Source organism: Streptomyces sp. NPDC050703 (assembly GCF_040654435.1).
GTDB lineage: Bacteria > Actinomycetota > Actinomycetes > Streptomycetales > Streptomycetaceae > Streptomyces.
This window is the reverse complement of record NZ_JBFAHX010000035.1, coordinates 1-57671: the sequence shown is the minus strand read 5'-3', so window position 1 is coordinate 57671 and position 57671 is coordinate 1. Positions and strand designations below refer to the sequence as shown.

Here is a 57671-nt window from a genome sequence, read left to right as displayed (position 1 = left end):
CAGCTCGCGGATCATCTGCGCGATGTGCCCGTCCTTGCGGATCACGTAGTGCGCGGCGGCGCCGTGCGCCGGGTCCTTGAAGACGCGCAGCGCCGTGTCGAACCCGCCCTGGACCACGTGGATCACCACGCGGTCGACGTCGTAGTCGTCGGGGCGGTCGGCGCGCCGCCAGTTGTCGTCCGAGGCCGCCGTCCACTGGACGCCCTTGGCGTCGACCTCGCCCTCCTTGCGCTCCTTCGCCACGCCCGGCACCCGCCACCACAGCCGGTCGAGGTCGTCCTTGGCGAGCAGCACGCTGCCCGTGACCGCCACGGCGCCGCCGATCAGCAGGGTGCGCCGGTCGATGCCGCCGCGCCCCGGCTTCTTCCCGCCGTCGGTTTCTGCCCCCATGTGATCGTCAACGCTTACTCACGGGCTTCCGGTTCCCGAAGCCCCGTACTCTGTTAAAGCTATGACTTTGACCGAGACCCCGCAGCGCCCACAGCCCTCCCCGCGCCCCCTCCGTGTCCTGGCCGCCATGTCCGGAGGCGTGGACTCCGCCGTCGCCGCCGCCCGTGCCGCCGAGGCGGGCCACGACGTGACGGGAGTGCACCTCGCGCTCTCGGCGAACCCGCAGTCGTTCCGCACGGGCGCGCGCGGCTGCTGCACGATCGAGGACTCCCGCGACGCCCGCCGCGCCGCGGACGTCATCGGCATCCCGTTCTACGTGTGGGACCTCGCCGAGCGGTTCCGCGAGGACGTGGTCGAGGACTTCGTGGCCGAGTACGAGGCGGGGCGCACCCCGAACCCGTGCCTGCGCTGCAACGAGAAGATCAAGTTCGCCGCGCTGCTCGACAAGGCGCTCGCCCTCGGCTTCGACGCGGTCGTCACCGGCCACTACGCCAAGGTGATCGTCAACGAGGACGGCACGCGCGAACTGCACCGCGCCTCCGACATGGCAAAGGACCAGAGCTACGTCCTCGGGGTCCTCGACGACCGCCAGCTCGCCCACGCGATGTTCCCCCTGGGCGACACGGTCACCACCAAGGAGGAGATCCGCGCGGAGGCCGAGCGCCGTGGCCTCGCGGTCGCCAAGAAGCCGGACAGCCACGACATCTGCTTCATCGCCGACGGCGACACCCAGGGCTTCCTCGCCGCCCGGCTCGGCAAGGCCGAGGGCGACATCGTGGACGAGTCCGGGGCGGTCCTCGGCACCCACGAGGGCGCGTACGGCTACACCATCGGCCAGCGCAAGGGCCTCCGCATCGGCACCCCCGCCCCCGACGGCAAGCCGCGCTACGTCCTGGACATCTCCCCGGTGAACAACACGGTGACGGTCGGCCCGGCCGCGTCCCTGGACGTCACGTCCCTGACGGCCGTCAAGCCCCGCTGGTGCGGCACCTCCCCGTTCGCCCCCGGCACGTACACGGCCCAGCTCCGGGCCCACGGCGACGAGACGCCCGTCACCGCCGAGCTGGTCGAAGGGGAACTGCGGGTCGCCTTCGCCGAGCCCGTCCGCGGCGTCGCCCCCGGCCAGGCGATCGTCCTGTACGACGGCACGCGCGTGGTCGGCTCGGCGACGATCGCGACGACGGAACGGGTGACGGCGGGGGTGTGACCGGGCCGGGCCGCCCCGGACCGGGCACGGCGGAGCGTCAGGCCACCCGGAGCACGATCTTGCCGCGCGTGCGCCCCTCCTCGCCGCGCAGGTGGGCCTTGGCGGCCTCCGCCAGCGGCAGCACCGTGTCGATCTCGACGCGGAGCCTGCCCTCGTCCACCAGACGGGCGATCTCCAGCAGGCCGAGGCGGTCCGGCTCCACCAGCGTCCAGCCCGTGTGCACGCCGCGCTCCCGTGCCCGCTCGGGGTCGGGGAGGCCGCCGGGGTCGGGGAGGGTCACCAGGTGGCCGCCGGGGCGGATCACCTCCAGGGACCGCGCGCCGTACTCGCCGCCCACGCCGTCGAGGACGACGTCCACGTCCCGGACGGCCTCGGCGAAGTCCACGCGCGCGTAGTCGATCGTCTCGTCGGCCCCGAGGCCGCGCAGGAAGGCGTGCTTGTCCTCGCGGGCGGTGCCGATGACGTACGCGCCGCGCGCCTTGGCGATCTGCACGGCCAGGTGGCCCACGCCGCCCGCCGCCGCGTGGACCAGGACCCGCTGCCCGGCGCGCAGTCCGGCCGTCTCCACCAGGCCCTGCCAGGCCGTGAGCGCCGCCAGCGGCAGCGCGGCGGCCTCCACGTGGCCGATGCCCGCGGGCTTGGGCGCGAAGCGCCGGGCGGGGGCCGCGACGTACTCGGCGTACGCGCCGGTCTGCTCGGGGAAGCGGGGCATGCCGAACACCTCGTCGCCGGGGCGGTAGAGGGTCACTCCGGGGCCCACCTCCTCGACGACGCCCGACACGTCGTAGCCGAGGACCGGGGTCTCGCCCCACGTGCCGAAGGCGCCCGCCGCGCGCGTCTTCCAGTCGACGGGGTTGACGCCCGCCGCGTGCACCCGGACCAGGATCTCGGTGAGGCCGGGCTCGGGACGGTCCACCTCCACGGGGACCAGGTTCTCGGCGGCTCCCCACGCGCGGGGGCTCATGGCACGCATCTTCATGGTGGTTCTCCTGTGACGGTGACGGTGACGGGGGCGGGCCGTCCCGGACTCCCCCGGACGGCTTGGGCACCCAGCGTGCGACGCCGCGGACGATCACAGTGCTGGCAGTTTGGCCATGATGTGACAGGATTCGGCCATGGATTCGGTCATGGCCGCGGGGAACGGACGGCACCGCGTGGTGGTCCTCGCGCTGGACGGCGTGTACGCCTTCGAGATGGGCATCCCGCCACGGATCTTCGGGGCCGCGCAGGACGCCGGAGGGCAGCCGCTGTACGACGTCGTCGTCTGCACGGTGGACGGCGGTCCCGTGCGCACCGACGCCGGGTTCCAGGTGATGGCCGAGCACGGCCCCGAGGCGCTCGCCGAGGCGGACACCGTCGTCATCCCGCCCACGGCCGGGCTCTGCGACGGAGCGACGGACGGCGCCCTGTCCCCGCGGGTCGCGGCCGCCCTCGCCCGCGTACGCCCCGGCACGCGCTGGGTGTCGTTCTGCACCGCCTCGTACGTCCTCGCCGCCGCGGGGCTGCTCGACGGGCGCCCCGCGACCACGCACTGGAAGGAGGCCGACCACTTCCGGCGCACCTTCCCCCGGGTCGCGCTCGACGAGGACGTCCTCTTCGTGGACGACGGCGACGTCCTGACGGCCGCGGGCGTCGGCGCCGGCGTCGACCTCTGCCTGCACCTGCTGCGCCGCGACCACGGCAGCGCCGTGGCGCACCGCGTGGCCCGCTTCTGCGTCGTGCCGCCCTGGCGCGAGGGCGGACAGGCGCAGTTCATCGAGCGGCCCGTCCCCGAGCCGACGCTCGCCACGACGGCCGCCACGCGCGCGTGGGCGCTCGAACGGCTCCACGAGCCGCTGCCCCTCGGCGAGCTGGCGTCCCACGCGCGGATGAGCCTGCGCACGTTCACACGCCGCTTCCAGGAGGAGGTCGGCATGCCTCCGGGGCGCTGGCTGACCGCGCAGCGCGTCGAGCTGGCCCGGGCGCTGCTCGAATCGAGCGACCTGCCCGTGGACGTGGTGGCCCACCGGGCGGGCTTCGGCACGGGGAACTCGCTGCGCCAGCACCTGCGCGCCGTGCTCGGCGTCTCACCGGCCGCCTACCGCAAGACGTTCGCCGGCGGCGGCCCCGCGGCCCGCGCCGCCCCGGTGCCTACCGCCCCGGCTCGGTGACGTCCGTCTCGTAGAAGCAGAAGTGGTCCTTGATCCCGGCCACGTCGGGCTTCGGCTCCCGGTAGGCCCAGACCGTGTCGGCCGAGCCGGGCAGTGACCAGTAGGAGGCCGTTCCCTTGAACGGGCAGTACGTGGTGGTGTCCGACGGGGTCAGCAGGTCGGTGCGGACGTCCTCCGGCGGGAGGTAGTACCGCACGGGGCAGCCCGTCTCGTGCAGCAGCAGCGGGCGCCCGCTCTCCGCCACGACCTGCCCCTCGTGCACCACGCGCACGTGCTGGGTGCCCCGCTCGACGGTGATCCGGTGTCCTGCGGCCATGGCTCCGCCCTCCTCGGTGAGTGCTGTCAGCAGCGAGTGCTGTCAGCGGTGAGTGCTGTCAGAGGTGAGTGCTGTCAGTGTCGGACCGTACCGTGGCCCCATGGATATCTGCGTCTTCCTCTCCGCCGCCGACCTCGACGACCGCTACACCCGCCCGGCCCGCCAGTTCGCCGAGCTGCTCGGCAAGGGCGGCCACACGCTGGTCTGGGGCGGCTCCGAGAGCGGCCTGATGAAGGTCGTGGCCGACGGCGTCGAGGAGGCGGGAGGGCGGCTCGTCGGCGTCTCCGTGGACTTCCTCGCCGCCAAGGCGCGGCGGGTCGCCGAGCCCCACGAGATGGTCGTCGCGCGTGACCTCGCCGAGCGCAAGGCGCTGCTCCTGGCCAAGGCCGACGCGATCGTGATCATGGTGGGCGGCACCGGCACGCTCGACGAGGCCACGGAGATCCTGGAGCTGAAGAAGCACGGCAAGCACACCAAGCCGGTCGTCCTGCTGAACTCCGAGGGCTTCTACGACGGCCTGAAGGAGCAGTTCCGGCGCATGGAGGACGAGGGGTTCCTGCCCCTTCCGCTGACCGAGCTGGTCTTCTTCGCCGAAGAGCCCGTCGGCGCCCTGGCCTACCTGGAGGAATCACAGGGCACCCGGTGATGCGAGCATGGCGGGTATGGCAACACATGTGATCACCGGGGCGGGCTCCGGCATCGGCGCGGCCGTCGCCCGCCGTCTGCACACACGCGGCGACGATCTCGTCCTGCACGCGCGGGACGCGGGCCGCGCCAAGGAGCTCGCCGCCGAGTTCCCCGGCGCCGGCACCCTCGTCGGCGACCTCTCCGACCCCGACAAGCTCTCCTGGGCCTTCGGCCACCAGGCGCTGCCCGAGCGCGTGGACTCCCTGCTGCACATCGCGGGCGTCGTCGACCTCGGCCCGGTCGGCGACCTCACCCCCAAGACCTGGCGCCACCAGCTCAACGTCAACCTCATCGCCCCCGCCGAGCTGACCCGCCACTTCCTGCCCCAACTGCGGCTCGCGCAGGGACACGTGGTCTTCGTCAACTCCGGCGCCGGCCTGAAGGCGAGCCCCGAGTGGTCGGCCTACGCGGCCTCCAAGCACGGCCTGAAGGCCCTCGCGGACTCCCTGCGCCAGGAGGAGCACGGCAACGGCGTCCGGGTCACCTCGGTCTACCCCGGCCGCACCGCGAGCGCCATGCAGGTCAAGGTCCACCAGCAGGAGGGCAAGGAGTACGACGCCTCGCGCTGGATCGACCCCGAGTCGGTCGCCACGACGATCGTCATGGCCCTCGACCTGCCGCGCGACGCGGAGGTCAACGACCTGACGGTGCGGCCCGGACGATGACCGCGCACACCTGGGGCCCGGCGACCGGCGTCGGGTCCATGCCGGGCGGCGACGCCCGAGAGGCGGCCAAGACCGTCACCGGCAGCTTCGAGGGGCCCGAGCAGGGCATCCCGTACCTCCCCGAGCTGCCCGGGCGCGGCCCGGGCGCCGACATGATCGGCCGCACCGCGGGCCTGCTCGTCGACCTGTACGCGCGCGTGGAGCCCAGCGGCTGGCGGATCGGCGACCGGCCGGGCCGGGACACCCGGCGGGCCAGGGCCTGGCTCGGCGAGGACCTCGACGCCCTGGAGGAGTTCACCCAGGGCTACGAGGGCCCGCTGAAGGTCCAGGCCGTCGGGCCGTGGACGCTCGCCGCCGCGCTCGAACTCAGGAACGGCGAGGCAGCACTCTCCGACCCCGGGGCCTGCCGCGACCTCGCGGGCTCCCTCGCCGAGGGCCTGCGCGGGCACCTCGCCGACGTACGCCGCAGGGTGCCGGGCGCCCAGGTGGTGCTCCAGCTCGACGAGCCCTCGCTCATCGCCGTGCTGCGCGGACAGGTCAAGACGGCGAGCGAGTACCGCACCCACCGGGCCGTGGACCGGCAGGTCGTGGAGAGCACCCTGCGGGACGTCCTCGCCGTCCACGGGGAAGGGCCGACGGTCGTCCACTCCTGCGCCCCCGACGTCCCCTTCGCGCTCCTGCGCCGCGCCGGGGCCGACGCGGTCTCCTGCGACGTCTCCTTGCTCACCGAGCGTGACGACGAGGCGATCGGCGAGGCGGTCGAGGCCGGCACGCGGCTCCTCGCCGGTGTCGTGCCGGGCGTGGACGGCCGATTGTCAGACCCTGCCGGTAGCGTCATGGGTGTCAGGACGTTGTGGCGCAGGCTGGGGCTGAATCCGGGATCGCTCGCGGAGTCGGTCGTGGTCACCCCGTCGTGCGGACTCGCGGGGGCATCTCCCGCGTACGCACGCGAGGTGCTCGCCCACTGCGTCAGGGCGGCGAGATCACTCGCGGACAACCCTGAGTAATTGGGTATGACGTAACGGGAGGACGAAACGGTGGCTGTCGAACAGCAAGGCTCTGTGCCCGCCGAGGCACGGGATCAGCACGCCCAGCTGGCCGAACAGATCGAGGAGCACCGCTTCCGGTACTACGTGAAGGACCAGCCGGTCGTCAGCGACGCGGAGTTCGACAAGCTGCTGCGCTCCCTGGAGGCCCTGGAGGAGGAGCACCCGGAACTCCGTACGCCCGACTCGCCCACCCAGAAGGTCTCCGGGTCGTACGAGACGGAGTTCACCGCGGTCGAGCACCGCGAGCGCATGCTCTCCCTCGACAACGCATTCGACGACGCGGAGCTGGCCGCCTGGGCCGACCGCGTCGCCAAGGACGTGGGCGCGCCGGGGTACCACTTCCTGTGCGAGCTGAAGATCGACGGCCTCGCGGTCAACCTGACGTACGAGCACGGCAGGCTGACCCGCGCGGCCACCCGCGGCGACGGCCGCACCGGCGAGGACATCACGCCGAACGTCCGCACGATCGCGGACATCCCCGAACGCCTCAAGGGCGACCGCGTCCCCGCCCTGGTGGAGGTCCGCGGTGAGGTCTTCTTCCCGATGGAGAAGTTCGAGGAGCTGAACGCCCGCCTGGTCGAGGCGGGCGACAAGCCCTTCGCCAACCCGCGCAACGCGGCGGCGGGTTCGCTGCGCCAGAAGGACCCGCGCGTCACCGCGACCCGCCCGCTGCACATGGTCGTGCACGGCATCGGCGCCCGCGAGGGCTTCGACATCGACTGCCTCAGCCACGCCTATGACCTGCTGCGCGAGTGGGGCCTGCCCACCGCCGGGCACAACAAGGTCGTCGACGGCCTCCAGGGCGCCCGGGACTTCATCGCGTACTTCGGGGAGCACCGCCACTCCGTGGAGCACGAGATCGACGGCGTCGTCGTCAAGCTCGACGAGATCCCGCTCCAGGGCCGCCTCGGCTCCACCTCGCGCGCCCCGCGCTGGGCCATCGCGTGGAAGTACGCGCCCGAGGAGGTCAACACCAAGCTGGTCAACATCCGCGTGGGCGTCGGCCGCACCGGCCGCGTCACGCCGTACGCGCAGGTCGAGCCGGTCACGGTCGCGGGCTCCGAGGTCGAGTTCGCCACCCTGCACAACCAGGAGGTGGTGAAGAAGAAGGGCGTCCTCATCGGCGACACGGTCGTGATCCGCAAGGCCGGCGACGTCATCCCGGAGATCCTCGGCCCGGTCGTGGACCTGCGGGACGGCACCGAGCGGGAGTTCGAGATGCCCGCCGAGTGCCCCGAGTGCGGGACGGCGCTGCGGCCCATGAAGGAGGGCGACATCGACCTCCGCTGCCCCAACGCCCGCACCTGCCCCGCCCAGTTGCGCGAGCGCCTCTTCTACCTCGCGGGGCGCAAGTCCCTCGACATCGAGAACTTCGGCTATGTCGCCGCGGCCGCGCTCACCCGCCCCCTGGAGCCCGCCCGGCCCCCGATCCTCGACGAGGGCGACATCTTCGACCTGAAGGTCGAGGAGCTGCTCCCCATCAAGTCCTACGTCCTGGACCAGGACTCCGGCCTGCCGAAGCGCGACCCCAAGACGGGCGAGGAGAAGGTCGTCACCTTCTTCGCCAACCAGAAGGGCGAGGCGAAGAAGAACACCCTCGCCATGCTGGAGAACATCGAGGCGGCCAAGGACCGCCCGCTCGCCCGCGTCCTCACCGGCCTCTCGATCCGCCATGTCGGCCCGGTGGCCGCCGAGGCGCTGGCCCGCGAGTTCCGCTCCATCGACCGCATCGATCAGGCCACCGAGAAGGAGCTGGCGGAGACCAACGGCGTCGGCCCGGTCATCGCGGCCTCCCTCAAGCAGTGGTTCGCCGAGGACTGGCACCGCGAGATCCTCCGCAAGTGGCGGGCGGCCGGGGTGCGCATGGAGGAGGAGTCGAGCGGTGAGGACGAGGGGCCGCGCCCGCTTGAGGGTCTGACGGTGGTCGTCACCGGGACGCTCGAACACCACACGCGGGACGGCGCGAAAGAGGCGTTGCAGAGTCAAGGCGCCAAGGTGACCGGTTCCGTTTCCAAGAAGACCTCCTTCGTCGTCGTGGGGGAGAACCCGGGTTCGAAGTACGACAAGGCCATGCAGGTGAAGGTTCCGGTTCTCGACGAGGCCGGCTTCGCCGTCCTGCTGGAGCAAGGACCCGACGCGGCACGGGAATCCGCGCTTCCGACCGAGGAGTAGCGGTTGAAGCCCACCCGTTCGGCGCATACCAGATGCATAAGGGTGGCCGGGGCGCATTCGGGCAACCGTGGTCGACCGCTGCCCGCGGAAGCCTTCTGCGGCCTACTGTTGAGGTGTGCGCCTGCCGTGCCCCGCTGCGAACGGGGCATCTCCTGCTCATCAAAGAGCGTGGAAGGGGGCATCCCCTATTCGGAACGAGTGACGGGGCGACCGCCTGCTCGTCGAGAGCGCGGGGACGGAAGAACCGGACGCGGCCGGCACCGGGCCGGGTCCGTAAGGCGTGGGCACCGCCGGCTGTGAGAGGGACGGGAATGGAACCGACCGAAAGCGCCGCCCCGGACTCACGGCTGCGCGCGCGCCAGTGGCGCGCGCCGAGCACGTGGCTGCGGGGCCGCCGCACATCACCGGCCCCCGACACGGGCGCGCCGGGCACAGCCGGAGCGGGAACCGCGGCAGGGACGCTGAGCACGGCCATAGAGCCCCGCGAGCGGGCGTGGACCGCGCCCTCCGCGCGGGGCGCCGAGAGCGGCGCCGTCCTGGCGGGCGGCCAGGGCGCGCACGAACCCCGCGAGCCCTGGCCGCTGCTGCCCGTGCTGGTCGTCGCAGCCGCCGCGCTCCTGCTCGGCGCCGGGTTATTCCAGGCCCTGGCGGACGGGCACGCGCTGTTCCCCTCCGGCACGGCGGGCTGGTCGCTCGCCGTCCTCACCGGCCTCATCGTCGGCCATCTCGTCGCCCTCGGCAGGGACCGCTGGTGGGGCGGCACGGGCTCCGGCGGCGCCCTCACCGTCGCCGTACTCCTGCTGTACGGCTGGATGCCCGCCGGCCTGGTCAGCCTCACCGTCGTCGTCCTCGTCGGCGTCGCGCGCAGGCACCGCCGGCGCCAGGGCGTCCTGCACGGCGCGGTCGACATCATCGGCATCGGCACGGGCGCCCTCACCATGGCCGCCTTCGGCACGGCGCCGACGTCCGGCTCGCCCTGGCTGCCCGAGAGCTGGGACCTGTACACCGCGCCCGAGGTCGCCCTGGTCGCCGTCGCCTACCTCGCGGTCACCCGCGTCCTGCTCTGGTACGTCCACGCGCCCCGCACCGGCGCCCTGCCCACCGTCACCCGGACGGCCCTGGTCCGGCAGGGACTTCTCGGCATCGCGCTGCTCGGCATCGCCCCGCTGATATGCGTGGTGGCCATCTCCCTGCCGATACTGCTGCCGCTCTTCGCGATCCCGCTCGTCGCCCTCGACTCCACGCTGTGGATCGCCCGCGCCCGCGCCGAGGAGCAGCTCCGCGACCCGCTGACCGGCCTGCCCAACCGGCAGTGGCTCCTGGAGCGGACGTGGACGGCCCTGGACGACGCCGAGCGGATCGGCGCGCGCTCCGCGCTGATGCTGATCGACATGGACCGCTTCCGGTCGGTCAACGACACCCTCGGCCACCTGGCGGGGGACCGGCTGCTGCTGCAGATAGCGGACCGGCTGCGGATCGCGCTGCCGCGCGGCGCCGAGGCGGCCAGGCTCGGCGGCGACGAGTTCGCCGTACTGCTGCCCGTCGCCGACTCCACGACGTCCGCCACGCGCGTGGCCCGGCAGCTGGTCGCCGCGCTCGGTTCGCCGCTCGACCTGGACGGCCTCACCCTCGTCCTGGAGGCCAGCGCGGGCCTCGCCGTCTTCCCGGACCACGCGCTGGACGCGGAGGGGCTGCTGCGCAGGGCGGACGTCGCGATGTACCAGGCGAAGCGGGACCGCACGGGCGTGGAGGTGTACGAGTCGAAGCGGGACTCCAACACCCCCGACCGCCTCGGCCTCCTCGGCGACCTGCGGCGCGCCCTCGACGCGGGCGACGTGGAGCTGCACTACCAGCCGAAGGTCCGCTTCGACGGCAAGGTGGCGGGCCTGGAGGCGCTGGTGCGCTGGGTGCACCCGGAGCGGGGCAAGGTGCCCCCGGACGAGTTCATCGCCATCGCGGAGTCCTCGGGCCTCATGCCGCACCTGACGGAGTACGTCCTGGAGACGGCCCTCGGCCAGGTCGCGAAGTGGCAGGCGCAGGGCCTGAAGGTCCCCGTCGCCGTCAACGTCTCGCCGCGCGACGTGCACACCCCGGGCTTCGCGGGAGCGGTCGCGGCCCGCCTCGCCCGGCACGGCGTCCCCGCGGGCGCGCTCCAGCTGGAGATAACGGAGCACGTGCTCCTGGAGGACCCGCAGCGCGCCGCGGACACGCTGGCCGGGCTCACCGGGCACGGCGTGAAGATGTCCCTGGACGACTTCGGCACGGGGTACTCCTCGCTGGTGCACCTGCGGCGGCTGCCCGTGAGCGAGCTGAAGATCGACCGCTCCTTCGTCGCCCGCCTGGCCGTGGACAACGAGGACGCGGAGATCGTCCGCTGCACGGTGGACCTCGCCCACTCCCTCGGGCTGCTCGTGGTCGCCGAGGGCGTCGAGGACGACGAGACGTGGGAGCGGCTGCGCGACCTCGGCTGCGACGCGGTGCAGGGCTGGCTGGTCGCCGCCGCGATGCCCGCCGAGGAGACCACCGCGTGGCTGCGGGCCAGGGGCTCGCGCGGCTGGCGCCGCCCGGTCGACCTCGCCGCGGAGGCCGCGGCGGCGGCTCTGGCCGAGGGCTCCGAGGCCACCCCCGACGTGCCCTCGGACATGGGCCGGTCCTCGGGGCACGTGGTGCAGTAGCGGCGGCGGTGGCGCCACGGCGGGCGGCCCCGCGGGGAGCGTGCGGCGGGCACCGGAGGAAGCGGGCGGGGAAACCGTTTCACGGGCACACCGCACGGCCCCATAGGATTGGGGCCACAACCCGCACACTCACCCCTGAGGATCGCCGCATGCCTGGCATCACGCGCGAGGAGGTCGCCCACCTCGCCCGCCTTGCACGTCTGGAGCTGAAGGCCGAGGAGCTCGACCACTTCGCCGGACAGCTCGACGACATCATCGGCGCGGTCGCCCGCGTCTCGGAGGTCGCCGACCAAGACGTACCGCCGACCTCGCACCCGCTGCCGCTGACGAACGTCATGCGCGCGGACGAGGTCCGTCCGTCGCTCACCCCCGAGCAGGCGCTCTCGGGCGCCCCGGCCCAGGAGCAGCAGCGTTTCAAGGTGCCGCAGATCCTGGGGGAGGACTAAGAACATGACGGACATCATCAAGCTCACCGCCGCCGAGATCGCCGCGAAGATCGCTTCCGGCGAGCTCACGGCCGTCGCGGTCACCGAGGCCCACCTGGCCCGCATCGACGCCGTCGACGAGAAGGTGCACGCCTTCCTGCACGTCGACCGCGAGGGCGCCCTCGCGCAGGCGCGCGCCGTCGACGCCAAGCGCGAGCGCGGCGAGAAGCTCGGCCCGCTGGCCGGCGTCCCGCTCGCCCTGAAGGACATCTTCACCACCGAGGGCGTGCCGACCACCGTCGGCTCGAAGATCCTCGAAGGCTGGATTCCGCCGTACGACGCGACCGTCACCAAGCGCCTGAAGGCCGCCGACGTCGTCATCCTCGGCAAGACCAACATGGACGAGTTCGCCATGGGGTCCTCCACCGAGAACAGCGCGTACGGCCCCACCGGCAACCCCTGGGACCTCACCCGCATCCCCGGCGGCTCCGGCGGCGGCTCCTCCGCGGCCCTCGCCTCGTACGAGGCACCGCTCGCCATCGGCACGGACACCGGCGGCTCCATCCGCCAGCCCGCGGCCGTCACCGGCACGGTCGGCGTCAAGCCCACCTACGGCGGCGTCTCGCGCTACGGCATGGTGGCCTTCTCGTCCTCCCTGGATCAGGGAGGACCCTGCGCCCGCACGGTCCTGGACGCGGCCCTCCTGCACGAGGCCATCGCCGGCCACGACGAGCTGGACTCGACGTCCATCGACGCCCCGGTCCCGCCGGTCGTCGAGGCCGCGCGCAACGGCAGCGTCGAGGGCATGCGCGTCGGCGTCGTGAAGCAGTTCTCCGGCGAGGGCTACCAGGCCGGTGTCGTCCAGCGCTTCAACGAGTCCGTGGAGCTGCTGAAGTCGCTCGGCGCCACCGTCGTCGAGCTGGACTGCCCCTCCTTCGACCTGGCCCTCTCGGCGTACTACCTGATCGCGCCCTCCGAGTGCTCGTCGAACCTCGCCCGGTTCGACGCCATGCGCTACGGCCTGCGTGTCGGCGACGACGGCACGAAGTCCGCCGAGGACGTCACCGCGCTCACCCGCGAGGCCGGCTTCGGCGACGAGGTCAAGCGCCGCGTCATGCTCGGCACGTACGCGCTCAGCTCCGGCTACTACGACGCGTACTACGGCAGCGCCCAGAAGGTCCGCACCCTCATCACGCGGGACTTCGAGAAGGCGTTCGAGCAGGTCGACGTGATCGTCTCCCCGACGACCCCGACCACCGCCTTCCCGATCGGTGAGCGCGCCGACGACCCGATGGCGATGTACCTGGCCGACCTCTGCACCATCCCGACCAACCTGGCGGGCAACGCCGCGATGTCGCTGCCCTGCGGCCTCGCGCCCGAGGACGGTCTGCCCGTCGGACTGCAGATCATCGCCCCCGCCATGAAGGACGACCGTCTTTACACGGTCGGAGCCGCCGTCGAGGCCGCCTTCGTGGAAAGGTGGGGACACCCGCTGCTTGAGGAGGCACCGTCACTATGAGTCCCATGACTGCCAAGGCCAAGGGCTTCAAGAATTCCAAGCCCGGCGCGTACCTTTCGATGGGCACGACCGCCTTCGGGGCGATCGCCGTCGTCAAGCAGGCCCGGATGGCCCGCAAGGAACACGACACGCTGCGCCTCATCGACGCCGCTGTCTCCGCTGCCGCCATCGTCACCGGCCTCGCACTGCTCTACCGCGAGCTGAAGAAGCTCGGCGACGACGACGTCCTGCTGGGCTGAGAGGGAAAGTTTCACCGTGACTGTCACGACTGACCTGGTGTCGTACGAGGAAGCCCTCGCGACGTACGACCCCGTCATGGGCCTTGAGGTCCATGTCGAGCTCGGCACCAGGACCAAGATGTTCTGCGGCTGCTCGACGACGCTCAAGCAGGAGGCGAACAGCCAGACCTGCCCGACCTGCCTCGGCCTGCCCGGCGCGCTGCCGGTCGTCAACGAGATCGGCGTCGAGTCCGCCATCAAGATCGGCCTCGCGCTGCACTGCGAGATCGCCGAGTGGTGCCGCTTCGCCCGGAAGAACTACTTCTATCCGGACATGCCGAAGAACTTCCAGACCTCGCAGTACGACGAGCCGATCGCCTACAACGGCTATCTGGACGTCCAGCTGGAGGACGGCGAGGTCTTCCGCGTGGAGATCGAGCGCGCCCACATGGAGGAGGACACCGGCAAGTCCACGCACGTGGGCGGCGCGACGGGCCGCATCCACGGCGCCTCGCACTCGCTCCTGGACTACAACCGCGCCGGCATCCCGCTGATCGAGATCGTCACCAAGCCGATCGAGGGAGCGGGCGAGCGCGCCCCCGAGGTCGCCAAGGCGTACGTCGCCGAGCTGCGCGAGCTGATCAAGGCGCTCGGCGTCTCCGAGGCCCGCATGGACAAGGGCCAGATGCGCTGCGACGTGAACCTCTCGCTGCGCCCGCACGGGCGCGAGGAGTTCGGCACGCGCTCGGAGACGAAGAACGTCAACTCGCTCCGTTCCGTGGAGCGCGCGGCGCGCTACGAGATCCAGCGGCACGCCGCCGTCCTGAACGGCGGCGGCACGATCGTCCAGGAGACCCGGCACTTCCACGAGGACGACGGCTCCACGACGTCCGGCCGCATCAAGGACAACGCCGAGGACTACCGCTACTTCCCCGAGCCGGACCTGGTGCCCGTGGCCCCGTCCCGCGAGTGGGTCGAGGAGCTGCGCGCCGGCCTCCCCGAGCTGCCGCGGGTCCGCCGCAACCGGCTCCGCGAGGAGTGGGGCGTCTCCGAGCACGACATGCAGTCGATCCTCAACGCCGACGCCATCGGCCCGATCGTCGCCACCGTCAACGCGGGCGCGGACGCCGCGTCGGCCCGCAAGTGGTGGATGGGCGAGCTGGCCAGGCACGCCAACGAGCAGGGCGTCGAGCTCGGCGCGCTCCCGATCACCCCGGAGCACGTCGCCCGGGTCACGGAGCTGGTCGCCAAGGGCGACCTGAACGACAAGCTGGCCCGTCAGGTCATCGAGGGCGTCCTCAAGGGCGAGGGCACGCCGGACGAGGTCGTCGAGAAGCGCGGCCTGAAGGTCGTCTCGGACGAGGGCGCGCTCACGGCCGCCGTCGACGAGGCCATCGCCGGCAACCCGGGCGTCGCGGACAAGATCCGTGGCGGCAAGGTCGCCGCCGCGGGCGCCCTGGTCGGCGCGGTCATGAAGGCCACGCGCGGCCAGGCCGACGCGGCCCGCGTCAAGGAGCTGATCCTTCAGAAGCTCGGCGTCAGCGAGGGCTGACCGGCCCTTTCCCGCCCGGCAGGGGGCGGCGCACCTCACCGGTGCGCCGCCCCTTTCCCGTGCGGCGCCTTTCGGACGTTCACTTCTCCTTCGACCTGCGGCCTTCACAGCGAAACCGGACGTCACTAGCGTCCCCGCCGTACAGATCAAGTGGATCAGCCGAGAACCATTGACTGTCGGCCAGGACCCAGGGAGGTCATACGTGACTCCGGAGATATCGCGCAGACGGTTGATGGCGGTGGGCGGCGGCGCGTTCGGCGCCGCGGCCGTCGGCTCCTTCCTGCCGCCCTCGCTGCAGCAGGCGCTCGCGCAGGGGCCGCCGAAGGGCCGCGGCGGTCTCGACTCGATCGAGCACGTGGTGATCCTCATGCAGGAGAACCGCTCCTTCGACCACTACTTCGGTTCCCTGCGCGGCGTACGGGGCTTCGGCGACCGCAACGCCATCCGGCTGCCCGGCGGGAAGTCCGTCTTCGAGCAGCCCGACGGTTCCCGCACCGTGCTGCCCTTCTCCGTCCGGCAGGCCGCGGAGACGCAGAAGAAGGACCTCCAGTACATCGGCGACCTGGACCACTCCTGGAACGGTGGCGCCAAGGCCTGGCACGACGGCTGGATGGACGGCTGGATCACCGCGAAGACGGCGGCGACCATGGCGTACTACACGCGCGAGGACATCCCGCTGCACTACGAACTCGCCGACACCTTCACCGTCTGCGACGCCTACCACTCCTCCATCCACACCTCCACCAGCCCCAACCGCAACCACCTGTGGAGCGGTACGACGGGCTACGAGGCGAACGGCACGCGGGCCGTCGGCAACGACGCCTACGCCGAGGGCACCCACCCGGGCTACGGCTGGGGCACGTACGCCGAACGCCTGGAGAAGGCGGGCGTGAGCTGGCGGACGTACACCGAGTGGGAGAACTTCACCGACAACCAGATCGAGTTCTTCGCGACCTTCAAGGCCATCGCCCGCAAGGTGCTCGCCAGGACCGGGCTCACCTACATGGAGGCCTTCTACGCCAAGGTGCGCGACGCCAGGGACGAGACCACGCGCGCGCGGCTCCTCGCCGACCTGGAGGACGGCGTCCGCACCCTCGACAAGCGCGAGCGGTCCCTCTTCGAGCGCGGGCTGCGGCGCGTGCCCACCGGCACGCTCGCGACGAAGTTCGCCGAGGACGTCGCCGACGGCAGGCTCGCGAAGGTCACCTACCTGGTGCCCTCCGCCGTCGACTCCGAGCACCCCAGCGTCTCCTCGCCGATTCACAGCGCCACCATCGTCTACAAGATCCTCGACGCGCTCGCCTCCCACCCCGAGGTGTGGCGCCGTACCGCCGTCTTCATCAACTACGACGAGAACGACGGCTTCTTCGACCACGTCCCGCCGCCCGTACCCGGCGGCGACTCCGAGGCGGAGCGGGCCGAGCGCTGGAACGGCAGGCCGACCGGGCTCGGCATCCGCGTGCCGATGCTCGTCGTCTCGCCGTGGACCGTCGGCGGCTACGTCTCCTCCGAGGTCTTCGACCACACCTCCGTCGTGCGCTTCCTGGAGAAGTGGACCGGCGTCGAGGAGCCCAACATCAGCGCCTGGCGCCGCAAGGTCACCGGCGACCTCACCGGCGCCTTCGACTTCCGGCGCGCCCACCGCATGCCGGAGGTCGAGCGGCCGGGGCCCGTCCCGGCGTTCAGCGGCCGATGGGCGCCGCGGCCGCCGCGGGAGCAGGCCATGCCCGTCCAGGAGCCCGGTGTCCGCCGCGCGCGCCCGCTGCCGTACCAGCCCGACGCGGACGCGCGGCCGGACGAGGGCGGCGGGCTCACCGTGCGGCTGCGCAACGGCGGCCGCTCCAGCGCGCACTTCGCGCTCTACCCCTACGCCGGCGAGTTCACGGTCCCCCAGCACCAGGACGTCGTGCGCAAGGGCGCCTGGACCGTGCCGGTGACCGGCGACCGCTACGACTTCACCGTCACGGGACCCAACGGCTTCCGGCGCGAGTTCAAGGGCGGCAAGGAGGGCGGCGCGCGGCTCACCTCCGCGATCACCCGCCGCGAGATCCACCTGACGCTGGCCAACCGGGGCCGCGGGGAACTCGTCTTCACGGTCAGGCCGCTCGGGTACGTGGACGAGGACGACGTCAGGTCGCGGACGCGCACCGTCCGCGTCAGGCCGGGCAGCAGCCGCACCGTCGCCTGGCGGACCGAGGACGAGCACGGCTGGTACGACGTCGAGGTCACCGCCGACGCCGACAAGGCGTTCCACCGCAGGCTCATGGGCCACATCGAGAACGGTCGCGCGAGCGTCTCGGGCTGACGCGCGGCGCCGGTGCGCGGAGCTGCCCGTGGGGCCTCCGCGCACCCCGTGCGCCCCTGTGAGGAAGGCCACGAAACGGACCAAGGATCATCAAATGCTGCCAAGGTGGTCCAGGCGGGCAGGTAGCCGCTCATGTGTTCTTTGCGGGCCCTCGTACAGCTGATCACCGCTGCTCCCGGTAAAGATCCACGAAACATCCAGGGAGCCGGTCCGTGGCAGCACTCGCCCGCTGGTGCGTCAGGCACCGCCTACTCGCCGTCCTCCTCTGGCTCGTCGCCCTCGGCGGCACGGCGACGGCCGCAGCGCTCGCCGGGAGCGCGTACTCGAACGACTACGAGGTCCCCGGCACCGAGTCGGGCCGTGCCGCGCACCTCCTCGACGAGCGGTTCCACGGGCTCGGCGGGGACAGCGGCACCGTCGTCTGGCACACCGGACCCGGCACCTCCGTCCGCGCGGCCGACGTCGAACGGACCATGTCCGACGCCCTCGACAGCATCGCCCGGCAGCCCGCCGTGGCCTCGGTGGCCGGCCCCTACGGGGACGAGGGGGCCGGGCGGATCAGCGAGGACGGCAGGACCGCCTACGCCACCGTCACCTTCCGGGAGCAGGCCGACGACATCGCCGAGGCCGACGCCCGGCGGGTCCTCGACACCGCCAAGGCCGCCGCGTCCCCCGGCCTCCAGGTCGAACTGGGCGGCACCGCCATCGGGCTCACCGAGTCCAAGGACGCCAAGGCGGCCGAGATCGTCGGGGTGGCCGTCGCCGCCGTCGTGCTCTTCCTCGCCTTCGGCTCGCTCGCCGCGGCCGCGCTGCCGATCGCGACCGCCCTGGTCTCCGTCGGCACGGCGTACGCGGGGATCGTGCTGCTCGGCCACCTCATGACCGTCGCGGACTTCGCGCCGATGCTCGGCACCCTGATCGGCCTCGGCGTCGGGATCGACTACGCCCTGTTCATCGTCACCAGACACCGCAAGGGCCTCAAGCGCGGACTGCCGGTGGCCGTCGCCGCCGAGCGCGCCGTCGCCACCACGGGGCGCGCCGTCGTCTTCGCCGGCGCCACCGTCTGCATCGCCCTGCTCGGCATGCTCATCCTGCGGCTCAGCTTCCTCAACGGCGTCGCGGTCGCCGCCTCGCTGACCGTCGTCCTCACCGTCGCCGCCGCCGTGACGCTGCTGCCCGCGCTGCTGTCCTTCATCGGCCCGCGCGCCCTCAGCCGCGGCGAGCGGCGCCGCCTCGCCGAGCACGGACCCGAGCCGGAGCTGCCGACCGGGCTCGCCGCCCGCTGGGCCGCCTTCGTCGAGCGCAGGCCGAAGCTGCTCGGCGCCCTCGCCGTGTGCGTCATGGCCGTGCTCGCGCTGCCCGCCCTCGCCCTGCACCTCGGCACGTCCGACCAGGGCAACAACCCGGCGTCCAGCACCACCCGGCAGGCCTACGACCTGCTCGGGGCGGGCTTCGGGCCGGGCGTCAACGGCCCCCTGACACTGGTCAGCGAGGTCTACGGCGCCGGTGACCGCGTCGCCGTCGACACCCTCGGCACGGTGCTGCGGACGACCGAGGGCGTCGCCTCCGTGAGCCCGGCGACGTACGACGGACACGGCCGCACCGCGTTCCTCACCGTCGTGCCCGACTCCGCCCCCCAGTCGCAGGCGACCAGCGCGCTCGTCGACCGGCTGCGCGAGGACGTCCTGCCGGAGGCCGAGCGGGACAGCTCCCTCGACGTGGTGGTCGGCGGCGTGACCGCGAGCTACGACGACTTCGCCGAGGTCATCGTCGGGAAGCTGCCGCTCTTCGTGGGCGTCGTCATCGGCCTCGGTTGCGTGCTGCTCCTGCTCGCCTTCCGCTCGGTCGGCATCCCGCTCAAGGCCGCCGTGATGAACGTGGCGGCCGTCGCCTCCGCCTTCGGCGTCGTCGTCGCGGTCTTCCAGTGGGGCTGGGGGAGCGAACTGCTCGGCCTCGGCAGGGCGGGGCCCATCGAGCCCTTCCTCCCCGTGATCATGGTGTCCGTCCTCTTCGGCCTCTCCATGGACTACCAGGTCTTCCTGGTCAGCCGGATGTACGAGGAGTGGCTGGAGACCGGCGACAACCGGCGGGCGGTGCGGGTGGGCCTCGCCGAGACCAGCCGGGTGATCAACTCCGCCGCCGTCATCATGATCTCCGTCTTCCTCGCCTTCGTGCTCAGCGGCGACCGCGTCGTCGCGATGTTCGGCATCGCCCTCGCGGCGGCCGTGGCACTCGACGCCTTCGTCCTGCGCACGCTCCTGGTGCCCGCCCTGATGCACCTGCTCGGCGGCGCCAACTGGTGGCTCCCGCGGAGCCTGGACAGGCTGCTGCCGCGCATCAGCGTCGAGCCGCCCGAAAGTCGTTCGAACGCGGGCGGTCCGCGTGGCAGGATTCCGGCCCAGAGGGACGCGGCCGACGACATGGGCGGGGTGGAAGACCGGAATGTTCGCGACATCGCTGGGTGAGGGCGCCGAGCTGAGACCGCTCGAACCGTGGCAGGCCCAGGAGTTCCTGGACCACGTCGAGCGGGCCCGGGAGTACGCGGGGCCGTATGTGCCCCTGACCGTCGTCGCCGAGGACCTCGAATCGGCGCGGGGCGTCCTCCAGAACTACGCCGACAAGCAGGCGGCCGACACCGGGCGCCTGTACGGCATCTGGCTGGACGGCACGCTGGTCGGCGGCATCCTGTTCCGGATCTTCGACACCAGCGTCGACGGCTGTGAGATCGGCGTCTGGCTGGAGCCGTCGGCGGCCGGGCGCGGCCTGGTCACCCGGGCCTCGCGCGTCCTCGTCGACTGGGCCGTCGACCGGCGCGGCATGCACCGGATCGAGTGGCTGGTCTCCTCGCGCAACGACCGCAGCAAGGCCACGGCCGCGCGCCTGGGGTTCACCAAGGACGGCGTGCTGCGCGAGAGCTTCCCGTGGCAGGGGATACGCCACGACATGGAGGTGTGGTCCGTGCTGGCCCCGGAGTGGCGCGCGGCACGGGACGTTCGTTAAGACGGCTCTCAGACAGCGTCCGTACGGTGCCTCGCATGGCTACCAAGACAGAGGACGCGGCCGGGGCGCAGGATGCCACCGGGGCCGAGGAAGTGACCGGCTCCGGGACGCCGGAACCGAAGAAGGACGCGGCCCCGGTCGACGTCACCAAGGCCGCCGATGACACGGACATGGACGCGGACGACGAGTTCGACGCGGACGAGGAGTCCGACGCGGCGGTGAAGCCCGCGAGGTCCGCGGGTGTCGGCCAGGGCGCCGCGGCCGTCGTCTCCGTCGCGCTCGGCGTCGTCGGCCTCTCCGGCGGCTGGCTCGGCACCGTCGCGGGCGCCCGCTCGAACATCATCGGGCAGCTGGAGACCGCCCAGTCCGCGAGCGTCGCCGGCCAGATCCAGGCCCTCTACGGCGACTCCTGGAAGATCACCGCGCTGATCGCCGGCATCTTCGCCCTCGCGGCGCTGGTCATCGGCTTCGCCGTGCTCGTCAGGCCCGCGTTCGGCGCCCCCGGCAAGGAGCAGGCGCCCTGGATCAAGTCGGTGTCGTGGGCGGGCGTCGCGCTCGGCGTGATCGGACTGCTCCTGGCCATCGCCAAGTACTCCGACCTGCTGCTCGGCCTGCCCTCGGCACCTTCCTAGGCCGCACGGACCACATCTGAGGCAGGGGCGGGGCGGGGCCTAAGGCCCCTGCCCCGCCCCTCGTCGTGCGTAAGGCCCCCGGCCCCGCGCAGATGCGGCACTCGCCCGATGTGGGGGACCCCCCTGGGAGACGAGAGTGGAGCCGTCGCAGAGAGCGATGAACACCACTGGGACCCGAGGGGTACGAGATGTTCGAGTACGAGATGCACCAGCTGCGCGCCGCCGAGCTGACCCGTGAGGCCGACCGCCGCCGCCTGGTCCGTGAGGCCCGCCGCGTCCGCACCGCGGCCCGCGGCTCGGCGCGCGACGAAGCCGGGGGGCGGGTGAGCGCGCCCGCCTGGAGGGCCCGTTCCGCGCGGACCACCTGAGGTGAGAGGCGGGGCGGGGACGGTTCCGCCGGGGATCACTTCCCGGACATCCGGTGTCACCCCGTCAGCACACTGTGCGATGCTCGCCGCTGTGGAGACCAGGTCCGTGAGCCCCGTGTTCGTCGGTCGCACCGATGAACTGGGCATATTGAACGAAGCGCTCGCCCGCGCCACGGGCACCCCGCTCGACGGAGCGGGGGGCCCCGGCACGGGCGAGCCGCAGGCGCTGCTGCTCGGCGGCGAGGCGGGCGTCGGCAAGACCCGCCTGGTGGAGGAGTTCACGGCGGCGGCCGAACAGCAGGGCGCCGTCGTCGCGCTCGGCGGCTGCGTCGAGATCGGTGCCGACGGCCTGCCGTTCGCCCCCTTCTCCACCGCCCTGCGCGCCCTGCGCCGCCGCCTCCCCGACGAACTGGCCGCCGCCGCCGACGGCCAGGAGGAGGAGCTCGCCAGGCTCCTGCCCGAACTGGCCGCTCCCGCCCCGCACGGCCACGGCGGACGCTCCGACGAGCAGGGCATGGCCCGCCTCTTCGAGCTGACCGCCCGCCTCCTGGAGCGGCTCTCCCGCGAGCGCACGGTCGTCATCGCCCTGGAGGACCTGCACTGGGCCGACACCTCCACCCGGCACCTCCTCGCCTACCTCTTCCGCACCCTGCGCGGCGGCCGCCTCGTCCTCCTCGCCACCTACCGGGCCGACGACATCCACCGCCGCCACCCGCTGCGCCCCCTCCTCGCCGAACTCGACCGGATGCGGACCGTGCGCCGCATCGAACTCGGGCGCTTCAGCAGGGACGAGGTCGCCCGCCAGATGGCCGGCATCCTCGCGGCCGAGCCCGAACCGTCCCTGGTCGACGACATCTTCGACCGCTCCGACGGCAACGCCTTCTTCGTCGAGGAACTCGCCGTCGCCGCGCACGGCGGCAGCTGCGCGGGCCTGACCGACTCGCTGCGCGACCTGCTCCTCGTACGCGTCGAGGAACTGCCCGAGGACACCCAGCGGGTCGCGCGCATCGTCGCCGAGGGCGGCTCCACCGTCGAGTACCCGCTGCTCGCCGAGGTCGTGGGGCTCGGCGAGGACGACCTGATCGAGGCGCTGCGGGCCGCGGTCGGCGCCAACATCCTGCTCGCCTCGCCCGACGGCGACGGCTACCGCTTCCGGCACTCCCTGGTCCGCGAGGCCGTCAGCGACGACCTGCTGCCCGGTGAGCGCTCCCGCATCAACCGCCGCTTCGCCGAGGCCCTGGAGGCCGACCCCGCACTCGTCGCCGCCGACCAGCGCGCCGCCCGGCTCGCCGCCTACTGGTACCACGCGCACGACGCGGCCAAGGCCCTGCCCGCCGTCCTGCGTGCCTCCGTCGAGGCCCGCAGGCGCCACGCCTACGCCGAACAGCTCCGCCTGCTCGAACGCGCCATGGAGCTCTGGGACGACGCCCCCGAGGAGGTGCGCGACAGGCTCCGCCCCGCCGACTACGTGGAGGGCTACCCCGCCTGCGGCTGCGACCCCGCCGAACCCCTGCGCTATCTCGACCTGATGGCCGAGGCCACCGTCGCCGGACGGCTCAGCGGCGAGCGCGACCGCGCCCTGAAGATCACCAAGCGGGCCCTGCGGCTCCTCGCCGACAACAAGGACCCCCTGCGATCGGCGTGGTTCTGGGTCTCGCGCTCCCGGCTCGTCTCCACCCTCGGCCGCGGCGACGGCTGGGACGAGATCGCCAAGGCCCAGGAGCTGATGCGCGGCCTGCCGCCCTCCGAGGTGCACGCCGACGTCCTGGTCCACCGCGCCTCCTGGGGCATGCTGCACGCCCCGGGCCCCGAGACCATGGCCGCCGCCGAGCGGGCCGTCGAGTACGCCCGCATGGTCAAGGCCGACACCATCGAGCTCAACGCGCGCCTCACCCGCGGCAACCTCCTCATCGAGGCGGGCGACCCCGAGACCGGCCTCGCCGAGATGTACGAGGTCAGGGACCGCGTCGTCGAGCAGGGCCTGGTCACCGACCTCAGCCGCGCCCACATCAACCTGCCGTCGGCCCTGGAGGGCGTCGGCCGCTCCGCGGAGTCCGTCAAGGTCGCGATGGAGGGCATCGAGTTCTGCCGGAAGTACGGCCTGATGGACACCGAGGGCTGGGTCTGGGGCAACGCCGCGGAGTCGCTGCTCTCCCTCGGCCGCTGGGACGAGGCGGCCGAAGCCGTCGTCCAGACCCACCGCTGCGCGCAGAGCGCCAAGCCCCGCGGCTCGGCCGCGCAGTGCTCCGCGCGCATGGCGCTCTACCGCGGTGACCACGCCGCCGCGACCCGCCACCTCCAGAGCGCCTGCCACCACTACGGCACCCACGACCCCCAGCCGCAGTACACGCTGCCGCTGGCCGCCATCGCCCTCGGCATCGCCGCCGCCGAGGGCCGCGTGCTCGACGGCCGCGCCGAGGTCGAGCGGGGCCTCGCCGCCGGCCTGCCCTTCGGCACGTACAAGTACGGCTGGCCGCTGCTCCTCGCCGCCGCCGCGATGGAGGCCGACGCGCGCGGCCTGCCCGCCGCCGAACCGGGCCGCCCCGCGGCCGTCGCCCGCATCCGCGAGGTCACCAAGACCCTGGCCACCCCCATCCCGCTCTGGCGGGCCTACGGCGAGTGGACCCGCGCCGAACTCCTGCGCTCCGAGGACCGCGACACCCCGGCCGACTGGGCCGCGGTGGTCGCGGCCGTCGAACCCCTCGACCGGCCCTACGACCTCGCCCGCGTCCGCCTCCGCCTCGCCGAGGCGCTCCTCGCCCCCGACGGGCCCGATCGCGGGACCGCCGCCCGGCTGCTCCGCCAGGCCCGTGAGACCGCGGAGCGGCTCGGCGCGGGGCCGCTGACCGAGGCGATCACCGGCCTGGCCCAGCGCGCCCGCCTCGCCCTCGACCCCGCCGAGCCCGCGCGGGCCCCGGCCGCCCCCGCCGACCCGGCCGAGGCGCTCGGCCTGACCAGCCGGGAGCGCGACGTCCTGCGGCTGGTCGCGGTGGGCCGCAGCAACCGCCAGATCGCCGAGGAGCTGTTCATCTCCCCGAAGACGGCGAGCGTCCACGTCTCCAACATCCTCGCCAAGCTCTCCGTCAGCGGCCGGGGCGAGGCCGCCGCGCTCGCCCACCGCCTCCGTCTGTTCCCGCGGGGCGGTGACCGCGCCGAGGCACGCGGCTGACCGGCGCAGACGCGGCCCCGGCCGGTTCCGGGGCCGGTCGCCTACGCTGGACGGCAGGATCTCCACTCCGAGGAGGCGCAGTGTTCAACGCGATCGAGGCCCTGTTCGCGCCGGGCCGCAAGCACACCGACGACGAGCGGAAGCGCCTGGAGACGACCCGCGTCGATCTCGCCGACGGCGATCCGGGCCGGGGCCCGATAGACCTCTCCTCGGGCAAGGTGGTCGTGCGCCCGCCGGTCCCGGCGCCCCGCGCGGACGGCGCGGACGAAGCGGAGGGCACGGAGGACACCGAGGGCACGGACGGGCCCGGCCGGCCGCCGCCGGGGGCCTGAGCTACTTCACCCGCACCTCCAGGATCTTGTCGTCGCCCTTCTCCGGTGTGCCCCGGGTGTCCGTCTCGTTCGTGACCACCCACAGCCTGTCGCCGCCCGCCGCGAGCACCGTGCGCAGCCGGCCGTGCTCGCCCTCCAGGAACGCCTGCGGCGCGGGTTCGCCGTCCACGCCGCGGACCGGGATGCGCCACAGCCGCTCGCCGCGCAGCCCCGCCATCCAGACCGAGCCCTCGGCGTAGGCCACGCCGCTCGGTGAGGCCTCGGAGGTCTTCCACTGGGCGACCGGGTCGCGGAAGCCCTCCGCGCCCTCCTCGCCCTCGGCCTCGGGCCAGCCGTAGTTGCCGCCGGCCTCGATCTCGTTCAGCTCGTCCCAGGTGTCCTGGCCGAACTCCGAGGCCCACAGCCGCTTCTGCTCGTCCCAGGCGAGGCCCTGTACGTTGCGGTGGCCGAGGGAGTAGACGGCCGATCCCTCGAAGGGGTTGCCGGGGGCGGGCTCGCCGTCCGGCGTGACGCGCAGGATCTTGCCGCCCAGGGACTTCTTGTCCTGGGAGAGGTCGGTGTCACCCGTCTCGCCCGTGCCCGCGTACAGCATCTTGTCCGGCCCGAAGGCGATCCTGCCGCCGTCGTGGTTCGAGCCCTTGGGGATGCCCTTGAGGATCGTGTCGGGCGCGCCGAGCCGCTGCCCCGACGGCTTCTTCTCGTCGTACAGCATGCGGGCGATGCGGTTGTCGGACTCCGTGGTGAAGTACGCGTACACCATGTGGTCCGACGCGTACGAGGGGGAGAGGGCGATCCCCAGCAGGCCGCCCTCGCCGCCGGGGGAGACGCCGGGCACCGAGCCGAGGCGCGTCTTCTCGCCCGTCTCGGCGTCGACCCGGGTGATCGTCCCCTCGTCGCGCGAGGAGACGAGCAGGTCGCCCTCGGGCAGTTCGGCGAGGCCCCACGGCGACTTCAGGCCGGTGGTCACGGTGCGGGTGACCTTCGCCGAGCCCTTCTCGGGCGGGGCGTCGGCGCCCCGCTTCCCGGTCGCGGACCCACTGGAGGCGTCCGGTCTCGGCGGGCTCTCGCGGTGGCCGGGCCCGTCGCCGTCCCCCGACGAGCAGCCGACGGTGAGGGCGAGGGCGGCAGCGGCGGCCAACACGGCGGAAACAGCGGGTCGTTGCACGATCGGGGTCCCTTCGACGGCGGCGCTTCTCCTTGTCATACACCGCGCGGGCCCCGGGAGTTCCCGTGACGCGGCCACCGGGCGGCTCAGGCGGGAACCCCTCAAGGGCCGGGCCCTCAGTCCCACGACCCCAGGGCGGGCGGCAGCGCCGCCATCTCCGCCAGGTCCGCGCCGGTCAGCGCCACCGCCGCCGCCCCCGCGTTCTCCACCGCCCAGCGCGCCCGCTTGGCGCCCGGGATCGGCACCACGTGCGGGCCCTGCCGGAGCGTCCAGGCCAGCGCGATCTGCGCCGGCGTCGCCCCGTGCCGCTCCGCCACCCGGCGCAGCCCCACCACCAGCGGCTGGTTGGCCGCCATCATCTCGGCGGTGAAGCGCGGGTGGCGGGCCCGCAGGTCGTCGGGCTCGAAGCCCTGGCCGGGGGTGAGCGTGCCGGTGAGGAAACCATTCCCCAGGGGCATCGCCGCGAGGAACCCGACGCCGCGCGCCACACACCACGGCAGCAGCGCGTCCAGCGCCTCCGGCGACCACACGGACAGCTCGGCCTCCACCGCGCTCACCGGGAAGACCTGCTGCACCCGCTCCAGGAGCCGGATCGTCGCGTCGTGCAGCCCGGGTCTCGGGCGGCCGTGCGCCGCGCGCCGCCCCGCGCGCGCCCCCACGGCGCACAGACCCAGGGCCCGCACCTTCCCCGCGGCGACCAGCTCCGCCATCGCGCCCCAGGTCTCCTCCACGGGGACCTCGGGGTCGACGCGGTGCAGCTGGTACAGGTCGATGGTCTCGGTCTGGAGCCGCCGCAGCGACGCGTCGCAGGCCCGCTTCACGTAGCCGGGGCGGCCGTTGGCGACGATGTGCTGCTCGCCCACGAGCAGGCCGCACTTGGTGGACACGAACGCCTCGCCCCGCCGCTCCTTGAGCACCCGGCCGATCAGCAGCTCGTTCGTGAAGGGCCCGTACATGTCGGCGGTGTCGAGCAGCGTCGCCGCGTCCCCGCCCGCGTCCAGCGCGGCGTGCACGGTGCGCAGCGACGCGTCGCCGCGCTGCCGCGAGCCGGTGTATGCCCAGCTCATCGGCATGCAGCCGAGTCCGACGGCGCCCACTTCGAGCGCCCCCGCGCCGATCGTCCTGCGCTCCACCTGGCCGTACCCTTCCGCTTCGCGTTCTCTGCGTCCCCTGCGTCCTGCGCGTCCGAAGATCACCCAAACTAGCCGCTGCCCTCCCGGCCCCGAGCGCTGCCTCCCCGCGGGCCGCGGCCGACGGCCGCGCACTAGCCTCCTGGACATGACGACTGACGTATGGCTTCCGTTCGAGGCGCACGGCATACCGGGACTGCCCGAGGCGTCCGAGGCCGGCCTCACCTACCGCTTCTGGGACGGCGGAAAGGAGTTCCCCGCCGACCCCGCCGACTGCGCCTTCTACGTGGTGCCCTACCTCCACGGCCCGGCGGTCGCCGTGCGCCCGCTGCCCGAGATGTCGTCCGTACGCGTCGTGCAGACGCTGTCGGCGGGGGTCGACCAGATGGACGCGGGACTGAAGTTCCTGCAGCCGGGCGTACGTCTGTGCAACGCGCGCGGTGTGCACGAGGCGAGCACCGCCGAGCTGGCCCTCGCCCTGGTCCTGGCCTCGCTGCGGGGCTTCCCGAAGTTCTTCGAGGGACAGCGCGCACAGGAGTGGCGCACGGGGTTCAACCCGGCGCTCGCCGACAAGTCCGTGCTCATCGTGGGCTACGGGGCGATCGGCTCCGCCATCGAGGACAGGCTCGCCCCCTTCGAGTGCGCGCGGGTGGCGCGCGTCGCGCGCTCCGCCCGTGCCTCGGAGCGCGGCCCCGTGCACCCGCTCACCGAGCTGCACCCCCTGCTGCCGGAGGCCGACGTGGTCATCCTCGCGACGCCGCTCACCGAGGACACCCGGGGCCTCGTGGGCGCCGGCTTCCTGGCCCGGATGAAGGACGGCGCGCTCCTCGTCAACGTCGCCCGCGGCCCCGTCGTCGACACCAAGGCGCTCATCGCCGAGCTGGAGTCCGGACGCATCACCGCGGCGCTCGACGTGACCGATCCCGAGCCCCTCCCCGCAGGCCACCCCCTGTGGCAGGCCCCCGGCGTGCTCATCACCCCGCATGTCGGAGGCCCTACGTCCGCTTTCCTGCCCCGCGCCCACCGGCTGCTGGCCGCGCAGCTGACGAAGTTCGCCGCGGGGCGGCCCGTCGACAACGTCGTCCGCACGATCGGCGGTTGACGGTCCGGGTTTGACCGGTGCGCACGCTGCGCACCCATATGTGTGCGCCGTGTGTCCACTCCTTCGAGCGCCGTCACGGAGCGTAGAGAGCCTATGTCCCTGAGTGACGATCCTGGTGTATCGTCCCGACTGGGGAAGCGCCGTGGACCAGTTCGGCGCCGGGGACGCACAGCAGACTGCAAGGGGGGCGACGGGCGATGTTTGGCCTATGGGCGGACGATCCGACGTGGCGGGACGGCCGCCGCCTACTCTCACGCGCACCGGGCCGGTGCGGCCGTCACGCGGACCGGCCGGGCACGGGGGCGGCGCGGACCCGGGCGGTGCGGTGAGCACCCCCCAGGGCTCCACCGCCGTCCTCGACCAGGGGCTCGCGGCGACGCCGCTGCCCCCGCGGACACCGCTGCTGCGCCGCCCCCTGCCGGGCAGCCGCTGCTTCGTCTCCCAGGTGCTCCTGCTGCTCCTGTGCGGCGGGTATGCCACCGGAGCCGCGACGGGCTGGGGCTCCGAGCGCCTGGCCCTGATCATGGGCGACTTCGGGCTGAGCGTCGCGGCGGCGGCGGCCGCGGTCTCCTGCTTCCACTACTCCCGCACGCGCCGCAGCCGTTTTCGACCCGCGTGGCTGCTCTTCGCGGCCTCCTCCGCGATGGCGGCCCTGGGCAACGGCGTCTGGGGCTGGTACGAGGTCGTGCTCGACCGCCCCGTGCCGAGCCCCGGCTATGCCGACCTGTTCTTCCTCTGCTTCGCGCCACCCGCCATCATCGGCCTGCTCGTGCTCGCCAAGCGCCCGGTGACCAGGGCGGGCTGGACCTGCCTCGCCCTGGACTCCTGGCTGATCGGCGGTTCGCTCCTCACCATCGCCTGGAGCCTGGCCCTCGCGCACACCGCGCAGTTCGAGGGCCAGAGCGTCGCGCACGCCGCGCTCTCGCTCGCCTACCCGCTGCTCGACATCGCGCTGGTCAGCATGGTCCTGGCGCTGCACTTCAAACGCTCATCGACGCACCGCACCGCGGTGAACACCGCGATCGGAGCGCTCGCGGTGACCGTGCTGTGCGACGCCCTGTTCACCTCGCCCCTGCTCCACGCGACCTACCGCTCGGGCCAGATGCTGGACGCCGGCTGGTTCGCGGGCTCACTCCTCCTGGCGTACGCGCCCTGGGCCGCCCCCCGGCAGGCGCGCGGGGCGGAAGGGCAGGCCCCCGCGCGCGAGGCGCACGACAGCGGGCCCGACGGGCCGAAGGCGCCCGGCACGCGCCCGACCGCCGGTTCGCTCGCCGCCCTCACGCCGTACCTGGCAGCCGCGGTCTGCACCCTGGGGATTCTCTACAACGTGCTGAACGGCCGCAGCGTCGACCGGGTCGTGCTCTTCACCGCGGGCACCGTCGTGCTCGCCCTCGTGGTCCGCCAGGGCATCATGCTCCTGGACAACATCACGCTCACCCAGGAGCTGGCCCAGAAGGAGAACCACTTCCGCTCCCTGGTCCAGGGCTCCAGCGACGTCATCATGATCGCCGCGCCCAACGGCGTCCTGCACTACGTGAGCCCGGCCGCCGCCGGGGTCTACGGCCGTGACGCCGACGAACTCGTCGGCTCCGAACTGGCCTCGCTGATGCACCCCGAGGACCTCGGCCGGGTCGTGCACGAGGTGCGCAGATTCCTCGCCGCGCACCCGGTCGAGGAGCCGACCACCCGCATCGAGTGCCGCTTCAGATCCGGCAACGGCGACTGGCTGAACGTCGAGTCCACCGTCAACCGCCACCAGGGCGGCCTCATCTTCAACAGCAGGGACGTCACCGAGCGGGTGCGGCTCCAGGCCCAGTTGCAGCACAACGCCGAACACGACCCGCTCACCGACCTGCCCAACCGCGCCCTGTTCACCCGGCGGGTGGGACAGGCGCTGACCGGCCGCAGAGTGACCGACCGCGGCACGGCCGTGCTCTTCATCGACCTCGACGGCTTCAAGGCGGTCAACGACACCATCGGCCACCAGGCCGGGGACGAACTGCTCATCCAGGCGGCGCGCAGACTTCAGGAGGCGGTGCGTTCGGGCGACACCGCCTCCCGGCTCGGCGGCGATGAGTTCGCGGCCCTCATCGTCGGCGACGGGACCAGGGACCAGGCCGCACGGGAACGGCACATCTTCGAACTGGCCGACCGGCTGAGAATCACCCTCTCCCAGCCCTACGCCATCGACGGCAACGACGTGCGCGTCGCGGCGTCCATCGGCGTGGCGTTCGCCGAGCCGGGCATCGGCGCGGGCGAACTCCTGCGCAACGCCGACCTCGCGATGTACCGCGCCAAGGCCGCCGGCAAGGGCCGCGTGGAGCTCTACGCGCCCCAGATGCAGGCCGACGTCGCCCGCAAGGCGCAGCAGGCCACCCGGCTGCGCGCCGCGCTGCACGACGGCGAGTTCGTGCTGCTCCACCAGCCCGTGGTCGCCCTCGACGACGGCCGGATCACCGCGGTCGCCGCACAGCCCCGCTGGCGCTCGGCCCAGGGCGTCCTCTACACCCCCGCCGAGTTCCTGCGGGCCACCAAGGCCGGGGAGAGGGACGGCGGCCGTGACACCAGGGAGAGCGACCGCACCGCCGAGCTCGGCCGCTGGACGCTGGAGAAGGCCGTCGAGCAGGCCGCCGAGCGGGGCCGCAGCGGCCACGCGGTCCCCGTCACCGTACGGATGAGCGCGCGCAGGCTCCTGGACCGCTCCATGCCCCTCGGCTCCGTCGAGGCGCTCCTGACCCGGCACGGCCTGCCCTCCGGCGCGCTCGTCATCGAGCTCACGGAGCACGACCCCCGGGTCTCCCTCGACGACCTGGAGCGCCGCCTCACCGCCCTGCGCCGCCTCGGCGTACGCATCGCGCTCGACGGCTTCGGCAGCGGCTACGCGGCGATCAGCGCGCTGCGCAGGCTGCCCGTCGACATCCTGAAGCTGGACCGGGGCCTGATCGAGGGCGTCGCCGAATCCGCCCGGGCCTACAAGATCACCTCGGGGCTGCTGCGCATAGCGGGCGACCTCGGGCTGCTCTCCGTGGCCGACGGCGTCGACCTGCCCGAGCAGGTGACGGTCCTGCGCGAGACGGGGTGCACGCACGGGCAGGGCGTGGCGTTCTCGGGCCCGCTGGACGAGTACCGGCTGCGCAGGGCGCTCACCCTCGGCGAGTATCCGGTGCCGCGCGGCGCGGCCGAGCCCGTCCTCGCCGGCGGGCCCGCGCAGACCTTCGCGGGAGGCGGCGCGCAGGCGTACGCGGGCGGCTCCACGGGGACGCTGATGGCCACCGCCCCGCCCTATGCGCGTTCACATAATGAGACCCGCATCCCACCTACTTGACAGGCACTGCGTGCCGGGGGGAGGGTCAATGCCATGCGCACCCGAATTCTCGTACTTGGCAAGCGCGTCGGCTGAAGCAGGGACGGACCGGTCCGAATGCCGGAACCCTGCGAACGCACCCGACGCGCTCCCCTCGCCTGCCTCACGGCACGAGGGGTTTTTTGTTGCACCGGCACTTGCCGAACCCCTGCTAAATCCCCGCAAAAACCCTCAGCTTCGAGAAGAGAATGCCGATGACCGAGCAGGCCACCGGGGCCCACCATCCGCAGCCGCGGCCCCGATCCTCAGGACAGCAGACGACGCCCGTCGAGCACGTCACGGGTGCGAAGTCCCTCATTCGTTCTCTTGAGGAAGTCGGGGCCGACACGGTGTTCGGCATTCCCGGCGGCGCCATCCTTCCCGCGTACGACCCGATGATGGACTCCACCCGCGTCCGCCACGTCCTGGTCAGGCACGAGCAGGGCGCCGGCCACGCGGCCACCGGTTACGCGCAGGCCACCGGCAAGGTCGGCGTCTGCATGGCGACGAGCGGCCCCGGCGCCACCAACCTCGTCACGCCGATCGCCGACGCCCACATGGACTCCGTCCCGCTGGTCGCGATCACCGGCCAGGTGGCCTCCAAGGCCATCGGCACCGACGCCTTCCAGGAGGCGGACATCGTCGGCATCACGATGCCGATCACCAAGCACAACTTCCTGGTCACCAAGGCCGAGGACATCCCGCGCACCATCGCGGAGGCCTTCCACATCGCCTCCACCGGACGCCCCGGCCCCGTCCTCGTGGACATCGCGAAGGACGCGCTCCAGGCGCAGACGACGTTCTCCTGGCCGCCGCAGCAGGACCTCCCCGGCTACCGACCGGTGACCAAGCCGCACGCCAAGCAGATCCGCGAGGCCGCCAAGCTGATCACCGCCGCCAAGCGGCCGGTGCTCTACGTGGGCGGCGGTGTCATCAAGGCCGGCGCGACCGCGGAGCTGAAGGTCCTCGCCGAACTCACCGGAGCGCCCGTCACCACCACCCTGATGGCGCTCGGCGCGTTCCCCGACAGCCACCCGCAGCACGTGGGGATGCCGGGCATGCACGGTGCGGTCACCGCCGTCACCGCGCTGCAGAAGGCCGACCTGATCGTCGCCCTCGGAGCCCGCTTCGACGACCGCGTCACCGGCAAGCTGGACAGCTTCGCCCCGTACGCGAAGATCGTGCACGCCGACGTCGACCCCGCCGAGATCGGCAAGAACCGCGCCGCCGACGTGCCGATCGTCGGTGACGCCCGCGAGGTCATCGCCGACCTGGTCCAGGCCGTCCAGGCCGAGCACACCGAGGGCCGCACGGGCGACTACACCGCCTGGTGGGCCGACCTCGACCGCTGGCGCGAGACCTACCCCCTCGGCTACACCCAGCCCGAGGACGGTTCGCTCTCCCCGCAGCACGTCATCGAGCGCGTCGGGCAGCTCGCCCCCGAGGGCACGATCTTCGCCGCGGGCGTCGGCCAGCACCAGATGTGGGCCGCGCACTTCATCCAGTACGACAAGCCCGCGACCTGGCTCAACTCCGGCGGCGCCGGGACGATGGGGTACGCGGTCCCGGCCGCGATGGGCGCCAAGGCGGGCCGGCCCGAGCGCACGGTCTGGGCGATCGACGGCGACGGCTGCTTCCAGATGACCAATCAGGAGCTGACCACCTGCGCCCTGAACAACATCCCGATCAAGGTCGCCATCATCAACAACGGCGCCCTGGGCATGGTCCGCCAGTGGCAGTCGCTCTTCTACAACCAGCGGTACTCCAACACCGTCCTGCACAGTGGCCCCGAGGACATCGGCCCCAACAGGGGCACCCGCGTCCCGGACTTCGTCAAGCTGTCGGAGGCCATGGGCTGCGTGGCGCTGCGCTGCGAGCGCCCCGAGGACCTCGACAAGGTCATCGCGGAGGCCAACGCCATCAACGACCGGCCCGTCGTCGTCGACTTCATCGTCCACGAGGACGCCCAGGTCTGGCCGATGGTCGCCGCGGGCACCTCGAACGACGAGGTCATGGCCGCCCGGGGCGTCCGCCCCGACTTCGGCGACAACGAAGACGACTGAGACCGAGAGCGAAAGAGAGACCCAGAGTCATGTCCACCAAGCACACGCTCTCCGTCCTGGTCGAGAACACCCCCGGCATCCTCGCCCGGATCGCCGCCCTGTTCTCGCGCCGCGGCTTCAACATCGACTCGCTCGCCGTGGGCGTCACCGAGCACCCCGACATCTCCCGCATCACCATCGTCGTGAACGTCGAGGAACTCCCGCTCGAACAGGTCACCAAGCAGCTCAACAAGCTCGTCAACGTCCTGAAGATCGTCGAACTGGAGCCGGACGCCGCCGTCGCCCGCGAACTGGTCCTCGCCAAGGTCCGCGCCGACAACGAGACCCGCTCCCAGATCGTCGAGATCGTCCAGCTCTTCCGCGCCAAGACCGTGGACGTCTCCCCGGAGGCCGTCACCATCGAGGCCACCGGCAGCAGCGACAAGCTGGAGGCCATGCTCAAGATGCTGGAGCCCTTCGGCATCAAGGAGCTGGTGCAGTCCGGCACCATCGCGATCGGCCGCGGCTCCCGCTCCATCACCGACCGCAGTCTGCGGGCGCTCGACCGCAGCGCCTGACCGGGCCCCGTATCCCTCTCGGATACCGAGACCCGCCCCCTTCCCTCGCCGCACCCGCCGTACGGTGGGACGCAACACCAGCACACATAGGAGATTCCCAGTGGCCGAGCTGTTCTACGACGACGACGCCGACCTGTCCATCATCCAGGGCCGCAAGGTCGCGGTCATCGGATACGGCAGCCAGGGCCACGCCCACGCGCTGTCGCTCCGCGACTCGGGTGTCGACGTCCGCGTCGGTCTGCACGAGGGCTCCAAGTCCAAGGCCAAGGCCGAGGAGCAGGGCCTGCGGGTCGTCACCCCGTCCGAGGCGGCGGCCGAGGCCGACGTCATCATGATCCTGGTCCCGGACCCGATCCAGGCCCAGGTCTACGAGGAGTCCATCAAGGACAACCTCAAGGACGGCGACGCCCTGTTCTTCGGCCACGGCCTGAACATCCGCTACGGCTTCATCAAGGCCCCCGAGGGCGTCGACGTCTGCATGGTCGCCCCGAAGGGCCCGGGCCACCTCGTGCGCCGCCAGTACGAGGAGGGCCGCGGCGTCCCGTGCATCGCGGCCGTCGAGCAGGACGCCACCGGCAACGGCTTCCCGCTGGCGCTGTCGTACGCCAAGGGCATCGGCGGCACGCGTGCGGGCGTCATCAAGACGACCTTCACCGAGGAGACCGAGACCGACCTCTTCGGCGAGCAGGCCGTGCTCTGCGGCGGCACCGCCGCGCTGGTCAAGGCCGGCTTCGAGACGCTGACCGAGGCGGGCTACCAGCCGGAGATCGCGTACTTCGAGTGCCTCCACGAGCTGAAGCTGATCGTGGACCTCATGTACGAGGGCGGCCTGGAGAAGATGCGCTGGTCGGTCTCCGAGACCGCCGAGTGGGGCGACTACATCACGGGCCCGCGGATCATCACGGACGCCACCAAGGCCGAGATGAAGAAGGTCCTCGCCGAGATCCAGGACGGCACGTTCGCCAAGAACTGGATGGACGAGTACCACGGCGGTCTGAAGAAGTACAACGAGTACAAGACGCAGGACGAGAACCACCTGCTGGAGACCACGGGCAAGGAGCTGCGCAAGCTGATGTCCTGGGTCAACGACGAGGACTAGTCACCCGGGGTCCGGGGCGCCGCCACGAGGCACCGCCCCGGACCCCGCTCCCCGTCGGCCGGAGGGGCTTTCCCTTTTTAGGCCATTGCGTCCAGCCACGGACGGGTGATCCTTCCGAAGAGGCGCATGCTGATCCATCCCGCGCCACTATGCTTCTGTTCAACTTTCGCGTCGGGCCCACAGCGTCGTGCGTCTTCCACGCGGCTATGCGACTCCGCCTGCGGCCGTCGGGACGGCCGTCCGCAAGGATTTGTGAGGACTCACGTGAGCACTGCTGCCACCGGCAAACCCGTCGTACTCATCGCCGAAGAGCTGTCGCCCGCCACCGTCGACGCCCTGGGCCCGGACTTCGAGATCCGGCAGTGCAACGGCGCGGACCGCGCCGAGCTGCTGCCCGCGATCGCCGACGTCGACGCGATCCTGGTCCGCTCCGCGACCAAGGTCGACGCCGAGGCCATCGCCGCCGCCAAGAAGCTGAAGGTCGTCGCCCGCGCGGGCGTGGGCCTGGACAACGTCGACGTCTCCGCCGCCACCAAGGCCGGCGTGATGGTCGTGAACGCCCCCACGTCGAACATCGTCACCGCGGCCGAGCTCGCCTGCGGCCTGCTCCTGGCCACCGCGCGCAACATCCCGCAGGCCAACGCCGCCCTGAAGAACGGCGAGTGGAAGCGCTCCAAGTACACGGGCGTCGAGCTGGCCGAGAAGACCCTCGGCGTCGTCGGCCTCGGCCGCATCGGTGCCCTCGTCGCCCAGCGCATGAGCGCCTTCGGCATGAAGGTCGTCGCCTACGACCCGTACGTGCAGCCCGCGCGCGCCGCCCAGATGGGCGTGAAGGTCCTCTCGCTCGACGAGCTGCTCGAAGTCTCCGACTTCATCACCGTGCACCTGCCCAAGACGCCCGAGACCCTCGGTCTCATCGGTGACGAGGCGCTGCACAAGGTCAAGCCGACCGTCCGCATCGTCAACGCCGCGCGCGGCGGCATCGTCGACGAGGAGGCGCTGCACTCCGCCCTCAAGGAGGGCCGCGTCGCCGGCGCCGGACTCGACGTGTACGCGAAGGAGCCCTGCACGGACTCCCCGCTCTTCCAGTTCGACCAGGTCGTCTGCACCCCGCACCTCGGCGCCTCCACGGACGAGGCCCAGGAGAAGGCCGGTATCGCCGTCGCCAAGTCGGTGCGCCTGGCGCTCGCCGGCGAGCTGGTGCCGGACGCGGTGAACGTCCAGGGCGGTGTCATCGCCGAGGACGTCCGTCCCGGCCTGCCGCTCGCCGAGAAGCTTGGCCGCATCTTCACCGCCCTCGCGAGTGAGGTCGCGGCCCGCCTCGACGTCGAGGTGTACGGCGAGATCACCCAGCACGACGTGAAGGTGCTCGAACTCTCCGCGCTCAAGGGCGTCTTCGAGGACGTCGTCGACGAGACCGTGAGCTATGTGAACGCGCCGCTGTTCGCCCAGGAGCGCGGCGTCGAGGTCCGCCTCACCACCAGCTCCGAGTCGCCCGACCACCGCAACGTGGTCACCGTGCGCGGCACGCTCTCCGGCGGCGAGGAGATCGCGGTCTCCGGCACGCTGGCGGGCCCCAAGCACCTCCAGAAGATCGTCTCCATCGGTGAGTACGACGTGGACCTGGCCCTGGCCGACCACATGGTCGTCCTGCGGTACGCGGACCGCCCCGGCGTCGTCGGCACCGTCGGCCGCGTCCTCGGCGAGGCGGGCATCAACATCGGCGGCATGCAGGTCGCCCGCGCGGACGTGGGCGGCGAGGCGCTCGCCGTGCTCACCGTCGACGACACGGTGCCGCAGCCGGTGCTCAACGAACTGGCCGAGGAGATCGGCGCGGAGTCCGCGCGCGCGGTGAACCTCACGGACTAGGGCTCCGGAGCCTCGCGCGGCCGGGATCGCCGGCCGCGCCGGGCTCGCCCTCAGACGCCGGACGGGCTGGATGTCCCGTCCGGCGTTTCCGCTGTACGGACTTCCGCCCTCCGCAGGGTCTTCACCGCTGCCACCGCCGCCGCGAGCAGCAGTACCGCCCCCGTCAGCCCCGCCGCCCGCATGCCGTCGGTGAAGGCATCGCGGGCCGTCTCCAGGAGGGCGTCGGCCGCCTGTCCGGGGAGGTGGCCGGCCGCCGCCATCGCGCCGCCCAGCGTCTCGTGGGCCTCGGCCGGTGCGGAGGAGGGGATCGCGTCGCGGTAGACCGCGTTGCCTATGGAGCCGAGGAGCGCCATGCCCAGCGCGCCGCCGAACTCCTGTCCCGTCTCCAGGAGCGAGGAGGCGGTGCCCGCCCTCTGCGCGGGGGCGGCGCCGAGCGCCAGGTCGGTGAGCTGGGCGCCGATGACGACCGCGCCGCAGGCCAGCAGGCCCGTCCCGGTGAGGACCAGCCACAGGGAGTCGGTGCCCGTCAGGGCGAGCAGGCCGTAGCCGCAGGCGGAGAGGGCGAAGCCGGCGGCCACCACGTGGGCGCGGTCCAGGCCGCGCTGGACCAGGGCCGTGGCCACCGGTGCCGCGAAGCCGATGAGCACCGAGGGGAGCAGCGACCAGAGTGCGGCCTCCATGGCGCTCTTGCCGAGCACGGACTGGAGGTACTGCGTGGTGAAGTACGCCGAGCCCATCATCCCCAGGGCGGACACGAGGTTCAGCGCGACCGCGGCGCCGAAGACCCGGCCGCGGCCGCTGAACAGCCCCGGCGGGATCATCGGTGACGCCGCGGTGCGCTGGCGGTGGACGAAGAGGGCGGCGAAGAGCAGCCCGACGGCGACGGACGCCACGTAGGGGAGTCGTACGCCCTCGGCGGGCATCTCCTTGAGTCCCCAGACCAGCGGCAGGACGGCGGCCATCGACAGCGGGACGCTCAGCAGGTCGAAGCGGCCGGGCCCGGGGTTCCGGGACTCGGGGATCAGCAGTGGCGCGAGGATCAGGAGCAGCGCCATCGCGGGCAGGTTGACCAGGAAGACCGAGCCCCACCAGAAGTGCTCGACGAGGACACCGCTCAGCACCGAGCCGAGCGTGATGCCCACGACCAGCACGCCCTGCCAGATCCCGATGGCCTTCGCGCGCTCCCCGGCGTCGCGGAAGAGGGTGCGCACCAGGGCCAGTGTGGACGGCATCAGGGTCGCGCCGCCGATGCCCAGCACCGCGCGGGCCGCGATCAGCGCCTCCGCGCTGTCCGCGTAGGCGGCGGCCAGCGAGGCGGCGCCGAAGGCCGTGGCGCCGAACAGCAGCAGACGGCGGCGGCCCAGGCGGTCGCCGAGGGAGCCCATCGTGATCAGCAGTCCGGCGAGCACGAACGCGTAGACGTCGAAGATCCACAACTGTTCCGGGCCGCTCGGCCGCAGGTCGGCGGTGATCTGCGGGATGGCGAAGTAGAGGACGGAGACGTCCATGGAGACCAGGAGCAACGGGAGCATCAGGACGGCGAGCGCGGTCCACTCCTTGCGGGTGGCGCGGAGGTTCGTCTGCATGGCCCGGACTGTACGGACGTATTAAACACTTGTCTAGTACGGTTGTATGGGACGGTTGTACGGGTGGCGGTTAGGCTGGCCGCCATGGGACACCGCGAAGATCTGCTCGAAGGCGCCAAGCGCTGCCTCCTGGAGAAGGGGTTCGTCCGTACGACGGCCCGCGACATCGTGAAGGAGTCGGGGACGAACCTGGCGTCGATCGGCTACCACTACGGGTCCAAGGACGCCCTGCTCGCGGAGGCCTTCATCGCGCTCGTCGAGCCGATGGGCGGTGTCTTCGAGGGTTCGCGGGCCGAGGGGGGCGCGGCGAAGGGGAGCCTGGAGCGGTTCCGGGAGGTGTGGGGCGGCGTCATCGAAGCGGTCCCCGAGTCGCGCCCCATCTGGATGATGACGCTGGAGGTCATCACCCAGGGCGAGCGCCTCGCGGGCATCCGCGAGCTGCTGGCCGAGGCGCAGAAGGAGGGGCGCAGCGGACTCGCGGCGCTGTTCACCGGCATCGAGGAGAGCGAGCTGCCCGAGGACCTGGTGGAGAGCGAGGGCCGCTTCTACACCACCCTGCTCAACGGCCTCATGGTGCAGTGGCTCTTCGACCCGGACTCGGCCACCACCGCCGAACAGCTCACCGAGGGGCTGCGGCGCTTCATCGACCGGACGCGGGACGAGGGCGGGGAAACGGGGCGCGCACCCGGCGCCTGAGCCGGCTCCGGGTGCGCGCGTCCGAGGGGGGTGGCTACCACTTCATGCAGGCGCGCGGGACGTAGCCCTTGTAGTTGCCGTTGTACGGGTCGACGTACAGCCACTGGGTGCTCGTCTTGCCGCAGAGCGTGTACTTCTGGCCGGTGAAGGACTTTCCGTCGTTGCAGAGGAACGCCTTGCGCCCCTTGTTGATCTGGCCGACGGCGGTGGCGTTCAGCTTCGCGCTCTTGCGGATCTTCACCGTCTCCTTGGCGGGGACGTTGGTGAGGCCCCGGGAGCAGTCGGGCTTCATGGCCGCGACGGCGGTGCCCGCGGTGACGGTGGTGCCGACGAGCGCGAGGGCGGAGACGGCGACGGCGCCGGCGGCGAACTTCCTGAACTTCATGAGGTCGTGGTTCTCCCAGGTGGAGGGTGAATGTTCGTTCGGGAAAGAACCTACAACCGCATGATCACGTCACATCCGGCCAAGGGCCGTTCGTTACCAGCCACTTACAGTCGTGACGACTTCAGGATCATGTGCAGCAGCAGCCGGTCCTCGCCGTCGTCCAGGTCGAGGCCGGTGAGCTGTTCCACGCGCGAGAGCCGGTAGTAGAGCGTCTGCCGGTGGATGCGCAGCTCCGCGGCCGTGCGGCCCGCCTGGCCCGCGCAGTCGAGGAACACCTCGGCGGTGCGGGCCAGTTCACGGTGGGCGGGGCTCAGCAGCTGGCTGCCCACCGGGTCGTGCGCGGCCTCCGGCGGAAGGGCCGTGAGCAGCCGGTAGGGGCCCACGTCCGACCAGTGCGCCACCGGGGAGAACCGCTGCTCGGCCAGTGCGGCGCGCGCCGCCCCCGACGCCTCCCACCAGGCCGCGCCCAAGTCCTCCAGGCCGTGCCGGGCGCCGGCGATCCCCGCGGCCGCGCTCCCCGACGCCCCCCGCGCCGCGTCCACCAGGCGTGCCGCCGCGGTGTGCGCGGGCGAGAGGACGTCGGCCGAGCGCAGCCTGACCAGGGTCGCGAGGGACTGGCCCGCCGTGCCCCACGGCACGGTGCAGACCGCCGCGGCTCCCGGCACCGTGCGCGCCGCCGGGATCTCCTCGGGGTCGGCGGAGGGCCAGGGGGCCACGCAGACCACGGCGTGCAGGTTCTCCGCGCGGGGGCCGAGCGCCGTGCGCAGGGCGGCCACCGCCATGTCCCGCTGCCAGCCGCGCTCGGCCGTGAGGACCGCGCGGAACTCCCTGGTCAGGTCGGCGCCCGCCTGCGCCTCGTCGGCGAGGAGCGCGCCGATCCGCCCGGCGACCTCCATGGCGGCGGCCAGCTGCCGGTCGCTGGGCCCCGGCTCGTCGTCGAGCAGCCACACGTAGCCGAGGGCGAAGCCGCGGTGGCGCACCGGCAGGCAGATCCGGCCCCTGAGGACGCCCGCCTCCGGGGTGGGCGGGATGCGGACGGGGCCCGTGGCGCGCGTGATGCCGAAGCTCTCGAACCAGGCGCGGACCTCGGCCGTGGAGCGGCGGGTCAGGATCGAGCGGGTCCTGACCGGGTCGAGGACGGCCGCGTCGAAGCCGCCGTCGTGCGCGCCGAAGGCGATCAGCTCGAAGTCCCGGTTCTCCAGGGTCGCGGGAGCGCCGAGGAGCGCCGAGATCTCGTCCACCGGTTCCTGGTAGTCGCCTTTCACCCCTCCATTCTCGCGCAGAGTGCCCGATCCTTCAGACATCTGTCTGAGATCCGGGGCGCGGATGCGTGACAGGTGTCGATGGTTCGGGCTCCGGTGGATCCTTAGATTTCACGGTGGTTCTCCGTGCCGTACCGCCACGTTTCCCGTATGTGGGGCATGTCAGGTACGCACTCGATTTCGTACACCTGTGGAGGTGCCCGTGCTGGGTCCCGTGATTCTCGCCGCGTCCCGCAGCGACAAGATGCGCCGTTTCGTCTCGGCGGCCCCCGGCACCAAGCAGGTCGTCGACCGTTTCATCGCGGGCGAGACCGTCGACCACGTCGTGCCGATCATCGTCGACGCCGCCGACAAGGGCCTTGAGGTCACCCTCGACGTGGTGGGCGAGGACATCACCACCGTCGAGCAGTCCCACGCCGCCCGCGACGCCTACCTGGAGCTCATCGGGCGCCTGAAGGACCTCGGCCTCGGCACGAGGGCCGAGATGTCGGTCAAGCTGTCCATGTTCGGCCAGGCGCTGGAGAACGGCCACGAGCTGGCCCTCGCCAACGTCCGGCCCGTCGTCGAGGCCGCCGCCGAGATCGGCACCACGGTCACCCTGGACGCCGAGGACCACACCACCCTCGACTCGATGTTCGCGATCCACGAGGAGCTGCGGAAGGACTTCCCGCAGACCGGCTGCGTGATCCAGTCCTACCTCTTCCGCACCGAGGCCGACGCCCGCCGCCTGGCCGCCGCCGGCAGCCGCGTACGCATCGTGAAGGGCGCCTACAAGGAGCCCGCCGAGGTCGCCTACCAGGACAAGGCCGAGATCGACAAGGCCTATGTGCGCATCACCCGCATCCTCATGGAGGGCGACGGGTACCCGATGATCGGCTCGCACGATCCGCGGCTGATCTCCATCGCGCAGGAGCTCGCCCGGCGCGCGGGGCGCAAACTGGACGAGTACGAGTTCCAGATGCTGTACGGCATCCGCAGCGACGAGCACCTGCGGCTCGCCGCCGAGGGCCACCGCATGCGTGTGTACACCGCCTACGGCACCGACTGGTACGGCTACTTCATGCGCCGCCTCGCCGAGAAGCCCGCCAACCTGCTCTTCTTCGCCCGCTCCATCCTCACCAAGGACTGAACCAAGGGCTGAGCTCCCCACCCCCTCGACCCTCTTAAGGAGATACGGAACTCATGGACGCTGTCACTCAGGTCCCCGCCCCGGTCAACGAGCCGGTGCACGGTTACGCCCCCGGTTCCCCGGAGCGCGCCCGCCTGGAGACCAAGCTCAAGGAGCTGGCCGAGAACCCGATCGAGCTGCCGATGACCATCGGCGGCGTCAAGCGCCTCGGTGGCGGCGAGCCCTTCCAGGTCGTGCAGCCGCACAACCACAAGTCGGTCATCGGCACCGGCCGCGGCGCCACGCAGGCGGACGCCCAGGACGCGATCGACGCCGCCCTGGCCGCCGCCCCGGCGTGGCGCGCCATGTCCTTCGACGACCGCGCCGCGATCATCCTGCGCGCCGCCGAGCTGCTCTCCACGACGTGGCGCGAGACCCTGGCCGCCTCGACGATGCTCGGCCAGGGCAAGACCGCCCAGCAGGCGGAGATCGACACCCCCTGCGAGCTGGTCGACTTCTGGCGCTTCAACGTCAAGTACGCCCGTGACCTGCTCGCCGAGCAGCCCCCGGCCAACGCGCCCGGCGTCTGGAACCGCCTGGACCACCGCCCGCTGGAGGGCTTCGTCTACGCGATCACGCCGTTCAACTTCACCGCCATCGCGGGCAACCTCCCCACCGCCCCCGCCCTGATGGGCAACGTGGTCGTGTGGAAGCCGTCCCCGACGCAGACCCACGCCGCCGTGCTGCTCATGCAGCTCCTGGAGGAGGCGGGCCTGCCCAAGGGCGTCATCAACCTGGTCACCGGTGACGGCATCGCCGTCTCCGAGGTCGCCCTGAACCACCGCGACCTCGCGGGCATCCACTTCACCGGCTCCACCCCGACCTTCCAGTACCTGTGGAAGACGGTCGGCGAGAACATCGCCAAGTACCGCACCTACCCGCGCCTCGTCGGCGAGACCGGCGGCAAGGACTTCGTCGTCGCCCACCCGAGCGCCGACCGCGCGATCCTGAAGACCGCCCTGACCCGCGGCTCCTTCGAGTACCAGGGCCAGAAGTGCTCCGCCAGCTCGCGCGCCTACATCCCGGCCTCCATCTGGAACTCCGGGTTCAAGGAGGAGTTCGCGGCCGAGGTCGACGGCATCAAGATGGGTGACGTCACCGACCTGTCGAACTTCATCGGCGCCGTCATCGACGAGCGCGCGTTCGCCAAGAACAAGGCGGCCATCGACCGCGCCAAGGCGGACGACTCCTGCACCATCGTCGCGGGCGGCACCTACGACGACTCGGTCGGCTACTTCGTCCGCCCGACCGTCATCGAGTGCGCCGACCCGGCCAACGAGGTCTTCACGACCGAGTACTTCGGCCCGATCCTCGCCGTGCACGTCTACGAGGACGACAAGTACGACGAGATGCTGGCCCAGATGGAGTCGGTCTCCGACTACGCGCTGACCGGCTCGGTCATCGCGGGCGACCGCGCCGCCGCCGCGTACACGATGGAGAAGCTGCGCTACGCCGCGGGCAACTTCTACATCAACGACAAGTCGACCGGCGCCGTCGTCGGCCAGCAGCCCTTCGGCGGCGGCCGTGCTTCCGGCACCAACGACAAGGCCGGCGCCCCGCAGAACCTCCAGCGCTGGACCCTGACCCGGGCCATCAAGGAGACGCTGGTCCCGCCGACCGAGTACGGCTACCCGCACATGGGCTGACGCCCCGCACGGGCCCCTGCGGCCCGCCCCTGAACCCCGCCTCCGACCTGGGCCCCACCCCGGTCGGAGGCGGTGTCGTCTCCGCTGCCGTGCCGGCGGCCGGCCGCGCTCAGACCTCCACGAGGACCTGGCCGAGCGACTTGCGCACGAGGTCGGGGACCCGGCAGTCCGGCGCCGGATACCCGACGGGGATCACCGCGAACGCCTTCTCGTTCGCGGGGCGGCCGAGCACCTCGGAGAGGAACCGCATGGGGCTCGGCGTGTGGATCAGGGCGGCGAGTCCCGACAGGTGCAGGGCGGAGAGCAGCATGCCGACCGCGATGCCGACGGACTCGTCCACGTAGTAGTGCTTGTGCTTGGTGCCGTCCTCGCCGAGCCAGTGGCGCTGCTGGAAGACGACGATCAGGGCGGGGGCGTCCGTCAGGTGCGTCTTCACCTCGTCCGTGCCGAGCGGGCGCAGCGCGGCCAGCCACTCCTCGCCGAGCCGCCCGGCGTAGCTGACGCGCTCCTCGTGCTCGGCGGCCTCGCGGATGCGGCGGCGCACCTCCGGGTCCTTGACCAGGACGAACGTCCACGGCTGCTGGTGCGCGCCGGACGGCGCGGTCGCCGCGCACGCGATGGCGTCCCGTATGACCTGCTCCGGCACGGGGTCGGGGGAGAACTGGCGCACGGTGCGGCGTTCGTCCATGCGGGCGCGCAGGCGGGCGGCGGTCTCCAGGGACTCCGCCTCGGGCATGCGCTCGGGGCGGTAGGGGACGGATCGGTGGGGCAGGCCGTGGATGGGGGCCCACTCTCGCTGCTGCTGGGTCTCAGGCATGCCCCCGATTCTGGGCGCCGCGAGCCGTCGCCGTCCGGGTTTTCCGCCGAAGCGCGGAGACCGTTCACGGGGGCCGACCCCGCCGCCGTGCGGTGCGGGGAAATCGGGGTGCGTGCCCGGACGCGGGCTGAGTACGGTGGCGCCGTGACCACCCTGCGTACGGCCCACACCAGTGAACTGACGGCGGCCGAGCTGCGGGCCGCGCGCTCCCTGCTCGACGAGGCCTTCGACGGCGACTTCGGCGATCAGGACTGGGACCACGGCCTCGGCGGCGTCCACGCCCTCGTCCACGACGTCACGGGCGCCCTGCTCGCGCACGGCTCGGTGACCCAGCGCCGCGTCCTGCACGACGGCCGCTCGCTCCGCGTCGGCTACGTGGAAGCGGTCGCCGTCCGCCCCGACCGGCGGCGGCAGGGCCTCGGCGGCCGGGTGATGGGGGCCCTGGAGCACGTCATCGACCGGGCCTACGACCTGGGCGCGCTGTCCGCCTCCGACGAGGGGGCGCGGCTGTACCTCGGACGGGGCTGGGCGGAGTGGAAGGGCGCGGTCGGCACGCTCGGCCCGCGGGGCCCCGTCGTCCTGCCGGACGAGGAGCCGCCGCTGCTGTGGGGCGCGGACCTCGACCCGGCGCACGGGCTGTTCATCGACTGGCGTGACGGCGACGTGTACTGAGCCCTGCCGGGGGTGCGCCGCACGACGGCCGTCTCAGATAGTAGGAAGTCCGAGTAATTGTGGAGACAGACGCTCCGCCGTCCCTTAGCTTTGTAGGAGCCGAACGTCTCGCTCGATCAAGCGAATGGCGGTCGTGAGCCGGAGCCCGGCGCAGGCGAACCCTGCCGCTCCGCCGCTCCCCGCCCCCGGCGTCTCGAAATCACCCTTCCCTCAAGGAGTGGATCCCCCATGGCCGAGACGACCGTCCGCCGAGTCCGTCATCTCTCCCGCACCAGCGACTCCGAGCGCAAGAACGCCGCCGCGGCCCTCCAGCGCGCCCTCGACCGCAGGGACAACGGCGGTGAGACGGGCCACTGAGCCCGCCCGTACGACAGGTTCCGGTTCACCGGGACCCGCGGACGACCTCGAAGTGGTCGACGCGCTCGCCGCTCTCGGCGAGCGCGGAGACCGTGAGCCTGGGACGCGCTCCGGCCGTCACCTCCACCGCGAGGAACGAGTAGCCGGTGTAGCGCACCCGTGACCACTCGACGGTCTCGGGGGCGGCCCGCCGGCGCTCCGTCCAGTGGAAGGTCTCGACGTGGTCGCGGCCGTGGACGTGGCCCTCGTAGCTGTCCGCGACCCCGGGGCCGAAGCCGTAGAGGTCCTTGCCCGCGCCGCCCGCGGTGACGTACACGATGCCGTCGCGCGTCGGATCGGTCGACGCGCCGACCGGCACGGGCTTGCCGACCTCGCCGTCCTTGATGGCGTCGGTCCGCTCGTAGACGTGGTTGTGGCCGTTGATCACCAGGTCCACCCGGTGCTTCTCGAACAGCTTCAGCCAGGCGTCGCGGACCCCGCCGTCCGAGGCGTGCCGCGACGTCGAGTAGGCGCAGTGGTGGAAGAAGACCACGATGAAGTCGGTTTCGGCGTCCGCCCGCAGCTCGCCGAGCCGCCGGTCGAGCCAGGCGGTCTGCCGGCCGTCGGAGTATCCGCGGTTGACCGGTATCTCGTACGAGACGTCGTTGGCGTCGAGGGCGACGACCCCGACGTTTCCGTAGCGGAAGGAGTAGACGCCGGGGGCCTTCGCCGGGTCGAAGCCGTTGTCGGGCAGGGACCAGCGCGCGGCCTGCCCGCCGTAGCCGTTCGGCGAGTACCACGCCTCCATGTCGTGGTTGCCGGTCGTCACCATCCACGGCACCGACCTCGCGACCGACTCCGTCTGCGCGAGGAAGGTGTCCCACACGCGTGCGTCGTAGGTGTCCGACTCCTTGCCGTGCCCGGTGTCGTCCGCGTAGCAGAGGTCGCCCGCGTGCAGGTGGAAGGACGGGTCCTGGCCCAGGATGAGCTGGTCGTTGGCGAGCGCGTGGTAGCTCACGCCCTGGTCGCCGAAGGCGGTGAAGACGAAGCGTTCGGCCTTGGCGGGCGCCGTCCTGAACGTGCCGAGCGTCGCCGTCCGCCCGGGCGAGGCGGGGTCGAAGCCGTCGTGCCCGACGCCGTAGTAGTACGTCGTGCCGGGCCGCAGCCCGTCGAGCGCCGCGTGCACGTAGTACTGCTCCACGGCCGGGAGCTTCTTCGACAGCGAGGGGGTGCGCAGGTCGCGCACCTCGGCGGCGATCTTCTGGCTCAGCTCCCAGGGCCGCGTGCCGATCCGCACGTACGGCGAGCGCACCGCGAGCGGCACCTGCCAGGAGATCCGCATCTGGGTCCGCGGGTCGGCGCCGAACGCGAGGTGCCGCCCGAAGGGCGCGACCAGCCGGCCGTCGACCCGGGCCCGCGTGGACGGCGCCACCGCCGGGGCGCGCGTGGCCGCCTCGCCGCGGGCGCCGCCCGAGCCGCCCGCGAGCAGCCCGGCGCCGGCCGCCGTTCCCGCCGCGGCGAACGACCCGGCGAGCACCCTGCGGCGGGAGAGACGTCCGCGCAGGTACGCGTGCTGTTCCGGCATGCTCATCCCGGCCGCGAGCCGCTCCGGTATGCCGACGTTGGGGGTGTCCATGCAGGGAGAAGTTCCCAGCGGCCCCCAACGCATGGCGGGCCCCGAGGTGAAGAGGCGGTGGCCATGTGGTGGCGCGCGTGCGGCACCGCAAGGGGGCGTCCGTATGGTGGACTGCTCGTGTCATCCCGTGGGACGGAAGAGTAGGGTGCCCGCATGTCGGCAAGTTCTCGCAGCATCAATCTCGCAGTCATCCCCGGAGACGGCATCGGCCAAGAGGTCGTGGCCCAGGGGCTCAAGGTCCTCAACGCCGCGCTTCCGCAGGACGTGAAGCTGCAGACGACGGAGTACGACTTCGGCGCCAAGCGGTACCACGCGACCGGTGAGACGCTCACCGACGCCGACGCGGACGCCCTGAAGCAGCACGACGCGATCCTGCTCGGCGCGATCGGTGACCCCTCGGTCCCGTCCGGCGTCCTGGAGCGCGGGTTCCTGCTGAAGCTCCGCTTCCTCTTCGACCACCACGTCAACCTGCGCCCGTCGAGGCTGCTCCCGGGTGTCGCCACGCCGCTCGCGGGCCAGCCCGAGATCGACTTCATCGTCGTGCGCGAGGGCACCGAGGGCCCGTACACGGGCAACGGTGGCTCGATCCGCACCGGCACGCCGCACGAGGTCGCCACCGAGGTCTCGGTCAACACCGCCTTCGGCGTGGAGCGCGTGGTCCGCGACGCGTTCACCCGCGCGCAGGCCCGCCCGCGCAAGAAGCTGACGCTGGTCCACAAGAACAACGTCCTCGCGTACGCCGGGCACCTCTGGACGAACGTCTTCCACCGGGTGGCCAAGGAGTTCCCCGACGTCACCACCGACTACATCCACGTCGACGCCGCGACGATCTACCTCGTCACCGACCCCGGCCGCTTCGACGTGATCGTCACCGACAACCTCTTCGGCGACATCATCACCGACCTCGCCGCGGCCGTCTCCGGCGGCATCGGCGTCGCGGCCTCGGGCAACATCAACCCGAGCCGCGAGTTCCCCTCGATGTTCGAGCCCGTGCACGGTTCGGCGCCCGACATCGCGGGCCAGGGCAAGGCCGACCCGTCGGCCACCGTGCTCTCCGTCGCCCTGCTCCTGCGCCACCTCGGGTACGAGCCCGAGGCCGCGCGCATCGAGGCCGCCGTCTCCGCCGACCTCGCGGAGCGCGGCGACACGGTCCGCTCCACTGAACAGATCGGCGACGCGCTCGCCGTACGAGTAGCGGGCTGACCCGGTAGCTCGACCTCTCCACGAAGCCGCCGGGTCCCGCGAGGACACCCGGCGGCTTCTCCTGTGGGCCCCGGGGTGTCACCATCGACCCCCGGGCCGCAGCCATGCCGTTTCTCTCCCAGGGGTCCCGCGCGCGATAATCGAACGTGGGGCCGTGAAACAGACAGGGAAGCTCGGACGTCCTCGTACCTGGAGTACGGGCGTGAGCGCGGTCCGTCACCATCACACCGTGAAGGACGAAGTACTCATGACGACGACGCCGACCATCGAGCTCAAGCCCTCATCGGCCCCGCTGGCCACCGCTGAGCGCGAGGCGATCATGGCCGACCCCGGGTTCGGCCGCCACTTCACCGATCACATGGTGACGATCAAGTGGACGGAGGGCCGCGGCTGGCACGACGGGCAGCTCGTGCCCTACGGCCCGCTCAGCCTGGACCCGGCGACGAACGTCCTGCACTACGCCCAGGAGATCTTCGAGGGCCTGAAGGCCTACCGCCGGCCCGACGGCACGGTGGCCACGTTCCGCCCCGACGCCAACGCCCGCCGCTTCCAGTCCTCCGCGCGCCGCCTCGGCATGCCGGAGCTGCCCGTCGAGACGTTCGTCGAGGCGTGCGACCTGCTGGTGCGCCAGGACATCGACTGGGTCCCCGCGCACGGCGGCGAGGAATCCCTCTACCTGCGGCCCTTCATGATCGCGACCGAGGTCGGCCTGGGCGTGAAGCCCGCCAACGAGTACCTCTTCGTCGTCATCGCCTCGCCCGCCGGCGCGTACTTCCCCGGCGGCGTCAGGCCCGTCTCCATCTGGCTCTCCGAGGACCGCGTGCGCGCCGTCCCCGGCGGCATGGGCGACGCCAAGACCGGCGGCAACTACGCCGCGTCCCTGCTCGCGCAGGCCGAGGCCGCCGCGAAGGGCTGCGACCAGGTCGCCTACCTCGACGCCGTCGAGCACAAGTGGGTGGAGGAACTGGGCGGCATGAACCTGTACTTCGTGTACGGGGACCGGATCGTCACCCCCGCGCTCACGGGCTCCCTGCTCGCCGGCATCACCCGTGACTCGCTCCTCTCGGTCGCCCGTGACCTCGGCTACACCTCCGAGGAGGGCCGCGTCTCCATCGACCAGTGGAAGACCGACTCCGAGAACGGCACCCTGACCGAGGTCTTCGCCTGCGGCACCGCCGCGGTGATCACGCCCGTCGGCACGGTCAAGTGCAACGCCGGTGAATGGCAGCAGAGCGGCGGCGAGCCCGGCAAGGTCACGATGACCCTGCGCAAGGCCCTCCTCGACATCCAGCGCGGCACGGCCGAGGACAAGCACGGCTGGATGCACGAACTGGCCTGAGCCCCGACTCCGTCGAGCACGGGCCGGGGCCGCCCTGGGGGCGCGGGGAACTGCGCGAGCAACCACGGACGGCCTGCGGCCGGAAGGCGGCACGGGCTGGCTGCGTGAGCTGGCCCGGGGTCGGGCCGTTTTGGTGGGCCGGGGTTCCGTCGAGTGTGGGGCGGGGCCGGGCCGGGGCCGTCCCAGGGGCGCGGGGAACTGCGCGAGCGGCCACGGGCGGCCCGGGGCCGAAGACCGGCACGGCTGACGCGTCGAGCCCGGCTTCCCGAAGCGTTCGGGGGGCCGGGCTCGACGCGTCGGTGCGGCGCCGTCCTACTTGCCGGCGCCCTCACCGCCCGGGGCCTCCGCGGGCGCCTCGTCGTCCTCCTTCGGGACGTTCGACCCCACCGGGGTGAGCGGCCCGCCGGTGATCGCGTCGACGACGCCGATGACCGCGGCCCCCGCGCCCTTGGCCGCGCGGACACCGAGTTCTATGAGTTCCTGCATGGTCGTGCTCCCCGTACTGCCGTCCTGATCCCGCTGATCACGGTCGGGTTCAGGCTACGCGGTCGCCGGACGCGGCCGAAGGGACGGGTTCGGCGGAGCCCGCCGCGCCCGCGGGACCGGACCGCGCCGTCAGCGCCAGGTAGGCCGCGCCGCCCACCGCCCCCGACAGCAGGAAGCTGCAGTCGACCCCGCCGGTCAGGGCGAGCAGCGGGCCCTCGTGGCCGGGCAGGGAGACCGCGAGCACGCCGACCGCCGCGCCCAGGGCCCACGCCGCCGCGGCCCGGAGGTTCCAGCCCGAGCGGTACCAGTAGGCGCCGCCCCGGGAGCGGCGGTTGAAGACCTGGAGGGCGTCCGCGTCGTACTCCCCGCGGCAGCGCGCGAAGCCGATCAGGGTGATCACCGCCCAGGGGGTGCCGACGGCGGTCAGGAGCAGGACGAAGGACGTCATCGCGTCCTGGGCCTCCCACGCGTAGTGCCCGGCGAAGACGCAGGCGGTGGCGGCGGCGGCGACCGTGTACGTGGCGCGGGCCCGGGAGGCGCGGGGCAGGATCGCGTCCAGGTCGAGGCCCATCGAGTACAGCATCAGGCCCGCGTTGCCGACCGAGCCCGCGGAGGCGGCGAGCAGCAGCGGCACCAGGTACCAGGCGGGCGATGCGTCGACGAGCGACCCGGCGTAGTCGAGGGCCGCGCCGGCCGCGTACGCCGTGAAGGTGCCGAAGAGCTGCGGCACCAGGAGCCCCGCGAGCAGCCCCAGCCAGGCGGCGCCGAGCACCGCGCGGGAGCTGTGCCGGGCGGGGGAGACGTAGCGGGTGTAGTCGCCGAGCAGGGTGATGAAGGCGATGGGGCCCGACAGGCCCGCCGCCACCAGGGCGAGCAGCCAGGTCGGCCAGAACGAGCCGAGCAGGTAGCCGCCCGCGTCGGGCAGCGCCGAGACCGTGAAGTCGGGGGCGTACGCGGCGACGCCGAGGACGAGCAGTGCCGTCATGGCGAAGGCGAGGACGCGGGAGAGCTTGAGCAGCACCCGGTAGCCGAAGACGGCGCCGACCACGGTCGCCGCGGCGAGCAGGGCGTAGACGACGCCGTAGCTGAGGCCGCCGGCCGGCAGGCCGAGCAGCCGGTGCAGGGTGCCGACCATCACGTCGCCGCCGATCCAGATGGTCAGCGCGGTGTAGCCGAGGGAGAGCAGCAGCCCGACGACCGAGCCGACCAGGCGTCCGCGCACACCGAACTGCGCGCCGGAGGAGGTGGAGAGGTTGGTGCCGGTGCGCAGGGAGACCAGGGCGAGCGGCGCGGTCAGGGCGGTGCCGATGACCGTGCCCGCCACCACCGCGCTCACCGACTGCCAGAAGCCGAGGCCGAAGGAGACCGGCAGCCAGCCGAAGACGATCACTCCGAGGCAGAGGTTGGAGCCGATCAGGATCGACACGAGATCTCGGGGGCCGCTGGTGCGCTCCCCGTCCGGGATGGTGTCGACTCCGCGCTGTTCTATCGGCATGAAGGGCGCCCCTGAAGTTCGGCTGGTCTTGACGGCTCGCGCGCACCGGCGTCCCCCGGGGCGCCGGTGCGCACCACACACCGGGACCGCCCCCCGCACCCCACCGCCCCGCGGCGGCGCCACAAGGCCCGGCCCGGGGGACGGCGGCCCACATCGCGACGGAGACTCACGCGAAGCTTTGAGCAGCGCTCAATATGATCTGCGCCATGCCTCCGCGTCAATGCTTCCCGCACAGTAATGTCGTGGTTAGAGTGTTGCTCTAATCTGGGAGGTGTGAAGGCGTGCGACTGACGCCCACCGAACGCGACCGGCTGCTGCTCTTCGGGGCCGCCGAGCTCGCCAGGGCCCGCAAGGCGCGCGGCCTCAGGCTCAACGTCCCCGAGGCGACAGCCCTGATCGCCGACACGGTCTGCGAGGCCGCCCGCGACGGCGCCCGGCTCGCCGAGGCCGTCGAGCGCGCCCGCTCCGTCCTCGGCCCGGACGACGTGCTGCCGGGCGTCGCCGACGTGGTGACCGAGGTGCACGTGGAGGCCGTCTTCGACGACGGGTCCCGCCTCGCGGTGGTCTCCGACCCCATCGGCGGCGGTCTCGGCGGCGAGGCCCCGGGCGCGCTGCTGCCCGGCCCCGCGCACGCCGACCCCGCGCCCGCGGTGACCCTGACCGTGCGCAACACCGCCACCGTGCCCGTCTCGGTGACCTCGCACTTCCACTTCTTCGAGGCCAACCCCCGGCTCGACTTCGACCGCGCCGCCGCCTACGGGCTGCGGCTCGCCGTGCCCGCCGGGTCCTCGGTCCGCTTCGGGCCCGGCGAGAGCGCCGACGTCGGGCTGCTCCCGATCGGCGGCGAGCGGATCGCCATCGGCTTCGCGGGCCTGGTGGACGGCCCGCTGGACGCGCCGGGCGCCCGCGAAGAGGCCCTGCGCCGCGCCGCCGCCTGCGGCTACCTCGGCGTACCCGAAACGACGGAGCGGGAGGCCGAGCGATGAGCCGCCCCGGAGGCCACCCCGCCGAACCCCGCCGCCTCACCCCGTACGAGTACGCCTCCACGCACGGTCCCCGCGCGGGCGACCGCGTCCGGCTCGGCGACTCCGGCCTGACGATCCGTGTGGAGTCCGACGCCCAGAAGTACGGCGACGAGTTCCTCGCCGGGTTCGGCAAGACGGCGCGCGACGGGCTCCACCTGAAGGCCGCCGCCGTCCGCGAGACCTGCGACGTCGTCATCAGCAACGTCGTCGTCATCGACGCCGTGCAGGGCATCCGCAAGGTGTCCATCGGCATCAGGGAAGGCCGTATCCACGCCATCGGCCGGGCCGGGAACCCCGACACCCTCGACGGCGTCGACGTCGTGGTCGGCACCGGCACGTCCATCGTGTCGGGGGAGGGGCTGATCGCCACCGCCGGTTCCGTGGACACCCATGTGCACCTGCTCTCGCCGCGCATCATGGAGGCATCCCTCGCCTCCGGCGTGACGACGATCATCGGCCAGGAGTTCGGGCCCGTCTGGGGCGTCGGCGTCAACTCGCCCTGGGCGCTGAAGCACGCCTTCAACGCCTTCGACGCCTGGCCGGTCAACATCGGCTTCCTGGGCCGCGGCTCGTCCTCGCACGACGCCCCGCTGATCGAGGCGCTCGCCGAGGGCGGCGCGTCCGGTTTCAAGGTGCACGAGGACATGGGCGCGCACACCCGCGCGCTCGACACCGCGCTGCGCGTCGCCGAGGAGCACGACGTCCAGGTCGCCCTGCACAGCGACGGTCTCAACGAGTGCCTGAGCGTCGAGGACACCCTCAAGGTCCTCGAAGGGCGGACCATCCACGCCTTCCACATCGAGGGCTGCGGCGGCGGCCACGTGCCGAACGTCCTGAAGATGGCGGGCGTCCCGAACGTCATCGGCTCCTCCACCAACCCCACCCTGCCCTTCGGCCGGGACGCCGTCGCCGAGCACTACGGCATGATCGTCTCCGTCCACGACCTCAAGACCGACCTGCCCGGCGACGCCGCCATGGCCCGCGACCGCATCCGCGCCGGGACGATGGGCGCCGAGGACGTCCTGCACGACCTGGGCGCCATCGGCATCACCTCGTCGGACGCCCAGGGCATGGGCCGCGCCGGCGAGACCGTACGCCGCACCTTCGCGATGGCCGGGAAGATGAAGGCGGAGCTGGGCCCCATGGAGGGCGACGGCCCGCACGACGACAACGCGCGCGTCCTGCGCTACATCGCCAAGCTGACCATCAACCCCGCCCTCGCCCACGGCCTCGCCCACGAGGTCGGCTCCATCGAGACCGGCAAGCTCGCCGACATCGTCCTGTGGCGCCCCGAGTACTTCGGCGCCAAGCCGCAGCTCGTCCTCAAGTCCGGCTTCCCCGCCTACGGCGTCGTCGGCGATCCGAACGCCGCGACCGACACCTGCGAACCCCTCGTGCTCGGCCCGCAGTTCGGGGCCCACGGGGCGACGCCCGCCGACATCTCCGTGGCGTTCGTCGCGCGGGCGGCCGTCGACCAGGGCAACGACCTCATGCCCACCCGCCGCCGCCGGGTCGCCGTACGCGGCACCCGCGGCATCGGCCCCGCCGACCTGCGACTGAACTCCCGCACCGGGGCCGTCGACGTGAACCAGCGGACCGGCCTCGTCACCCTCGACGGCGACCCCCTCCGCTCCGGGCCCGCCGACTCGGTCTCCCTCAACCGCCTCTACTTCCTCTAAGGGACTACGTCATGTCTGCTGCCGCCGACGGCTTCCGCATGCCCGCCGAGTGGGCCCCGCACGAACGCACCTGGATGGCGTGGCCGTGCCCCAACCCCACCTTCGACGACCCCGCCGGCCTCGACGAGTCCCGCCACGCCTGGGCCGCCGTCGCCCGCGCCGTACGCCGCTTCGAGCCCGTCACCGTGGTCTGCGGAACCGCCCAGTCCGCGTACGCCAAGGAGCTGCTCGGCCCGGACATCGAGGTCGTCGAGCGGGAACTCGACGACGCCTGGATGCGGGACATCGGGCCGACCTTCGTCACCGACGGCAAGGGCGGGCTGGCCGCCGTGGACTGGACGTTCAACGGCTGGGGCGCCCAGGAGTGGGCCCGCTGGGACCACGACGCCCGGATCGGCGGGCAGGTCGCCGACCTCGCCGGGGCCCGTACGTACACCTCGTCCCTCGTCAACGAGGGCGGCGGCATCCACGTCGACGGCGAGGGCACCGTCCTGCTCACCGAGACCGTCCAGCTCGGCCCCGAGCGCAACCCCGGCCTGACCAAGGCGGACGTCGAGGCCGAGATCCACGCCAAGATCGGCACCACCAAGGCGATCTGGCTGCCCCGCGGCCTCACCGCCGACTACCCGGGCCACGGCTACGGCACCCTCGGCCACGTCGACATCGTCGCCGCCTTCGCCGCGCCCGGCGTCGTCCTCGTCCACTCTCAGCGCGACCCCGCCCACCCCGACTTCGAGGTCAGCAAGGAGATCATCGCGACCCTCCGGGGCCAGACGGACGCGCGCGGCCGCACCCTGCGGATCGTGGAGGTGCCCGCCCCGACCGTCCTCAGGGACGACGAGGGCTGGGTCGACTACTCCTACATCAACCACTACCTCTGCAACGGCGGCGTCGTCCTGTGCGCCTTCGGCGACCCGAACGACAAGGTCGCGGCCGACATCTTCCGCGACCTCTTCCCCGACCGGTCGGTGACGCTCGTCGACGCCCGTACGATCTTCGCCGGGGGCGGTGGCATCCACTGCATCACCCAGCAGCAGCCGAAGGTGTGAGTCGAGGAGCGGGCCATGGCCGGAGTCGGAGCCGGAGCCGGACGGGCCCGCGCGCGGAAGAACGCCCCGCCGCGCGAGGACGTACTGGCGGCGGCCATGGAGATGATCGCCGAGCGCGGCCTGGAGAAGCTGACCATGGCCGCCCTCGGCCGTGAGGTCGGCATGAGCTCCGGCCACCTCCTCTACTACTTCCGCACCAAGGACGAGCTGCTCCTGCGCACCCTGGAGTGGAGCGAGGGCCGCCTCGGCGCCGAGCGCGGCCGGCTCCTCGCCCGCCCCGGCACGGCCCGCGCCCGCCTGGACGCGTACGTCGACCTGTACGTGCCCGACGGGCCCGGCGACCCCCACTGGACCCTCTGGCTCGAAGTCTGGAACCGCTCCCTGAACGCCGACGAGGACGGCCGCGACCGGCAGGCCGCGATCGAGGGCGCCTGGCACCGCGACCTGGTGGCTCTGATCGCCGAGGGCGTCTCGCGCGGCGAGTTCGGCCCCGTCGACCCGGACAGGACCGCGGCCCGGCTCCGGGCGCTCCTCGACGGCTTCGCCATCCACGTGGCGATCGGCCTGCGCGGCACCGGCCGTGAGCAGGTCCTCGCCCACGTGCGGGAGTTCCTGGACGCGACGCTCGCGGCGGACGCCTAGGGCGTCGCGAAAGTCCCGCCTGTCCGGCGGGCGGACGACGCCACTTCCGGAACACGCCCTGGCGGCCCGTCCAGGTTTTACGCAATCCGGCGGATTGCCCGGCGCCCCGCCGGTGCGCTTGTATCCCCGTGGACCTTCGGCGTCGGGTCGGGGGAGCGACGGGTCCTTGGGGGGACACCATGCCGTCTGCGAGACGTGCGTCCGGTGCGGGACGTGTGACCTCGACCGCCGCGGCGCTCGCCGCCGCCCTGGCCTGCGCCACCGGGCCCGCGGCCCAGGCGGGCCCCGAGGCGCCCCGCACCGAGCGCGTCAGCACCACGAGCGACGGCGCCCAGGGCGACGGTCCGTCGGCCGACCCGGCGATCAGCGCCGACGGCCGCTACGCCGGCTTCACCTCGACGGCGGCCGGCTTCGGCTGCGCCGCGTTCTTCGACTGCCTGCGGGTGAAGGACCTGGCCACCGGCGAGGTCGTCCCCGTCGGCGCCGGCGACGGGGCCGTCTACTCCGCGCCCCTGTTCAGCGCCGACGGCAGCCGCATCGCGTACACGGCGACGAAACGGTTCGCGATGCCCTACCTCCACGACCGGGCCACGGGGACGTCCGAGCGCCTCTGGCCCGCGGACCCGCCGGACCGCAACGAGCTGGGAGCGGTGCACGACATCACCCCCGACGGCACGCACGTGGCCTACGGCATCGGCACCCGGTCGGGCAACCAGGGCTCCCGCCTCCTGTACGTGCGCGACACCGGCACCGGCACCGACGAGATCGTCTCGGCGCCCGACGAGGGCGGGAAGGCCGCCGCCTCGCTGAGCGCCGACGGCCGCCGCGTCGCCTACGGGACCGGCGGCCCCGACGCGACCGTCCACGTCAAGGACCGGGACACGGGAGAGCGGACCCGGATCGGCGCCGGGCTCGGCCGGGCGGAGCTGGTCAGGATCACCGGGAACGGCCGCCGTGTCCTCTTCAACGCACAGGACGGCCTGTACGCGCACGACCTCCGCACCGGCGCCACCCGCCGCGTCGCCGAGACGCCCGCCGCGTCGGCCACCGGCGACGGCCGCCGTGTCCTGCTGGCCGAGGACGACGCCCTGCGCGTGCTCGACCTGCGGACCGGCAGGCGCACGGACGTCGGCCCCGCCGGCGTCCGGGCGGACCAGGCCGCGCTGGACGCCCGCGGGCGCACGGTCGTCTTCGGCTCGGACGCCGCCGACCTGGTGCCGGACGACACGAACGGAGTGTCCGACGTCTTCGTGAGGCACACCCGCTGAGCCGCGCCCGCCGAGCCGCGCCCTAGCTGTATTGACCCGCAGGGTTGTTGACGCGGTTGATGGGCGGGTGTCCGCCCAGTGCGGTGTGGCAGCGGTGGTGGTTGTAGGTGTGGAGGAAGTCT

Annotated in this window: 48 protein-coding genes and 1 pseudogene (1 of these 49 running past the window's edge); 36 read left to right on the top strand and 13 right to left on the bottom strand. The window is 72.5% G+C overall.

Going from position 1 to position 57671, the window contains the following annotated elements; all coding sequences use genetic code 11:
* Window positions 1-390: the 5' portion of an N-acetylmuramoyl-L-alanine amidase gene (locus AB0I16_RS27350; protein ID WP_363252244.1), read on the bottom strand. It extends 306 nt beyond the left edge of the window; the window shows 390 of its 696 coding nt (coding positions 1-390); it begins with the start codon at window positions 388-390; the stop codon falls past the left edge of the window.
* Window positions 391-457: 67 nt separating this feature from the next.
* Here AB0I16_RS27350 and mnmA point away from each other — a divergent pair, with 67 nt between their 5' ends.
* Window positions 458-1597 carry a tRNA 2-thiouridine(34) synthase MnmA gene (gene mnmA / locus AB0I16_RS27345; RefSeq protein ID WP_363252268.1) on the top strand — a complete coding sequence of 380 codons (1140 nt, stop codon included), beginning with the start codon at window positions 458-460 and terminating at the stop codon, window positions 1595-1597.
* 37 nt (window positions 1598-1634) lie between these two features.
* Here mnmA and AB0I16_RS27340 read toward each other — a convergent pair whose 3' ends face one another.
* On the bottom strand, window positions 1635-2570 hold the full coding sequence (locus AB0I16_RS27340; protein WP_363252267.1) for an NADP-dependent oxidoreductase: 936 nt from the start codon (window positions 2568-2570) through the stop codon (window positions 1635-1637).
* 142 nt (window positions 2571-2712) lie between these two features.
* Between AB0I16_RS27340 and AB0I16_RS27335 the strand changes: the two genes are divergently transcribed.
* Window positions 2713-3747, top strand: a complete 1035-nt coding sequence (locus AB0I16_RS27335; protein WP_363252243.1) for a helix-turn-helix domain-containing protein — start codon at window positions 2713-2715, stop codon at window positions 3745-3747.
* Here the strand turns inward: AB0I16_RS27335 and AB0I16_RS27330 are convergent.
* Entirely contained in the window at window positions 3728-4063 is a 336-nt protein-coding gene (locus tag AB0I16_RS27330; RefSeq protein ID WP_363252242.1) for a DUF427 domain-containing protein, read from the bottom strand. The two genes, AB0I16_RS27335 and AB0I16_RS27330, sit on opposite strands and share 20 nt — an antisense overlap.
* A 100-nt stretch (window positions 4064-4163) precedes the next feature.
* Between AB0I16_RS27330 and AB0I16_RS27325 the strand changes: the two genes are divergently transcribed.
* From AB0I16_RS27325 to AB0I16_RS27250, 16 genes are all read left to right on the top strand, one after another.
* Window positions 4164-4709, top strand: a complete 546-nt coding sequence (locus tag AB0I16_RS27325) for a TIGR00730 family Rossman fold protein (protein WP_363252241.1) — start codon at window positions 4164-4166, stop codon at window positions 4707-4709.
* Window positions 4710-4716: 7 nt separating this feature from the next.
* On the top strand, window positions 4717-5415 hold the full coding sequence (locus AB0I16_RS27320) for an SDR family oxidoreductase (RefSeq protein WP_363252240.1): 699 nt from the start codon (window positions 4717-4719) through the stop codon (window positions 5413-5415).
* Window positions 5412-6422, top strand: a complete 1011-nt coding sequence (locus tag AB0I16_RS27315; protein WP_363252239.1) for a methionine synthase — start codon at window positions 5412-5414, stop codon at window positions 6420-6422. The genes AB0I16_RS27320 and AB0I16_RS27315 overlap by 4 nt, the downstream gene beginning before the upstream one ends.
* Window positions 6423-6452: 30 nt before the next feature.
* Window positions 6453-8636 carry an NAD-dependent DNA ligase LigA gene (ligA, locus tag AB0I16_RS27310; protein ID WP_363252238.1) on the top strand — a complete coding sequence of 728 codons (2184 nt, stop codon included), beginning with the start codon at window positions 6453-6455 and terminating at the stop codon, window positions 8634-8636.
* A gap of 311 nt (window positions 8637-8947) precedes the next feature.
* Window positions 8948-11311, top strand: coding sequence for a bifunctional diguanylate cyclase/phosphodiesterase (locus AB0I16_RS27305; protein WP_363252237.1), 2364 nt, complete (start codon window positions 8948-8950; stop codon window positions 11309-11311).
* Window positions 11312-11460: 149 nt separating this feature from the next.
* Entirely contained in the window at window positions 11461-11757 is a 297-nt protein-coding gene (gene gatC, locus AB0I16_RS27300; protein WP_010984178.1) for an Asp-tRNA(Asn)/Glu-tRNA(Gln) amidotransferase subunit GatC, read from the top strand.
* A 4-nt stretch (window positions 11758-11761) separates the two neighbouring features.
* Window positions 11762-13255 carry an Asp-tRNA(Asn)/Glu-tRNA(Gln) amidotransferase subunit GatA gene (gene gatA, locus AB0I16_RS27295; RefSeq protein ID WP_363252236.1) on the top strand — a complete coding sequence of 498 codons (1494 nt, stop codon included), beginning with the start codon at window positions 11762-11764 and terminating at the stop codon, window positions 13253-13255.
* Window positions 13252-13494 carry a hypothetical protein gene (locus tag AB0I16_RS27290; RefSeq protein WP_062771262.1) on the top strand — a complete coding sequence of 81 codons (243 nt, stop codon included), beginning with the start codon at window positions 13252-13254 and terminating at the stop codon, window positions 13492-13494. The genes gatA and AB0I16_RS27290 overlap by 4 nt, the downstream gene beginning before the upstream one ends.
* 16 nt (window positions 13495-13510) lie before the next feature.
* Window positions 13511-15025: an Asp-tRNA(Asn)/Glu-tRNA(Gln) amidotransferase subunit GatB gene (gatB, locus tag AB0I16_RS27285; RefSeq protein WP_363252235.1), complete on the top strand. Its 1515-nt coding sequence runs from the start codon at window positions 13511-13513 to the stop codon at window positions 15023-15025.
* Between the two features lie 202 nt (window positions 15026-15227).
* Complete coding sequence (locus AB0I16_RS27280; RefSeq protein ID WP_363252234.1) at window positions 15228-17330, top strand: phosphocholine-specific phospholipase C; 2103 nt, start codon at window positions 15228-15230, stop codon at window positions 17328-17330.
* Window positions 17331-17542: 212 nt separating this feature from the next.
* Window positions 17543-19795 carry an MMPL family transporter gene (locus AB0I16_RS27275; RefSeq protein ID WP_363252233.1) on the top strand — a complete coding sequence of 751 codons (2253 nt, stop codon included), beginning with the start codon at window positions 17543-17545 and terminating at the stop codon, window positions 19793-19795.
* Window positions 19773-20330 (top strand): GNAT family protein, encoded by a 558-nt coding sequence (locus AB0I16_RS27270; protein ID WP_363252232.1) that lies wholly within the window; start codon window positions 19773-19775, stop codon window positions 20328-20330. Before AB0I16_RS27275 ends, AB0I16_RS27270 begins: the two co-directional genes overlap by 23 nt.
* A gap of 35 nt (window positions 20331-20365) precedes the next feature.
* Window positions 20366-20962, top strand: a complete 597-nt coding sequence (locus AB0I16_RS27265) for a hypothetical protein (RefSeq protein ID WP_363252231.1) — start codon at window positions 20366-20368, stop codon at window positions 20960-20962.
* Window positions 20963-21150: 188 nt separating this feature from the next.
* Window positions 21151-21330, top strand: coding sequence for a hypothetical protein (locus AB0I16_RS27260; protein ID WP_363252230.1), 180 nt, complete (start codon window positions 21151-21153; stop codon window positions 21328-21330).
* Between the two features lie 79 nt (window positions 21331-21409).
* Window positions 21410-24499: an AAA family ATPase gene (locus AB0I16_RS27255; RefSeq protein WP_363252228.1), complete on the top strand. Its 3090-nt coding sequence runs from the start codon at window positions 21410-21412 to the stop codon at window positions 24497-24499.
* An 80-nt stretch (window positions 24500-24579) separates the two neighbouring features.
* Complete coding sequence (locus AB0I16_RS27250; protein ID WP_363252227.1) at window positions 24580-24831, top strand: DUF6191 domain-containing protein; 252 nt, start codon at window positions 24580-24582, stop codon at window positions 24829-24831.
* A 1-nt stretch (window position 24832) separates the two neighbouring features.
* On the opposite strand, the gene AB0I16_RS27245 is transcribed toward AB0I16_RS27250, so the two are convergent.
* Entirely contained in the window at window positions 24833-26035 is a 1203-nt protein-coding gene (locus AB0I16_RS27245) for a PQQ-dependent sugar dehydrogenase (protein WP_363252226.1), read from the bottom strand.
* Window positions 26036-26112: 77 nt separating this feature from the next.
* Window positions 26113-27129 carry an aldo/keto reductase gene (locus AB0I16_RS27240; RefSeq protein ID WP_363252225.1) on the bottom strand — a complete coding sequence of 339 codons (1017 nt, stop codon included), beginning with the start codon at window positions 27127-27129 and terminating at the stop codon, window positions 26113-26115.
* Between the two features lie 145 nt (window positions 27130-27274).
* Here AB0I16_RS27240 and AB0I16_RS27235 point away from each other — a divergent pair, with 145 nt between their 5' ends.
* The 6 genes from AB0I16_RS27235 (at window position 27275) to serA (ending at window position 37159) form a co-directional block, all read left to right on the top strand.
* The gene (locus AB0I16_RS27235) at window positions 27275-28228 is read left to right on the top strand and encodes a 2-hydroxyacid dehydrogenase (RefSeq protein ID WP_363252224.1); all 954 of its coding nucleotides are present in this window, start codon (window positions 27275-27277) and stop codon (window positions 28226-28228) included.
* Between the two features lie 208 nt (window positions 28229-28436).
* Window positions 28437-31553 carry an EAL domain-containing protein gene (locus AB0I16_RS27230; RefSeq protein WP_363252223.1) on the top strand — a complete coding sequence of 1039 codons (3117 nt, stop codon included), beginning with the start codon at window positions 28437-28439 and terminating at the stop codon, window positions 31551-31553.
* Between the two features lie 233 nt (window positions 31554-31786).
* Window positions 31787-33634, top strand: coding sequence for an acetolactate synthase large subunit (locus AB0I16_RS27225; protein ID WP_363252222.1), 1848 nt, complete (start codon window positions 31787-31789; stop codon window positions 33632-33634).
* Between the two features lie 29 nt (window positions 33635-33663).
* Window positions 33664-34191 (top strand): acetolactate synthase small subunit, encoded by a 528-nt coding sequence (gene ilvN, locus AB0I16_RS27220; RefSeq protein ID WP_062771275.1) that lies wholly within the window; start codon window positions 33664-33666, stop codon window positions 34189-34191.
* A gap of 100 nt (window positions 34192-34291) precedes the next feature.
* Complete coding sequence (gene ilvC, locus AB0I16_RS27215) at window positions 34292-35290, top strand: ketol-acid reductoisomerase (RefSeq protein WP_363252221.1); 999 nt, start codon at window positions 34292-34294, stop codon at window positions 35288-35290.
* 264 nt (window positions 35291-35554) lie between these two features.
* Window positions 35555-37159, top strand: coding sequence for a phosphoglycerate dehydrogenase (gene serA / locus AB0I16_RS27210; RefSeq protein WP_363252220.1), 1605 nt, complete (start codon window positions 35555-35557; stop codon window positions 37157-37159).
* Between the two features lie 50 nt (window positions 37160-37209).
* On the opposite strand, the gene AB0I16_RS27205 is transcribed toward serA, so the two are convergent.
* Complete coding sequence (locus AB0I16_RS27205) at window positions 37210-38745, bottom strand: MFS transporter (protein ID WP_363252219.1); 1536 nt, start codon at window positions 38743-38745, stop codon at window positions 37210-37212.
* An 84-nt stretch (window positions 38746-38829) separates the two neighbouring features.
* Between AB0I16_RS27205 and AB0I16_RS27200 the strand changes: the two genes are divergently transcribed.
* A complete protein-coding gene (locus tag AB0I16_RS27200; RefSeq protein ID WP_363252218.1) occupies window positions 38830-39441 on the top strand; it encodes a TetR/AcrR family transcriptional regulator in 612 nt (203 codons plus the stop codon).
* Window positions 39442-39475: 34 nt separating this feature from the next.
* Here the strand turns inward: AB0I16_RS27200 and AB0I16_RS27195 are convergent, their stop codons facing one another.
* Both AB0I16_RS27195 and AB0I16_RS27190 read right to left on the bottom strand, forming a co-directional pair.
* The gene (locus tag AB0I16_RS27195; protein ID WP_363252217.1) at window positions 39476-39826 is read right to left on the bottom strand and encodes a hypothetical protein; all 351 of its coding nucleotides are present in this window, start codon (window positions 39824-39826) and stop codon (window positions 39476-39478) included.
* 104 nt (window positions 39827-39930) lie between these two features.
* Window positions 39931-41130, bottom strand: a complete 1200-nt coding sequence (locus tag AB0I16_RS27190; RefSeq protein WP_363252216.1) for a helix-turn-helix domain-containing protein — start codon at window positions 41128-41130, stop codon at window positions 39931-39933.
* Window positions 41131-41290: 160 nt separating this feature from the next.
* Between AB0I16_RS27190 and AB0I16_RS27185 the strand changes: the two genes are divergently transcribed.
* Complete coding sequence (locus AB0I16_RS27185; protein ID WP_363252215.1) at window positions 41291-42217, top strand: proline dehydrogenase family protein; 927 nt, start codon at window positions 41291-41293, stop codon at window positions 42215-42217.
* Between the two features lie 53 nt (window positions 42218-42270).
* Window positions 42271-43902 (top strand): L-glutamate gamma-semialdehyde dehydrogenase, encoded by a 1632-nt coding sequence (pruA, locus tag AB0I16_RS27180; protein ID WP_363252214.1) that lies wholly within the window; start codon window positions 42271-42273, stop codon window positions 43900-43902.
* A gap of 109 nt (window positions 43903-44011) precedes the next feature.
* On the opposite strand, the gene AB0I16_RS27175 is transcribed toward pruA, so the two are convergent.
* Entirely contained in the window at window positions 44012-44719 is a 708-nt protein-coding gene (locus tag AB0I16_RS27175; RefSeq protein ID WP_363252213.1) for a nitroreductase family protein, read from the bottom strand.
* 144 nt (window positions 44720-44863) lie between these two features.
* Here AB0I16_RS27175 and AB0I16_RS27170 point away from each other — a divergent pair, with 144 nt between their 5' ends.
* Window positions 44864-45391 (top strand): GNAT family N-acetyltransferase, encoded by a 528-nt coding sequence (locus tag AB0I16_RS27170; RefSeq protein ID WP_363252212.1) that lies wholly within the window; start codon window positions 44864-44866, stop codon window positions 45389-45391.
* A gap of 228 nt (window positions 45392-45619) precedes the next feature.
* Window positions 45620-45748 carry a hypothetical protein gene (locus AB0I16_RS27165; protein WP_363252210.1) on the top strand — a complete coding sequence of 43 codons (129 nt, stop codon included), beginning with the start codon at window positions 45620-45622 and terminating at the stop codon, window positions 45746-45748.
* Window positions 45749-45773: 25 nt separating this feature from the next.
* Here AB0I16_RS27165 and AB0I16_RS27160 read toward each other — a convergent pair whose 3' ends face one another.
* Window positions 45774-47363: a metallophosphoesterase family protein gene (locus tag AB0I16_RS27160; RefSeq protein ID WP_363252209.1), complete on the bottom strand. Its 1590-nt coding sequence runs from the start codon at window positions 47361-47363 to the stop codon at window positions 45774-45776.
* Window positions 47364-47516: 153 nt separating this feature from the next.
* On the opposite strand from AB0I16_RS27160, the gene AB0I16_RS27155 reads away from it, so the two are divergent.
* Window positions 47517-48566 carry a 3-isopropylmalate dehydrogenase gene (locus AB0I16_RS27155; RefSeq protein WP_363252208.1) on the top strand — a complete coding sequence of 350 codons (1050 nt, stop codon included), beginning with the start codon at window positions 47517-47519 and terminating at the stop codon, window positions 48564-48566.
* A 247-nt stretch (window positions 48567-48813) separates the two neighbouring features.
* On the top strand, window positions 48814-49905 hold the full coding sequence (locus tag AB0I16_RS27150) for a branched-chain amino acid aminotransferase (RefSeq protein ID WP_363252266.1): 1092 nt from the start codon (window positions 48814-48816) through the stop codon (window positions 49903-49905).
* A 312-nt stretch (window positions 49906-50217) separates the two neighbouring features.
* Here AB0I16_RS27150 and AB0I16_RS27145 read toward each other — a convergent pair whose 3' ends face one another.
* Complete coding sequence (locus tag AB0I16_RS27145; protein ID WP_363252207.1) at window positions 50218-50391, bottom strand: hypothetical protein; 174 nt, start codon at window positions 50389-50391, stop codon at window positions 50218-50220.
* A gap of 49 nt (window positions 50392-50440) precedes the next feature.
* Window positions 50441-51886: a cytosine permease gene (locus AB0I16_RS27140; protein WP_363252206.1), complete on the bottom strand. Its 1446-nt coding sequence runs from the start codon at window positions 51884-51886 to the stop codon at window positions 50441-50443.
* A 281-nt stretch (window positions 51887-52167) separates the two neighbouring features.
* Here AB0I16_RS27140 and ureA point away from each other — a divergent pair, with 281 nt between their 5' ends.
* The 5 genes from ureA (at window position 52168) to AB0I16_RS27115 (ending at window position 57549) form a co-directional block, all read left to right on the top strand.
* Window positions 52168-52872, top strand: coding sequence for an urease subunit gamma (ureA, locus tag AB0I16_RS27135; RefSeq protein WP_363252205.1), 705 nt, complete (start codon window positions 52168-52170; stop codon window positions 52870-52872).
* Complete coding sequence (locus AB0I16_RS27130; RefSeq protein WP_363252203.1) at window positions 52869-54590, top strand: urease subunit alpha; 1722 nt, start codon at window positions 52869-52871, stop codon at window positions 54588-54590. The genes ureA and AB0I16_RS27130 overlap by 4 nt, the downstream gene beginning before the upstream one ends.
* A gap of 11 nt (window positions 54591-54601) precedes the next feature.
* Window positions 54602-55639 (top strand): agmatine deiminase family protein, encoded by a 1038-nt coding sequence (locus AB0I16_RS27125; protein WP_363252202.1) that lies wholly within the window; start codon window positions 54602-54604, stop codon window positions 55637-55639.
* A gap of 15 nt (window positions 55640-55654) precedes the next feature.
* Entirely contained in the window at window positions 55655-56281 is a 627-nt protein-coding gene (locus tag AB0I16_RS27120; RefSeq protein ID WP_363252201.1) for a TetR/AcrR family transcriptional regulator, read from the top strand.
* Between the two features lie 215 nt (window positions 56282-56496).
* Window positions 56497-57549 carry a hypothetical protein gene (locus AB0I16_RS27115; protein WP_363252200.1) on the top strand — a complete coding sequence of 351 codons (1053 nt, stop codon included), beginning with the start codon at window positions 56497-56499 and terminating at the stop codon, window positions 57547-57549.
* Window positions 57550-57571: 22 nt separating this feature from the next.
* On the opposite strand, the pseudogene AB0I16_RS27110 reads toward AB0I16_RS27115, so the two are convergent.
* A pseudogene (locus AB0I16_RS27110) lies at window positions 57572-57671 on the bottom strand (IS481 family transposase); the annotation flags it as partial.

Bases quoted from the DNA above. Each gene is read 5' to 3' on its own strand.
- AB0I16_RS27340 (WP_363252267.1), bottom strand. From the start codon at position 2,570: ATGCGTGCCATGAGCCCCCGCGCGTGGGGAGCCGCCGAGAACCTGGTC.
- AB0I16_RS27335 (WP_363252243.1), top strand. From the start codon at position 2,713: ATGGATTCGGTCATGGCCGCGGGGAACGGACGGCACCGCGTGGTGGTC.
- AB0I16_RS27330 (WP_363252242.1), bottom strand. From the start codon at position 4,063: ATGGCCGCAGGACACCGGATCACCGTCGAGCGGGGCACCCAGCACGTG.
- AB0I16_RS27325 (WP_363252241.1), top strand. From the start codon at position 4,164: ATGGATATCTGCGTCTTCCTCTCCGCCGCCGACCTCGACGACCGCTAC.
- AB0I16_RS27320 (WP_363252240.1), top strand. From the start codon at position 4,717: ATGGCGGGTATGGCAACACATGTGATCACCGGGGCGGGCTCCGGCATC.
- AB0I16_RS27315 (WP_363252239.1), top strand. From the start codon at position 5,412: ATGACCGCGCACACCTGGGGCCCGGCGACCGGCGTCGGGTCCATGCCG.
- AB0I16_RS27305 (WP_363252237.1), top strand. From the start codon at position 8,948: ATGGAACCGACCGAAAGCGCCGCCCCGGACTCACGGCTGCGCGCGCGC.
- gatC (WP_010984178.1), top strand. From the start codon at position 11,461: ATGCCTGGCATCACGCGCGAGGAGGTCGCCCACCTCGCCCGCCTTGCA.
- gatA (WP_363252236.1), top strand. From the start codon at position 11,762: ATGACGGACATCATCAAGCTCACCGCCGCCGAGATCGCCGCGAAGATC.
- AB0I16_RS27290 (WP_062771262.1), top strand. From the start codon at position 13,252: ATGAGTCCCATGACTGCCAAGGCCAAGGGCTTCAAGAATTCCAAGCCC.
- AB0I16_RS27270 (WP_363252232.1), top strand. From the start codon at position 19,773: ATGTTCGCGACATCGCTGGGTGAGGGCGCCGAGCTGAGACCGCTCGAA.
- AB0I16_RS27265 (WP_363252231.1), top strand. From the start codon at position 20,366: ATGGCTACCAAGACAGAGGACGCGGCCGGGGCGCAGGATGCCACCGGG.
- AB0I16_RS27260 (WP_363252230.1), top strand. From the start codon at position 21,151: ATGTTCGAGTACGAGATGCACCAGCTGCGCGCCGCCGAGCTGACCCGT.
- AB0I16_RS27255 (WP_363252228.1), top strand. From the start codon at position 21,410: ATGCTCGCCGCTGTGGAGACCAGGTCCGTGAGCCCCGTGTTCGTCGGT.
- AB0I16_RS27245 (WP_363252226.1), bottom strand. From the start codon at position 26,035: ATGACAAGGAGAAGCGCCGCCGTCGAAGGGACCCCGATCGTGCAACGA.
- AB0I16_RS27235 (WP_363252224.1), top strand. From the start codon at position 27,275: ATGACGACTGACGTATGGCTTCCGTTCGAGGCGCACGGCATACCGGGA.
- AB0I16_RS27230 (WP_363252223.1), top strand. From the start codon at position 28,437: ATGGGCGGACGATCCGACGTGGCGGGACGGCCGCCGCCTACTCTCACG.
- AB0I16_RS27225 (WP_363252222.1), top strand. From the start codon at position 31,787: ATGACCGAGCAGGCCACCGGGGCCCACCATCCGCAGCCGCGGCCCCGA.
- ilvN (WP_062771275.1), top strand. From the start codon at position 33,664: ATGTCCACCAAGCACACGCTCTCCGTCCTGGTCGAGAACACCCCCGGC.
- AB0I16_RS27205 (WP_363252219.1), bottom strand. From the start codon at position 38,745: ATGCAGACGAACCTCCGCGCCACCCGCAAGGAGTGGACCGCGCTCGCC.
- AB0I16_RS27200 (WP_363252218.1), top strand. From the start codon at position 38,830: ATGGGACACCGCGAAGATCTGCTCGAAGGCGCCAAGCGCTGCCTCCTG.
- AB0I16_RS27195 (WP_363252217.1), bottom strand. From the start codon at position 39,826: ATGAAGTTCAGGAAGTTCGCCGCCGGCGCCGTCGCCGTCTCCGCCCTC.
- AB0I16_RS27190 (WP_363252216.1), bottom strand. From the start codon at position 41,130: ATGTCTGAAGGATCGGGCACTCTGCGCGAGAATGGAGGGGTGAAAGGC.
- pruA (WP_363252214.1), top strand. From the start codon at position 42,271: ATGGACGCTGTCACTCAGGTCCCCGCCCCGGTCAACGAGCCGGTGCAC.
- AB0I16_RS27175 (WP_363252213.1), bottom strand. From the start codon at position 44,719: ATGCCTGAGACCCAGCAGCAGCGAGAGTGGGCCCCCATCCACGGCCTG.
- AB0I16_RS27165 (WP_363252210.1), top strand. From the start codon at position 45,620: ATGGCCGAGACGACCGTCCGCCGAGTCCGTCATCTCTCCCGCACCAGC.
- AB0I16_RS27160 (WP_363252209.1), bottom strand. From the start codon at position 47,363: ATGGACACCCCCAACGTCGGCATACCGGAGCGGCTCGCGGCCGGGATG.
- AB0I16_RS27155 (WP_363252208.1), top strand. From the start codon at position 47,517: ATGTCGGCAAGTTCTCGCAGCATCAATCTCGCAGTCATCCCCGGAGAC.
- AB0I16_RS27150 (WP_363252266.1), top strand. From the start codon at position 48,814: ATGACGACGACGCCGACCATCGAGCTCAAGCCCTCATCGGCCCCGCTG.
- AB0I16_RS27145 (WP_363252207.1), bottom strand. From the start codon at position 50,391: ATGCAGGAACTCATAGAACTCGGTGTCCGCGCGGCCAAGGGCGCGGGG.
- AB0I16_RS27140 (WP_363252206.1), bottom strand. From the start codon at position 51,886: ATGCCGATAGAACAGCGCGGAGTCGACACCATCCCGGACGGGGAGCGC.
- AB0I16_RS27130 (WP_363252203.1), top strand. From the start codon at position 52,869: ATGAGCCGCCCCGGAGGCCACCCCGCCGAACCCCGCCGCCTCACCCCG.
- AB0I16_RS27125 (WP_363252202.1), top strand. From the start codon at position 54,602: ATGTCTGCTGCCGCCGACGGCTTCCGCATGCCCGCCGAGTGGGCCCCG.
- AB0I16_RS27120 (WP_363252201.1), top strand. From the start codon at position 55,655: ATGGCCGGAGTCGGAGCCGGAGCCGGACGGGCCCGCGCGCGGAAGAAC.